General features: G+C 46.1%; 50 protein-coding genes, 7 tRNA genes and 3 rRNA genes (1 of these 60 running past the window's edge). 54 read left to right on the forward strand and 6 right to left on the reverse strand.

What is annotated here, in order from left to right:
• Window positions 1–8: 8 nt before the first annotated feature.
• The 25 genes from dnaA (at window position 9) to priA (ending at window position 26,011) form a co-directional block, all read left to right on the forward strand.
• Window positions 9–1,436 (forward strand): chromosomal replication initiator protein DnaA, encoded by a 1,428-nt coding sequence (gene dnaA, locus FD975_RS00005; protein ID WP_215302312.1) that lies wholly within the window; start codon window positions 9–11, stop codon window positions 1,434–1,436.
• A gap of 265 nt (window positions 1,437–1,701) precedes the next feature.
• Window positions 1,702–2,817 (forward strand): DNA polymerase III subunit beta, encoded by a 1,116-nt coding sequence (dnaN, locus tag FD975_RS00010; protein ID WP_215302313.1) that lies wholly within the window; start codon window positions 1,702–1,704, stop codon window positions 2,815–2,817.
• 11 nt (window positions 2,818–2,828) lie between these two features.
• The gene (gyrB, locus tag FD975_RS00015; protein ID WP_215302314.1) at window positions 2,829–5,327 is read left to right on the forward strand and encodes a DNA topoisomerase (ATP-hydrolyzing) subunit B; all 2,499 of its coding nucleotides are present in this window, start codon (window positions 2,829–2,831) and stop codon (window positions 5,325–5,327) included.
• A gap of 5 nt (window positions 5,328–5,332) precedes the next feature.
• Window positions 5,333–5,827 (forward strand): SET domain-containing protein, encoded by a 495-nt coding sequence (locus FD975_RS00020; protein WP_215302315.1) that lies wholly within the window; start codon window positions 5,333–5,335, stop codon window positions 5,825–5,827.
• A 9-nt stretch (window positions 5,828–5,836) separates the two neighbouring features.
• On the forward strand, window positions 5,837–6,061 hold the full coding sequence (locus tag FD975_RS00025; protein WP_215302316.1) for a DUF3717 domain-containing protein: 225 nt from the start codon (window positions 5,837–5,839) through the stop codon (window positions 6,059–6,061).
• Window positions 6,062–6,162: 101 nt separating this feature from the next.
• Window positions 6,163–6,924 (forward strand): ABC transporter ATP-binding protein, encoded by a 762-nt coding sequence (locus FD975_RS00030; protein ID WP_215302317.1) that lies wholly within the window; start codon window positions 6,163–6,165, stop codon window positions 6,922–6,924.
• The gene (locus FD975_RS00035) at window positions 6,921–7,625 is read left to right on the forward strand and encodes an ABC transporter ATP-binding protein (RefSeq protein ID WP_215302318.1); all 705 of its coding nucleotides are present in this window, start codon (window positions 6,921–6,923) and stop codon (window positions 7,623–7,625) included. Before FD975_RS00030 ends, FD975_RS00035 begins: the two co-directional genes overlap by 4 nt.
• 22 nt (window positions 7,626–7,647) lie before the next feature.
• Window positions 7,648–8,871 (forward strand): ABC transporter substrate-binding protein, encoded by a 1,224-nt coding sequence (locus FD975_RS00040; protein ID WP_215302319.1) that lies wholly within the window; start codon window positions 7,648–7,650, stop codon window positions 8,869–8,871.
• Window positions 8,872–8,888: 17 nt separating this feature from the next.
• Complete coding sequence (locus FD975_RS00045) at window positions 8,889–9,809, forward strand: branched-chain amino acid ABC transporter permease (protein ID WP_215302320.1); 921 nt, start codon at window positions 8,889–8,891, stop codon at window positions 9,807–9,809.
• Window position 9,810: 1 nt separating this feature from the next.
• Window positions 9,811–10,740 carry a branched-chain amino acid ABC transporter permease gene (locus FD975_RS00050; RefSeq protein ID WP_215302321.1) on the forward strand — a complete coding sequence of 310 codons (930 nt, stop codon included), beginning with the start codon at window positions 9,811–9,813 and terminating at the stop codon, window positions 10,738–10,740.
• A 267-nt stretch (window positions 10,741–11,007) separates the two neighbouring features.
• Window positions 11,008–12,933: a tRNA uridine-5-carboxymethylaminomethyl(34) synthesis enzyme MnmG gene (gene mnmG / locus FD975_RS00055; protein WP_215302322.1), complete on the forward strand. Its 1,926-nt coding sequence runs from the start codon at window positions 11,008–11,010 to the stop codon at window positions 12,931–12,933.
• Complete coding sequence (rsmG, locus tag FD975_RS00060; RefSeq protein ID WP_215302323.1) at window positions 12,926–13,588, forward strand: 16S rRNA (guanine(527)-N(7))-methyltransferase RsmG; 663 nt, start codon at window positions 12,926–12,928, stop codon at window positions 13,586–13,588. Before mnmG ends, rsmG begins: the two co-directional genes overlap by 8 nt.
• A 24-nt stretch (window positions 13,589–13,612) precedes the next feature.
• On the forward strand, window positions 13,613–14,383 hold the full coding sequence (locus FD975_RS00065; protein ID WP_215302324.1) for a ParA family protein: 771 nt from the start codon (window positions 13,613–13,615) through the stop codon (window positions 14,381–14,383).
• Window positions 14,384–14,404: 21 nt separating this feature from the next.
• Window positions 14,405–15,298, forward strand: coding sequence for a ParB/RepB/Spo0J family partition protein (locus FD975_RS00070; RefSeq protein WP_371743411.1), 894 nt, complete (start codon window positions 14,405–14,407; stop codon window positions 15,296–15,298).
• Window positions 15,299–15,331: 33 nt separating this feature from the next.
• Entirely contained in the window at window positions 15,332–15,820 is a 489-nt protein-coding gene (locus FD975_RS00075) for an ATP synthase subunit I (protein ID WP_215302326.1), read from the forward strand.
• 34 nt (window positions 15,821–15,854) lie between these two features.
• A complete protein-coding gene (gene atpB, locus FD975_RS00080) occupies window positions 15,855–16,745 on the forward strand; it encodes a F0F1 ATP synthase subunit A (protein ID WP_215302327.1) in 891 nt (296 codons plus the stop codon).
• Window positions 16,746–16,786: 41 nt separating this feature from the next.
• On the forward strand, window positions 16,787–17,053 hold the full coding sequence (gene atpE / locus FD975_RS00085) for a F0F1 ATP synthase subunit C (RefSeq protein ID WP_028818346.1): 267 nt from the start codon (window positions 16,787–16,789) through the stop codon (window positions 17,051–17,053).
• A 63-nt stretch (window positions 17,054–17,116) separates the two neighbouring features.
• A complete protein-coding gene (locus FD975_RS00090; RefSeq protein ID WP_215302328.1) occupies window positions 17,117–17,587 on the forward strand; it encodes a F0F1 ATP synthase subunit B in 471 nt (156 codons plus the stop codon).
• Window position 17,588: 1 nt separating this feature from the next.
• Window positions 17,589–18,125: a F0F1 ATP synthase subunit delta gene (locus FD975_RS00095; protein ID WP_215302329.1), complete on the forward strand. Its 537-nt coding sequence runs from the start codon at window positions 17,589–17,591 to the stop codon at window positions 18,123–18,125.
• A gap of 45 nt (window positions 18,126–18,170) precedes the next feature.
• Window positions 18,171–19,712, forward strand: a complete 1,542-nt coding sequence (atpA, locus tag FD975_RS00100) for a F0F1 ATP synthase subunit alpha (protein ID WP_015420205.1) — start codon at window positions 18,171–18,173, stop codon at window positions 19,710–19,712.
• Window positions 19,713–19,729: 17 nt separating this feature from the next.
• Window positions 19,730–20,599 carry a F0F1 ATP synthase subunit gamma gene (gene atpG / locus FD975_RS00105; RefSeq protein ID WP_215302330.1) on the forward strand — a complete coding sequence of 290 codons (870 nt, stop codon included), beginning with the start codon at window positions 19,730–19,732 and terminating at the stop codon, window positions 20,597–20,599.
• A 55-nt stretch (window positions 20,600–20,654) separates the two neighbouring features.
• Window positions 20,655–22,055 carry a F0F1 ATP synthase subunit beta gene (gene atpD / locus FD975_RS00110; RefSeq protein ID WP_215302331.1) on the forward strand — a complete coding sequence of 467 codons (1,401 nt, stop codon included), beginning with the start codon at window positions 20,655–20,657 and terminating at the stop codon, window positions 22,053–22,055.
• A gap of 21 nt (window positions 22,056–22,076) precedes the next feature.
• Window positions 22,077–22,493: a F0F1 ATP synthase subunit epsilon gene (locus FD975_RS00115; RefSeq protein WP_015420208.1), complete on the forward strand. Its 417-nt coding sequence runs from the start codon at window positions 22,077–22,079 to the stop codon at window positions 22,491–22,493.
• A 9-nt stretch (window positions 22,494–22,502) separates the two neighbouring features.
• The gene (hemE, locus tag FD975_RS00120) at window positions 22,503–23,621 is read left to right on the forward strand and encodes a uroporphyrinogen decarboxylase (protein WP_215303679.1); all 1,119 of its coding nucleotides are present in this window, start codon (window positions 22,503–22,505) and stop codon (window positions 23,619–23,621) included.
• Between the two features lie 260 nt (window positions 23,622–23,881).
• Entirely contained in the window at window positions 23,882–26,011 is a 2,130-nt protein-coding gene (priA, locus tag FD975_RS00125) for a primosomal protein N' (protein WP_215302332.1), read from the forward strand.
• Here priA and gcvH read toward each other — a convergent pair.
• Window positions 26,008–26,400 carry a glycine cleavage system protein GcvH gene (gene gcvH / locus FD975_RS00130; RefSeq protein ID WP_215302333.1) on the reverse strand — a complete coding sequence of 131 codons (393 nt, stop codon included), beginning with the start codon at window positions 26,398–26,400 and terminating at the stop codon, window positions 26,008–26,010. The genes priA and gcvH overlap by 4 nt on opposite strands.
• An 80-nt stretch (window positions 26,401–26,480) precedes the next feature.
• Here gcvH and FD975_RS00135 point away from each other — a divergent pair, with 80 nt between their 5' ends.
• Complete coding sequence (locus tag FD975_RS00135; protein ID WP_215303681.1) at window positions 26,481–27,113, forward strand: MBL fold metallo-hydrolase; 633 nt, start codon at window positions 26,481–26,483, stop codon at window positions 27,111–27,113.
• A 32-nt stretch (window positions 27,114–27,145) separates the two neighbouring features.
• On the opposite strand, the gene FD975_RS00140 is transcribed toward FD975_RS00135, so the two are convergent.
• From FD975_RS00140 to FD975_RS00150, 3 genes are all read right to left on the reverse strand, one after another.
• Window positions 27,146–27,331, reverse strand: coding sequence for a hypothetical protein (locus FD975_RS00140; protein WP_112202563.1), 186 nt, complete (start codon window positions 27,329–27,331; stop codon window positions 27,146–27,148).
• Window positions 27,332–27,372: 41 nt separating this feature from the next.
• The gene (locus tag FD975_RS00145; RefSeq protein WP_371743380.1) at window positions 27,373–28,515 is read right to left on the reverse strand and encodes a fatty acid desaturase; all 1,143 of its coding nucleotides are present in this window, start codon (window positions 28,513–28,515) and stop codon (window positions 27,373–27,375) included.
• A gap of 81 nt (window positions 28,516–28,596) precedes the next feature.
• Window positions 28,597–28,672, reverse strand: a tRNA-Arg gene (locus tag FD975_RS00150).
• 105 nt (window positions 28,673–28,777) lie between these two features.
• Here FD975_RS00150 and FD975_RS00155 point away from each other — a divergent pair.
• A complete protein-coding gene (locus tag FD975_RS00155) occupies window positions 28,778–29,278 on the forward strand; it encodes a cytochrome c5 family protein (RefSeq protein ID WP_215302334.1) in 501 nt (166 codons plus the stop codon).
• 41 nt (window positions 29,279–29,319) lie between these two features.
• Here the strand turns inward: FD975_RS00155 and rsmI are convergent, their stop codons facing one another.
• The gene (rsmI, locus tag FD975_RS00160; RefSeq protein ID WP_215302335.1) at window positions 29,320–30,225 is read right to left on the reverse strand and encodes a 16S rRNA (cytidine(1402)-2'-O)-methyltransferase; all 906 of its coding nucleotides are present in this window, start codon (window positions 30,223–30,225) and stop codon (window positions 29,320–29,322) included.
• Window positions 30,226–30,330: 105 nt separating this feature from the next.
• On the opposite strand from rsmI, the gene FD975_RS00165 reads away from it, so the two are divergent.
• From FD975_RS00165 to FD975_RS00175, 3 genes are read left to right on the forward strand one after another with little or no spacing between them, the layout of a single operon-like run.
• Window positions 30,331–30,933, forward strand: coding sequence for a phosphoheptose isomerase (locus FD975_RS00165; RefSeq protein WP_215302336.1), 603 nt, complete (start codon window positions 30,331–30,333; stop codon window positions 30,931–30,933).
• Window positions 30,934–30,960: 27 nt separating this feature from the next.
• Complete coding sequence (locus tag FD975_RS00170) at window positions 30,961–31,608, forward strand: BON domain-containing protein (RefSeq protein WP_215302337.1); 648 nt, start codon at window positions 30,961–30,963, stop codon at window positions 31,606–31,608.
• Window positions 31,609–31,653: 45 nt separating this feature from the next.
• A complete protein-coding gene (locus FD975_RS00175; protein WP_215302338.1) occupies window positions 31,654–31,980 on the forward strand; it encodes a c-type cytochrome in 327 nt (108 codons plus the stop codon).
• Here the strand turns inward: FD975_RS00175 and FD975_RS00180 are convergent.
• Window positions 31,977–32,636, reverse strand: coding sequence for a GNAT family N-acetyltransferase (locus FD975_RS00180; protein WP_215302339.1), 660 nt, complete (start codon window positions 32,634–32,636; stop codon window positions 31,977–31,979). The genes FD975_RS00175 and FD975_RS00180 overlap by 4 nt on opposite strands.
• A 494-nt stretch (window positions 32,637–33,130) precedes the next feature.
• Here FD975_RS00180 and FD975_RS00185 point away from each other — a divergent pair.
• The 24 genes from FD975_RS00185 to rplC form a co-directional block, all read left to right on the forward strand.
• Window positions 33,131–34,663 (forward strand): 16S ribosomal RNA (locus tag FD975_RS00185).
• Between the two features lie 58 nt (window positions 34,664–34,721).
• A tRNA-Ile gene (locus FD975_RS00190) sits at window positions 34,722–34,798 on the forward strand.
• Between the two features lie 30 nt (window positions 34,799–34,828).
• Window positions 34,829–34,904: transfer RNA gene (locus FD975_RS00195), tRNA-Ala, on the forward strand.
• Window positions 34,905–35,171: 267 nt separating this feature from the next.
• Window positions 35,172–38,045: ribosomal RNA gene (locus FD975_RS00200) — 23S ribosomal RNA — on the forward strand.
• Between the two features lie 108 nt (window positions 38,046–38,153).
• A 5S ribosomal RNA gene (gene rrf, locus FD975_RS00205) occupies window positions 38,154–38,267 on the forward strand.
• The 16S, 23S and 5S rRNA genes sit together here with 5 tRNA genes alongside, the layout of an rRNA operon.
• A gap of 112 nt (window positions 38,268–38,379) precedes the next feature.
• A tRNA-Tyr gene (locus FD975_RS00210) sits at window positions 38,380–38,464 on the forward strand.
• A gap of 5 nt (window positions 38,465–38,469) precedes the next feature.
• Window positions 38,470–38,543, forward strand: a tRNA-Gly gene (locus tag FD975_RS00215).
• Between the two features lie 21 nt (window positions 38,544–38,564).
• A tRNA-Thr gene (locus FD975_RS00220) sits at window positions 38,565–38,639 on the forward strand.
• A 68-nt stretch (window positions 38,640–38,707) separates the two neighbouring features.
• Window positions 38,708–39,898 carry an elongation factor Tu gene (gene tuf, locus FD975_RS00225; RefSeq protein ID WP_215302340.1) on the forward strand — a complete coding sequence of 397 codons (1,191 nt, stop codon included), beginning with the start codon at window positions 38,708–38,710 and terminating at the stop codon, window positions 39,896–39,898.
• A 12-nt stretch (window positions 39,899–39,910) separates the two neighbouring features.
• Window positions 39,911–39,986 (forward strand) — tRNA-Trp (locus FD975_RS00230).
• A gap of 20 nt (window positions 39,987–40,006) precedes the next feature.
• Window positions 40,007–40,384: a preprotein translocase subunit SecE gene (gene secE, locus FD975_RS00235; protein ID WP_215302341.1), complete on the forward strand. Its 378-nt coding sequence runs from the start codon at window positions 40,007–40,009 to the stop codon at window positions 40,382–40,384.
• Window positions 40,385–40,391: 7 nt separating this feature from the next.
• Window positions 40,392–40,967: a transcription termination/antitermination protein NusG gene (gene nusG, locus FD975_RS00240; RefSeq protein ID WP_215302342.1), complete on the forward strand. Its 576-nt coding sequence runs from the start codon at window positions 40,392–40,394 to the stop codon at window positions 40,965–40,967.
• 147 nt (window positions 40,968–41,114) lie between these two features.
• Window positions 41,115–41,546, forward strand: coding sequence for a 50S ribosomal protein L11 (rplK, locus tag FD975_RS00245; protein WP_011901890.1), 432 nt, complete (start codon window positions 41,115–41,117; stop codon window positions 41,544–41,546).
• A gap of 2 nt (window positions 41,547–41,548) precedes the next feature.
• Complete coding sequence (gene rplA, locus FD975_RS00250) at window positions 41,549–42,250, forward strand: 50S ribosomal protein L1 (protein WP_015420223.1); 702 nt, start codon at window positions 41,549–41,551, stop codon at window positions 42,248–42,250.
• Window positions 42,251–42,485: 235 nt separating this feature from the next.
• Window positions 42,486–43,124, forward strand: a complete 639-nt coding sequence (gene rplJ, locus FD975_RS00255; protein WP_215302343.1) for a 50S ribosomal protein L10 — start codon at window positions 42,486–42,488, stop codon at window positions 43,122–43,124.
• Window positions 43,125–43,158: 34 nt separating this feature from the next.
• Complete coding sequence (gene rplL / locus FD975_RS00260) at window positions 43,159–43,533, forward strand: 50S ribosomal protein L7/L12 (protein ID WP_114654227.1); 375 nt, start codon at window positions 43,159–43,161, stop codon at window positions 43,531–43,533.
• Between the two features lie 226 nt (window positions 43,534–43,759).
• Window positions 43,760–47,860: a DNA-directed RNA polymerase subunit beta gene (gene rpoB / locus FD975_RS00265; protein WP_215302344.1), complete on the forward strand. Its 4,101-nt coding sequence runs from the start codon at window positions 43,760–43,762 to the stop codon at window positions 47,858–47,860.
• Window position 47,861: 1 nt separating this feature from the next.
• A complete protein-coding gene (gene rpoC / locus FD975_RS00270; protein WP_215303685.1) occupies window positions 47,862–52,124 on the forward strand; it encodes a DNA-directed RNA polymerase subunit beta' in 4,263 nt (1,420 codons plus the stop codon).
• Window positions 52,125–52,300: 176 nt separating this feature from the next.
• Entirely contained in the window at window positions 52,301–52,681 is a 381-nt protein-coding gene (rpsL, locus tag FD975_RS00275; RefSeq protein ID WP_041484791.1) for a 30S ribosomal protein S12, read from the forward strand.
• Between the two features lie 150 nt (window positions 52,682–52,831).
• Entirely contained in the window at window positions 52,832–53,302 is a 471-nt protein-coding gene (gene rpsG, locus FD975_RS00280; protein ID WP_015420229.1) for a 30S ribosomal protein S7, read from the forward strand.
• Window positions 53,303–53,329: 27 nt separating this feature from the next.
• Window positions 53,330–55,432, forward strand: coding sequence for an elongation factor G (fusA, locus tag FD975_RS00285; protein ID WP_015420230.1), 2,103 nt, complete (start codon window positions 53,330–53,332; stop codon window positions 55,430–55,432).
• A gap of 50 nt (window positions 55,433–55,482) precedes the next feature.
• Complete coding sequence (gene tuf / locus FD975_RS00290; RefSeq protein WP_215302340.1) at window positions 55,483–56,673, forward strand: elongation factor Tu; 1,191 nt, start codon at window positions 55,483–55,485, stop codon at window positions 56,671–56,673.
• Window positions 56,674–56,785: 112 nt separating this feature from the next.
• Window positions 56,786–57,097 carry a 30S ribosomal protein S10 gene (rpsJ, locus tag FD975_RS00295; RefSeq protein WP_011901899.1) on the forward strand — a complete coding sequence of 104 codons (312 nt, stop codon included), beginning with the start codon at window positions 56,786–56,788 and terminating at the stop codon, window positions 57,095–57,097.
• Window positions 57,098–57,294: 197 nt separating this feature from the next.
• On the forward strand, window positions 57,295–57,671 hold the 5' portion of the coding sequence (rplC, locus tag FD975_RS00300; RefSeq protein WP_215303687.1) for a 50S ribosomal protein L3. Its footprint extends 280 nt past the window's final position; 377 of the gene's 657 nt are visible here — the first part of the coding sequence; the start codon lies at window positions 57,295–57,297; its stop codon lies off the right edge, out of view.

The following is a 57,671-nucleotide window of genomic DNA, read 5'->3' on the forward strand; positions in this document are numbered from 1 at the left end:
CCAAAAATATGAGTAACTTACAGAACCCCCCGACATTGAATTCACTAAGCCCGCTGGGGTTTTGGGATGGTGCACTTGGTGCGCTAGCTCGCGAACTGTCCCCCCAACAATTTAAGACCTGGATTCAGCCGTTAAGCTTGGTTTCCTATGATGAAAGTGAGCAATCACTCATTCTGGGAGCTCCAAATAGATTCAAACTTGATTGGATCAAGAAAACTTTTTCTGATCGCTTCCAGGAGATGGCAGACCAGTATTTTGGCCACCCAATCAACTTAAGCTTCGTACTCAATGTAGAAGGTTCGGGCACGCAATCACCTGAGATTAGCTCGCCTCCTCAGGATAAATTTGAGCAACAAGAGGTTTTGCTAGACGCAGACAGCAGCTCTACAGAAGAGCAAGCTTTTGAAATTGAAGATCACTCTAAATTAAACCCAAACCTCACTTTTGAGACCTTTGTCACGGGTAAGGCTAACCAACTTGCAAGGGCGGCATCTATTCAGGTTGCCCACAACCCTGGCACTTCCTATAACCCAATGTTTTTATATGGCGGGGTTGGTTTGGGCAAAACACATCTAATTCATGCTATTGGGAATCACCTACTAAAAGAGAAGCCGAATGCTCGAATTCGATACATTCACGCCGAGCAGTACGTTTCTGATGTTGTTAGGGCTTATCAACAAAAAGCTTTTGATCGCTTCAAGCGCTATTACCACTCCCTTGACCTGCTTTTAATTGACGATATTCAATTTTTTAGTGGCAAGTCTAGGACGCAAGAGGAATTTTTCTACGCTTTTGAGGCGCTCTTGAGCAATAAGGCTCAAGTCATCATTACCAGCGACACTTACCCAAAAGAAATGGTGGGAATAGATGATCGACTAATTTCTCGTTTTGACTCGGGACTTACGGTTGCAATTGAGCCGCCAGAACTAGAGATGCGAGTCGCTATTCTGATGAAAAAAGCTCAAAGTGAGGGCATCCCCATGAGTGAGGATGTGGCTTTTTTCGTAGCAAAGCACCTTAGATCCAATGTGCGTGAGCTTGAAGGGGCGCTAAGGAAAATCTTGGCATTTGTTCGCTTCCATGGCAAAGAGGTGACGATTGATGTGGCCCGGGTGGCTCTAAAAGATTTACTCTCCATTCAAAATCGACAAATTTCTGTTGAAAACATCCAAAAAGCGGTTGCAGACTTTTACAGCATTAAGGTGGCCGATATGTACTCGAAAAAGCGTCCAGCAAATATTGCCCGACCCCGGCAAATTGCGATGTTTATAGCCAAAGAATTGACCCAAAAGAGTCTGCCAGAGATTGGTGAGTTATTTGGTGGGAGAGACCACACAACCGTTCTACACGCAGTCCGGAAGATTAGCTCGGAAAGATCACATGATGGGCAACTCAATCACGAAATCCACGTTATTGAGCAAACCCTCAAGTCCTAAGTTTTTTACTTGTGGATAAGCCTGTGGACAGTTCAATGGATAACTTTGGGGACAAGGTGTTGATAAATTGTGGAAAGCTCTCGCTTCATGCAAAAATAGGGTGTGAATGAAAAGTTATCCAATATTTACTCAGTGTTTATACAAAAGTTTTCCACAGGTTTTTTAGGTTTTAAGGGGTTGTTTTAAATAAGGTTTTTGAGTTATCCACTGAAAAAAGAAGCCTTATTACTACTACTAATAAGATATATACAAGGATTTAAAAGCAATGCAACTCGTAAACACATCGCGTGATAGTTTATTAAAACCACTTCAAGTTGTTAGTGGCATTGTTGAACGCCGACATACTTTGCCAATCTTGGCAAACCTGTTATTTAAAAAACAAGGTGACAAAGTATCTTTTGTTTCAACGGATATAGAAATTCAAATTACAACTAACGCTAGTTTTGGTGTTGGTGTTGAAGACGTCACTACAACTGTGGCCGCAAGAAAGCTATTGGATATTTTGCGCGCTCTACCAGAAGGGCCTGTTGCTTTAAATCTCAAAGACAACAAGATGGTTGTTCAGAGCGGTAAAAGCCGCTTCTCTTTGCAAACTCTTTCAGCAACCGAGTTTCCTGTTATGCAAAGCGTTGGTGAGGTAACCGCTAGCTGGAAGATGACTCAAAAAAGTTTTCGTCAATTAGTTAGTCAAGTTCATTTTGCAATGGCACAACAAGATATTCGTTATTACCTTAATGGTATGTTGTTGGTTGTTGAGGGTAAGCAAGTAATTGCGGTTGCAACCGATGGTCATCGCTTGGCTTATTCTCAAGTTGAATTAACTGATGCTCCAGTGGGGTCTGGTCAGAGACAGGAAATCATTATTCCTCGTAAAACCATTCTGGAGTGCCAACACCTACTTGAGGACTCAGATGAACCATTGGAGATGAGTCTTACATCAAATCAGGTGAAGTTTACGTTTGGTGATATCGAGTTGATTTCTAAGTTGGTCGAGGGGAAATTTCCTGACTTTCAGCGCGTGATTCCTAAGGGGCATAAAAACTCCTTAGTGGTTGGACGTGATGTTTTGCAATCAGCTTTACAACGCGCAGCAATTCTGACAACAGATAAATTCAAGGGCGTACGCTTTTCTTTGTCACCAAATCGAATTACTGTTCAATCCACTAATGCTGAGCAAGAAGAAGCTCAAGAAGAGATTGAAACTGAATACAGTGGTGACGTTGTTGAGATTGGGTTCAATGTAAGTTACTTATTAGATGTTTTATCAAACCTAAAGAATGAAAAAATTCAAATTAGTTTGGGTGATGCCAACAGCAGCGCTGTGATTACACTACCTGGTTCAGAAGACTTCAAGTATGTTGTGATGCCAATGCGTATTTAATTTAGAAAAAAATGACTGAAGAAAAAAAAGTAGTAGAGCAGTATGGTGCATCATCGATTCAAATCTTAGAAGGTCTCGAGGCTGTTCGTAAACGTCCAGGTATGTATATCGGGGATACCTCCGATGGAACAGGCCTGCACCACCTAGTTTTTGAGGTTTTAGACAACTCTATTGATGAGGCTCTAGCAGGATATTGCTCTGAAATTACCGTCGTTATACAAACCGATAATTCTATTTCTATAGTTGATAACGGGCGTGGCGTTCCTACAGGCATTAAATACGACGATAAGCATGAGCCAAAAAGAAGTGCGGCTGAGATTGTGATGACTGAGCTGCATGCTGGTGGTAAGTTTGATCAAAACAGCTATAAAGTTTCTGGTGGTTTACATGGTGTGGGTGTTAGTTGCGTAAACGCACTCTCTAAGTGGTTAAAACTTACTATTCGTCGCGATGGCAAAGCGCACTACATGGAGTTTGCGCGCGGCGTGATTCAGAACCGCAATATTCAAGAAGAAAATGGTGTTGCGGTTTCACCAATTACTGTTATTGGTGACACAAGCTTATCTGGTACTGAAGTACATTTCTTGGCTGACGAAGAAATCTTTGGAAGTATTGAATTCCATTATGAAATTCTTGTTAAGCGCATTCGCGAACTCTCATTTTTAAATAATGGAGTTCATATTAAATTAATTGATCAGCGCTCTGGTCAAGAAGAAGATTTTGCTTTCTCAGGTGGTGTTAAAGGTTTTGTTGAATACATTAACCAAACAAAAAATGTTTTACACCCAAATATTTTTTATGCAGAAGGAATTCGTCCATCTGATTTGGGCGGCAACATTACCGCCGAAGTATCCATGCAATGGAATGATAGTTTTAGTGAGCAAGTGTTGTGTTTCACTAACAATATTCCACAACGTGATGGTGGTACTCATCTAACAGGTCTGCGCGCAGCCATGACCCGCGTCATTAATAAATATATTGATGAACACGAAGTTGCTAAAAAAGCTAAGGTTGAAATTTCTGGCGATGATATGCGTGAGGGACTTGCTTGCGTTTTATCCGTCAAAGTTCCTGAGCCTAAGTTTTCGAGCCAAACAAAAGATAAGTTGGTCTCTAGTGAGGTTCGTGGCCCGGTAGAAGAAATTGTTGCTGAGGCTTTGAGTGCTTATTTGCAAGAGCGCCCAGCTGATGCAAAAATTCTTTGCGGAAAAATTGTAGATGCTGCACGAGCTCGTGAGGCGGCACGTAAAGCTCGCGACATGACTCGTCGTAAGGGTGTCCTTGACGGTTTGGGTCTTCCTGGGAAGTTGGCAGACTGCCAAGAGAAGGATCCAACCAAATCTGAACTATTTATTGTCGAGGGAGACTCCGCGGGTGGCTCTGCAAAGCAGGGTCGTGACCGACGCTTTCAGGCGATTCTTCCTCTCAAAGGAAAAATCCTCAACGTTGAAAAAGCCCGATTCGATAAGATGTTGGCTAGCCAAGAGGTGGTTACTTTAATTACCGTTCTTGGAACTGGTATTGGTGTTGAGGAGTACAAGGCCGACAAGTTGCGCTATCACCGCATCATCATCATGACCGACGCGGACGTTGATGGTAGCCACATCCGCACACTCCTACTTACCTTCTTCTATAGACAAATGCCCGAGTTGATTGAGCGTGGCCACATCTATATTGCGCAACCACCCTTGTATAAGGTGAAGTTTGGCAAGAATGAGCAATACATTAAAGATGATGCGGAGTTGAATCAACTGCTGCTAAAGATTGCATTAGAGTCGGCCTCACTTCAAACCCCCACGGGAGAAATTATTGAGGGTGCAGCATTGGGCGAGTTAGCTAAACACTATCAAGTCATTCAATCTGTTGTTGATCGCTTATCTCGCACCATTGACGAAGATGCTTTGCGTGCCATTGCTTCTGGTACTCAACTCAACCTAGATACCGAGAAGTCTGCACATGAATCGGCTGAGCGCTTGCGTGGCGCACTTGCTGATTCTTTGAATCCTTTGGCACTGCCCCCAGAGATTATTGTGCAAAAGGAAGAGCGTACCGATCGCTATAAATTACTTCTCTCCCGCCGCATTCATGGCAACTTGAAGTTATCGGCAATCAATTCTGATTTTGTTCATGGTGATGATTACCAAAGCCTGTCAAATGCAGCTGCGGTTTTATCTGGCAAGGTGTTGCCGGGTTCAAAGGTTCGCCGTGGCGACCCAGACAAAAACCAAAAAGAACAAGCGATTCAAGATTTCAGGGCCGCTTTCTCCTGGCTGCTCTCTGAGGCTGAGCGCGTGCTCAGTCGTCAGCGCTACAAAGGTCTTGGTGAGATGAATCCATCCCAGTTGTGGGAAACCACCATGGATGCAGGTTCAAGAACATTACTCCAAGTCAAAATCGAAGATGCGATTGCTGCTGACCAGGTCTTCACAACCCTAATGGGGGATGAGGTTGAGCCACGTCGTGCCTTTATTGAAAAAAACGCCTTGATTGCTCGTAACCTGGACGTCTGATTTAAATGGCTAAAAAGAAATTGGTGGTTCCAAAAATTGATCGCTCACGCATTGTTGTGAAGTCCTCCCCGATTCATGGCAAAGGGGTGTTTGTTGCTAAGCCAATAAAAAAAGGTGATGCGATTATTGAGTACAAAGGGGAGCGCATTAGTTGGAAGTTGGCCGAGAAGCGCCATCCACATGACCCTAAAGACCCAAACCATACTTTTTATTTTTCACTGGAGGATGGTCGTTGCATTGATGCTAAATATGGCGGCAATGCAGCACGCTGGATTAACCACTCCTGTAAACCCAGTTGTGAAACTCGAGAAGATATTTTTGACGGTGAGCCTCGTGTATTTATTTATGCGAAACGCGACCTTAAGTTGGGCGAAGAGCTTTTTTATGATTACTCGCTTGATATTGGTAGCCGCGTTACCAAGCGGTTGAAGAAGGACTATGAGTGTCGCTGTGGTGCAAAAAAATGCCGTGGCACGATGTTGTCTCTCGACACCAAATAATTTCAAAAAATGTTGTTTCTCAGTATTCAAGATTTAGAGGCAGCCATTAATTATTGGCGTAGTCAATCGTCCGCGGTTGGAGAAGAGTTGCATTTGTGCCCAGAGGCCGCTGCGCTTGCAAAACCTTACGCACTTATGATTGTTCAAGGGTCGCAGAGGGTTCCCATGGATGTCTTGGATGAAATAGCAAAATCAGCAATCCAAAAGTTTTTTAAAACCAAACAAACAAACTAAAAAACTCAACCTTTGTGTTTTTAGGGTTATCTCTATATTAGTAAATACTCTCTTGGGGTATTCTCAAAGTCTTGCCCAAAGATGTGCATGAGGATTTAAGCTTGCAAGAAACAATATTAAAAACAATTAGTCTTGGGAAAACTTTTAAAGGGTTTTCTGCGGTGAGTGACGTCAATCTAGATGTCACTCGTGGAACTATTCACGCTCTCATTGGACCCAATGGGGCAGGCAAAACCACTTGTTTTAATTTACTCACTAAATTTTTAGAGCCCAGCGCCGGTCAAATTCTATTTAATGGTTTTGACATCACAAAAGAGAAGCCGGCCCAAATTGCAAGGCGGGGTGTGGTTCGATCATTTCAAATCTCCGCTGTTTTCCCACATCTAACTGTTCTAGAAAACGTTCGTGTTGCACTGCAGCGAGGATTGGGTACGGAATTTCATTTTTGGAAGTCTGGTGAGACACTAAATGTGCTCAATGAGCGCGCTGAGGAGTTGTTGTGTGAGGTTGGTTTGGCAGACTTTGCCCACGAAGAAACCCTAAATTTGGCCTATGGGCGCAAGAGAGCACTAGAAATTGCCACCACCATGGCCATGGAGCCCGAATTAATGCTGTTGGATGAACCAACACAGGGTATGGGCCATGAAGATGTCGAGCGCGTTACAGAATTAATTGATCGGGTGTCTAAAGGTCGCACCATCTTGATGGTTGAGCACAACATGAAGGTGGTTTCCTCCATTGCTGACAGAATTACAGTGTTGCAACGGGGCTCGGTATTGGCTGAGGGTTCATATCATGAGGTTTCAAACAACCCCTTGGTGGTTGAGGCTTATATGGGCAGCCATGGGGGTGACAACTTATGAGCACCATGGCATTGGAGGTTAAAAACCTCGAATCTTGGTATGGCGAGTCTCACATCCTTCATGGCGTGAACTTTTCAGTTCGTGATGGTGAGGTGGTTACGCTGTTGGGTCGCAATGGGGCTGGGCGAAGCACGATTTTAAAAACTATTTTAGGTTTAACAAGCAAGAGAACGGGTTCGGTAGAGGTTTATGGCAACCAAACGATTGCCATGCCAACCTATAGGATTGCTCGGCTTGGTGTTGGTTTTTGTCCTGAGGAGCGCGGCATCTTTGCTAGCTTAAGCGCCGAAGAGAATTTGTTGTTGTTGCCTGAGATCGCCCCTGGCGGCATGGGTTTGGATGAGATTTATGAAATGTTTCCCAACCTGTATGAGCGACGCAATAGTCCAGGCACAAGACTCTCGGGTGGCGAGCAGCAGATGCTTGCAATGGCACGCATTTTGAGGACGGGTGCCAAATTACTGTTGCTGGATGAAATTACCGAAGGTTTGGCGCCGGTGATTGTTCAAAAGTTGGGTGAGGTGGTAACAAGCTTACGTAACAAAGGCTTCACTATTGTGTTGGTGGAGCAAAACTTCCGATTTGCTGCACCTCTAGCAGATCGTCATTATGTGGTTGAACATGGCAATGTGGTCGAGGTTGTCAATCAAAGTGAGCTGGCTGAGAAGGCAAGCTTGTTAAATGAGTATCTTGGTGTTTAGCAGTTATTTATAGGAGACCTAAATGAAGTTAAAGCAAATTACTGCGTGTCTGGTGGCGGCAACCTTTTTTGGTTCTAACCCAGCATTCGCGCAAACATCTAAAGTAAGTGGTGATGTAATCAAGATTGGTGTTTTAACTGACCTTTCTTCTACCTATTCTGATTTGGCTGGTCCTGGCGCGGTGATTGCCGCAAAAATGGCAATTGCCGACTTCTCAAAAGATGGCACTGTTATTGGCAAGAAGATTGAGCTTGTTAGTGCCGACCATCAGAACAAAGCAGATATTGCCGCCAACAAAGCGCGCGAGTGGTATGACAAAGACGGTGTTGATGTGATTGTTGAGTTGGTTTCGACCAACGTTGCACTTGCTGTCATGGAAGTCGCGGAACAAAAGAACAAGATTACTTTGGTGTCTGGCGCAGCATCATTACCAATTACCAATGAAAAATGTACTGCTAATAACGTGCATTGGACTTATGACACCTATGCGCTTTCAAACGGTACCGCTAAAGCAGTTGTTAAGCAGGGTAAAAAGAATTGGTATTTCTTGACTGCTGACTATGCTTTCGGAGCAGCCCTAGAGAAAGACTCAACCAACGTTGTTAATGCCAACGGCGGCAAAGTGCTTGGTACAAGTAAGCACCCATTCCCTAATAGCGACTTCTCTTCATACTTGCTGAAGGCTCAGGCCAGTGGCGCAGATGTTGTTGCATTAGCAAATGCTGGTCAAGACACCATCAACTCCGTTAAACAAGCCGCCGAGTTTGGTATCAATAAAAAACAAACCGTTGTTCCTTTGCTCATGTTTATTTCTGATGTTCACTCTTTGGGCTTGAATGCAGCTCAAGGTATGTACCTAACAGAAGGCTTCTACTGGGATAGAGATGAGAAGACCCGCGCGTTTGCCAAACGCTTTATCTTGCAGCATAAGCGTATGCCAACCAGCGTTCAAGCTGGCGTCTATTCATCAGTTCTTGCTTACTTAGCTGCAGTTCAAAAGGCTGGCACAGATGATACTCAGGCAGTAATGAAGGCCTTGAGATCAACCAACATTGACGATGGATTATTCAAAGGAAAAATCCGTGCCGATGGTAAGTTTGAACACGACATGTATTTGCTCGAAGTGAAGAAGCCATCTGAATCTAAGAGCCCATGGGATTATTACAACGTCAAAGCAGTGATTCCAGCTGCTGAGGCAACACAACCACTTTCATTGTCACGATGCAAGTTGGTTACTAACAAGTAATCCATTTCTAATTAAGCATGTTTGAACTTCTTGGAATTACCCCACAAGGGCTGGTTGCTCAGCTCTTAGTGGGGCTTATCAATGGCTCCTTTTACGCCATTTTGAGTTTGGGTTTGGCCATTATTTTTGGCCTACTTAACATCATCAATTTTTCCCATGGTGCTCAATACACGATGGGTGCATTTGTTGCATGGATTGGTTTAACTCAAGTAGGTCAATGGTTTGGCTTTCCTGAGTTTTCTATTAATTATTGGTTTGCATTAATTTTGGTGCCCTTGGTTATGGCGGGCTTTGGTTTGATTCTTGAGCGCACCATGCTTAAGCGCCTTTACCACCTAGATCACTTATATGGCCTTTTATTAACTTTTGGTTTGGCGCTCATTATTGAGGGAATGTTCCGTCATTGGTATGGAATTTCTGGTGAGAGCTATCCAGCGCCAGAGATATTGCAGGGTGCTATCCCATTAGAGTCGATCGGCATCATCTTGCCTAAATATCGTTTGTGGGTTGTAGTTGCCTCTTTAGTGGTTTGCTTCTCTACTTGGTATGTTATTGAGAGAACGAAGTTGGGCTCCTATCTTCGTGCTGGAACTGAAAACCCAAAACTACTCCAAGCATTTGGCATCAATGTGCCTTTAATGATTTCTTTGGCCTATGCTTATGGCGTCGGTCTTGCCGGCTTTGCTGGTGTTTTGGCTGCACCAATTTTTCAAGTGAATCCATTGATGGGCTCGAATCTCATCATTGTGGTTTTTGCGGTTGTTGTGATTGGTGGCATGGGTTCTATTATGGGATCCATTTTGACCGGCCTAGCGTTAGGCTTAATTGAAGGCCTAACTAAAGTTTTTTATCCAGAAGCATCTGGCGTAGTTATTTTCGTAATCATGGCAATTGTTTTGCTTATTCGTCCTGCTGGACTTTTCGGCCGGGAGAAATAAGGTGAACTCAAAAACAAAATTACTGTACGGCATTCTAGTTTTAATTGCCCTGTTACTACCCTTCCAAGATTTCATTTATCTTGTGTTTGCAATGAAGGTTTTATGTTTCGCACTCTTTGCTTGCGCCTTCAATTTGTTGCTGGGTTTTACGGGCCTTCTTTCTTTTGGGCATGCAGCATTTTTTGGAACCTCTGCTTACATTACCGCGTATCTTTGCAAAGAGGCTGGTCTGTCCCCTGAGTTTGGAATTGCTTTGGGTGTTCTTGGTTCAGCTTTCTTAGGCTTTTTAATTGGCTCTTTAGCAATTCGCAGGCAAGGTATTTATTTTGCAATGGTTACGCTTGCTCTTTCTCAAATGGTCTACTTCCTCGCAGTGCAGCTTCCCTTTACTGGTGGTGAGGATGGTATTCAGGGTGTACCACGGGGCATGTTGTTTGGTTTGATTGACTTAAAAGATGACGTCAGCATGTATTACTTTGTTCTAGCTGTTTTCTTGCTGGGGTTTGCGTTGATCGTTCGTACTGTGCACTCACCGTTTGGTCAGGTCTTAAAAGCTATTCGTGAAAATGAGCCGCGCGCAGTGTCTTTGGGTTATGACGTTGATCGTTTTAAGTTAATTTCTTTTGTAATTTCTGCTGCGCTTGCCGGCCTTGCTGGTTCTTTGAAAACACTGGTATTCCAGTTGGCAACCTTGACCGATGTGCATTGGCATATGTCTGGCGAAGTGGTTTTGATGACCTTGCTCGGCGGTATGGGAACCATTCTTGGTCCAGTGGTCGGCGCCGGTATTGTTGTTGGCTTACAAAATTATTTGGCCAATATTGGCTCCTGGAGCACCATTGCAACGGGATTCATTTTTGTAATTTGCGTCTTAGCTTTCCGTCGTGGAGTTGTTGGCGAAATCACCCATCTCCTTAAGAAGAAAAGCTGAATTGGTTTTTTTCTTATTAGCTTTTAGTGCGGCGCTTCGGCGCCGTACTCATTTAAGGTTCGCAGCCCCACAACTAGCCCGTTAAATATCGCCAGGTCTTTGTCGTTCACTTACTCCAACCCCATTTATTCAATGTGATTTTATAAAAAAATATAATTAAATCAATGACTTATAAAATAATCACAATAGATATTATTATTTGTTTGAAGATTTGTTTCACGTGAAACCCACAAAATGCTATGATCATCGCCCTATCTGAGGCAAATCATGCGTTATACAAAGAACTTCGATGTCATTGTGGTTGGTGGTGGTCATGCCGGGACCGAGGCTGCCCTCGCAGCTGCACGTATGGGATGCGACACCCTCCTGATTACACACAGTATTGAGAGTTTGGGTGCTATGAGCTGTAACCCCTCAATTGGTGGTATCGGCAAGGGTCACCTAGTTAAAGAAATTGATGCGATGGGCGGCGCTATGGCAGCCGCTACCGATGAGGCTGGCATTCAGTTTAGGATCCTCAATTCAAGCAAGGGCCCTGCTGTTCGTGCAACTCGTGCTCAGGGCGATCGTATTTTATATAAGGCGGCGATCCGCCGCCGCCTCGAAAACCAAGAGAATCTGACTCTTTTCCAGGCCGCCGTAGATGATCTACTGGTTGTGGGTGATGAGGTTCAGGGTGTAGTTACACAAATGGGCCTGAAGTTTATGGCCAAGAAAGTGGTGCTTACCGCGGGTACCTTTCTGGATGGCAAGATTCACGTTGGCTTAAATAATCATGCAGGTGGCCGTGCTGGTGACCCAGCAGCAGTTTCATTGTCGGCTAGATTAAAAGAGCTGAAGCTTCCTCAGGGAAGATTAAAGACTGGCACCCCACCACGGATTGATGGGCGAACCATTGATTTCTCGGTGATGTTGGAGCAACCGGGGGATTTAGACCCTGTACCTGTTTTCTCCTATCTGGGTCGACCAGAGCAGCACCCAAAGCAAGTCCCTTGCTGGATTTCTCACACGAATGAGCAAACACACGACATTATTCGCGGTGGCCTGGATCGTTCACCAATGTATACCGGCGTTATTGAGGGGGTTGGTCCGCGCTATTGCCCTTCTATTGAAGACAAGATTCACCGCTTTGCCTCCAGAAATAGTCACCAGATCTTCTTAGAGCCTGAGGGCCTAACAACGAACGAGTTTTATCCGAACGGCATTTCTACTAGCCTGCCATTTGATGTTCAATGGAATTTGGTGCGCAGCATTCGTGGTCTGGAGTCTGCCGTCATCGTGCGCCCTGGTTATGCAATTGAATACGATTTCTTTGACCCACGTCATCTACGCCATAGTTTGGAGACCAAGGCAATAGCTGGCCTCTACTTTGCAGGCCAGATTAATGGCACAACGGGCTATGAGGAGGCTGCCGCTCAAGGCATGCTTGCTGGAATTAATGCTGGCTTGGCGGCACAGGGCAAGGAGCCTTGGCTGCCCAAACGAAGTGAGTCCTATATTGGCGTTTTGGTGGATGACCTGATTACTTTGGGTGTTCAAGAGCCATACCGTATGTTTACTAGCCGCGCCGAGTACCGCTTAAGCTTGCGTGAAGACAATGCTGATTTGCGCTTAACCACCATTGGGCGAGAGCTTGGTCTGGTAGACGACTACCGTTGGAATACGTTTTGCAGAAAACAAGAGGCTGTTTCACGTGAAACAACTCGCTTGCAAGATATTTGGATTGGGCCAAAGCATGTGTCAGCCAAGGCCGTTTCAGCGCTTTTGGGACAAGATTTATCGCACGAGTGTAGTTTGGCGGACCTTTTAAGGCGCCCTGGCATTACTTATGAGGCAGTTACTGGTTTAGCAGAAGGTCTTTGGTCGCCAGGAACGCTGGACGACGACCTGGGTTTGGCCCAACAAATTAGAGACCAGGTTGAGATTTCCATTAAATATCAAGGCTATATAGATAGGCAGGCGGTTGAAATTGCTCGTCAAGAGCATAACGAGAGCTTTCCTTTGTCGGATTCTTTGGATTACACCCAGGTTCTGGGTTTATCGAAAGAGGTACAACAAAAACTCAATTTGCATAAGCCGGGAACCCTTGGCCAGGCTGGAAGAATTTCTGGGGTGACACCTGCAGCTCTTTCTTTGCTATTAGTTCATCTGAAAAAGGGCTTAGGCAGGACGCAAGAAGAAACCCATGAGTAACGATTTAGTTTCTTTGGGGATTGAGGATTTAGGCTTGAATCTCAGTCCTGCCAAAATTGATGATTTGGAGCTCTTTTTGCAGGAAATGGGTCGCTGGAATCAGGTCCACAATTTGACTGCAATTGAGGGTGAAAAAAACTCTGTTCGTCTGCATCTCATTGATTCTATTACAGTTTTACCGATCATGCGCCAATTTCTAGACCAAGAAAACCCCAAAATTGCAGATCTTGGCTCTGGTGGTGGGTTGCCAGCCATACCCATTGCGATTTTGCAGTCAGGTTGGCATGTAACCCTGATTGAGGCGATCCGTAAAAAGACAGCATTCTTGCAGCATGTACGCGGCAAGTTGGGTTTAAAGAATATTGAAGTCTTGAGTGAGCGCGTTGAGATGGTGGCGAAATCACAGCCGGGACAGTTTGATGCAGTGATTTCTAGGGCATTTACCAATCTTGCTCATTTTTTGGAGCTTGCCCTCCCACTTCTCAAGCCAAATGGCTTGGTGTTTGCAATGAAGGCCAAGCGGGCAGATGAAGAGTTGCAAGACGTTTGCATGGATGATTGGCGATTAGTTGCCGATGAGCCTTTGCAGATCCCAAACTTAGCGGTGGAAAGACGATTGTTGGTTTTATCCCCCGTGAGAAAATCACCCCTTTAAAGCACGACCTTTTTAAGAAAAATTATGGCCAAAATATTTTGTATTGCTAATCAAAAAGGTGGGGTTGGAAAGACCACTACCGCAGTTAATTTGGCCGCAGGTTTGGCTGGGCATCAGCAGCGCGTTTTGTTGGTGGATTTAGATCCACAAGGTAATGCAACGATGGGGTCTGGAGTTGAAAAAGCAGACTTGAATAGCACCGTGTATCAAGTCTTAATTGGCCTATCAACAGTAAAAGAATCTGCAGTACCTTGCGAGAGCTCTGGCTATGATGTATTACCAGCCAATCGTGATTTAGCTGGCGCAGAAATTGAGTTGGTGGATTTAGATTCTCGCGAACAAAGATTGAAAGATGCACTCGCTCTTGTTGCAAATGATTATGACTTTATTTTAATTGACTGTCCTCCCGCGCTATCTTTATTAACGCTCAATGGATTGTGTGCTGCGAATGGTGTGATCGTGCCAATGCAGTGTGAATATTTTGCACTGGAAGGATTGTCAGACTTAGTGAACACCATCAAGCAGGTTCATGCCAACTTAAATCCTGATTTGGTGATCATTGGTTTGTTGCGCGTGATGTTTGATGCGCGCATGACATTGCAGCAACAAGTTTCCGATCAATTGCTTGAGCACTTTGGCGACAAGGTATTTAAGAGCATCATTCCCCGTAACGTTCGCCTGGCAGAAGCCCCGTCCTACGGGCTTCCTGGGGTGGCGTTTGATAGGTCATCTCGTGGCGCTAAAGCATATTTAGATTTTGGTGCCGAGATGATTGAGCGCATTAAGCAAATGTAAAACCTAGGAACAATAAAAAATATTATGGTTGCAATAAAGAAAAAAGGCTTGGGTCGCGGCTTAGAAGCGCTGCTTGGTGATAAGGCTCAGAAAGAAACTACAGCAGAAATTAATCGTTTGCCGTTGACTGCATTGCAGGCGGGTAAATATCAGCCGCGTCAAAAAATGGAAGCGGTGGCATTACAAGAGTTAGCTGAAAGTATTCGTGAGCAAGGAGTGATGCAGCCATTGTTGGTGCGTTTGGTTGCTCCTGGCAAATACGAAATTATTGCGGGAGAGCGTCGCTTTCGTGCCGCAACTTTAGCGGGCTTAAAAGAGGTGCCAGTTTTAGTTTCTGGCGCTAATGATCAGGCTGCTGCAGCAATGGCCTTAGTTGAGAATATGCAGCGCGAAGATTTGAATCCGCTAGAAGAGTCCCAAGGACTTGCAAGGCTGATTGAAGAGTTTGGTTTTACGCATGAGCAAGCTGCAAAAGCGGTGGGAAAATCACGCAGTGCTGTAACCAACTTGTTGCGCTTAAACCAACTGGCAAAACCAGTGCAAGCCATGCTTTTGGCGGGCGACATTGATATGGGCCATGCTCGTGCACTTTTGCCTTTGCCAGGAGCAAGTCAGGTAGCTTTGGCGCAAAGAATTGCGGCTCAAGGCCTTTCTGTTCGTGAGGCCGAAAGAATGTCTACCGCCTTGGCGCTGGCCGGCGGCCAAATCGGTGACAAAAAAGCTAAAACAAAGACTGAGGGGGGTGCGCCAACGCACGACCCAGATATGCGTCGTTTAACACAAGAAATCGCCGATTTAATAGGTTTAAATGCTGAATTCAAGTTTAAAGGCAAGGGTGGCGAGCTTAGAATCCGCTTTAGCCAATTTGACGAGTTAGATTCCTTATTAAAAAAACTGGGTATTAGGGCAGATTAAAGCCCTTTTACTCCGCCTCGAGAAATGAATTTTGTGAATAAAGAACGGCCCATTCCTAGGCATCAATGGGATGAAATCGACGATGACTCCATTAAAGCTCTGAGTAAAGAGGAAATGGATGCATTGCGTAAGGCAAAGCCGCTCAACTTTAGGTTAATGAATTCATGGTGGATCGTCTTAAGTCAGGTAGTGCTAACTCTAATAATTGCTTCTGCCTGCTTTGTTTTTTCTAACCAGGCTGACAAAAGCGTTTATACTAGCTCGGCTTTGGTAGGTGGTTTGATTGGGTTTTTTCCCTCGGCATTATTTTTGATGCGCTTAGAGGTGGCAAAAAAAAATGTAAAATCAGGCCCTGGCGGATATTTGGCAGCAGTGGTTTCTGGCGAATTTATAAAAATTCTAGTAACCATTCTCCTGTTTATTGGCTTTGCCTTAAAGCAACCTGATTTGAAATGGATTCCATTGCTTGTCACTTATTTGGCTACGCTCAAGTGTTATTTGCTAGTGTGGTTTTGGAAGTAACAGGCGGTAAAAATAGATAAGGACAAGTTTAGAAATGTCTAGCGAAGTCAACGCAGCAGCAGGGGCGGCTCATCATGTGGCCAGCGAACCGCTTACACCGACTGCTTATATTGCTGAGCACTTACAAAATCTCAATAACATCGGCGGGGCGCAAGCCTCAGTTATTGATTTCAGCATCATTAACTTAGACACCATCTTTTGGACCTCTTTAATGGGGTTGATCACGGTTTTTCTGTTGGTTCTTGCCGCTCGTAGGGCATCTCCTGGTGTTCCTGGCCGCTTTCAATGTTTGATTGAAATGTTGGTCGAAATGGTTGATAACCAGACAAAAAGCATTGTTCATGGCGATAGAAGCTTTATTGCCCCGCTGGCCCTGTTTGTTTTTTGCTGGATTATTCTGCTCAATACTTTGGACTTAGTGCCTGTAGATTGGATCTTCGGGGTTAATCAATTCATTGGTGGTTTCGGAGTTCATATTCCTCATCACAAGATAGTCCCCACTACTGATTTGAATGCTACCTTTGGCCTGTCATTTTCAGTTTTGTTGTTGGTGTTCTTCTATAGTTTCAAAGTAAAAGGCCTTGGAGGCTTTTTGCATGAGCTGGTTTCAGCACCCTTTGGCGCAAAGTGGTATTTGGCGCCTTTCAACTTAATTTTGAACATCATCGAATATATTGCTAAGGGCGTTTCCCTTGGCATGCGACTTTTCGGCAATATGTACGCAGGCGAGCTGCTATTTTTGCTCATCGCCCTATTGGGAAGTATGTGGACCTTTAACTTAGATTTGTACATGCTTGGCTTCGTCGGCAATGTGATTGCAGGCTCTGCTTGGGCAATTTTCCACATCTTAGTTATTTTGTTGCAAGCATTTATTTTCATGATGTTGACCTTGGTTTACATTGGGCAAGCCCACAGTCACCATTAACTTTTTATTTTTAACCTCACTTTCAATACTTAGGAGTAAACATGCAAGCATTCTTAGCCAACATCCAAGGACTAACCGCAATCGGTATTGGCCTCATCATCGGCCTCGGCGCATTGGGAGCCTGTTTGGGCATTGGCCTAATGGGCGGTAAGTTCATTGAGGGCGCTGCCCGTCAACCAGAATTGATCAACGAATTACAAACCAAAATGTTCCTTTTGGCTGGTTTGATCGACGCTGCGTTTTTAATTGGCGTTGGTGTTGCGATGTTGTTTGCTTTCGCAAACCCACTGCTCGCAGTTATTAAGTAATTGTTTTGGCGTGGATGACCATCAGGTCATCCTACTGTTCTCAACAATACTGAAAGGAATATCGTGAATCTGAACGCGACCCTATTCGCGCAAATGATCGTTTTCTTCGTCTTATGGTGGGTTGTTGCACGTTTTGTGTGGCCGCCGCTAGTTAAGGCGCTAGATGAGCGTTCAAGCAAAATTGCTGATGGCTTGGCATCTGCCGAGCGCGGTAAAGAAGCGCTCGCTTTAGCAAGTAATGAAGCAGAGCAAGAATTAAATAAAGCACGCCAAGAAGGTGTGCAACGTGTTGCTGAAGCAGAAAAACGTGCGCAAATGTCCGCCGAAGAAATTCGCGTTAACGCACAAGCGGAAGCGGCCCGTATTATTTCTCAAGCCAAGCAAGATGCGGATCAACAAGTTACTCGCGCACGTGAAGTATTACGTGCTGAGGTTGCAGTGTTGGCCGTTAAAGGCGCAGAGCAAATTTTGCGTCGTGAAGTTGATGCAAAAGCCCATGGCGCATTGCTTGATCAACTAAAGGCAGAACTTTGATATGGCTGAATTAGCCACAATTGCACGCCCTTATGCTGAAGCGCTTTTCCAAAGCGCTAAGCCTGCTGAGCTTGCCACTTGTTTAGAGCAGTTAAATGAATTGGCGCAGCTTGCTGCATTGCCAGAAGTTGCTGCTTTATCAAACAATCCTAAAGTATCTGCAGATGATTTAAGCAAATTGCTTTCCGGCATGGTGAAGACAAAGCTGGACGGCAAGCTTGCGAGCTTTTTAAATCTTGTAAATCAAAACCATCGCTTATCTGCCATTCCTGAAATTGCTCAGCAATTTGAGGCAATGAAGAATCAGAGCGAAGGTGCAGCAGAAGTAATGATTACTAGCGCATTCCCATTAGAGGGCCCTGCGCTAAAAGACTTGTTGTCAAGTTTGAAGAAGCGCTTTGGGGGTAAAGAATTGCGCCCAACTATTCAGGTTGATCCATCTTTGATTGGCGGAGTACGCATTCAGGTTGGTGATGAGGTAATGGATAGTTCTGTTAAGGCACAGTTGGCTCAAATGCAAGCAAGTCTTGGCGCATAAGTTATCCCTATTAAGAACATACGAAATAAGACCCAGGAGTAAGTAATGCAACTCAACCCTTCCGAGATCAGCGAACTGATCAAAAGCCGAATTAGCGAAATGGGTGTTGATTCCCAACTTCGCAACGAAGGCACTGTAATTTCAGTGACCGACGGTATCTGCCGCGTACATGGCTTGTCTGGTGTTATGCAGGGCGAAATGTTGGAATTCCCTAACAACACAATCGGTCTCGCTTTGAACCTTGAGCGTGATTCGGTTGGTGCTGTGGTCTTGGGTGAGTACACCCATATTAAAGAAGGCGACCCAGTTAAATGTACTGGCCGCATTTTGGAAGTTCCAGTTGGTCCAGAGTTGCTCGGTCGCGTCGTAAACGCACTTGGCCAACCGATTGACGGCAAAGGCCCAATCAATACTAAGTTGACTGACTTTATCGAAAAAGTTGCTCCAGGCGTTATCGCTCGTCAATCCGTTAGTCAGCCAGTTCAAACTGGTTTGAAAGCGATTGATGCGATGGTTCCTATCGGCCGCGGTCAGCGCGAGTTGATCATTGGCGATCGTCAAACAGGTAAAACAGCGGTTGCAGTGGACGCGATCATTAACCAAAAAGGTAAAGGCGTTTATTGCGTTTACGTTGCGATTGGTCAAAAAGCTTCTACGATTGCTAACGTTGTTCGTAAGCTCACAGAGTTAGGCGCAATGGAATACACGGTGGTTGTTGCAGCAAGTGCATCTGAGTCTGCAGCAATGCAGTACCTCTCAGCCTATGCTGGTTGCACCATGGGTGAGTATTTCCGCGATCGTGGCGAAGATGCATTAATCGTGTATGACGACTTAACAAAACAGGCCGTTGCATACCGTCAGATTTCTTTGCTCTTGCGTCGCCCACCAGGCCGCGAAGCTTATCCTGGCGATGTGTTCTATCTCCACTCACGTCTGCTTGAGCGCGCTGCTCGCGTAAGCGCTGACTACGTTGAGAAATTCACCAATGGATCAGTAAAAGGTAAGACAGGCTCATTGACAGCATTGCCAATTATTGAAACTCAAGCAGGCGACGTTTCTGCATTCGTTCCAACCAACGTGATTTCGATTACTGACGGCCAGATCTTCTTGGAGACCGACTTGTTTAACGCAGGCGTACGTCCTGCGATTAACGCCGGTATTTCTGTTTCACGTGTTGGTGGTGCGGCTCAAACTAAAGTTATTAAGAAATTATCTGGCGGTATTCGTACCGACTTAGCGCAGTATCGTGAATTGGCAGCGTTTGCTCAATTTGCTTCTGACCTTGACGAGGCAACTCGTAAGCAGTTGGAGCGCGGTCGTCGTGTTACTGAATTGTGTAAGCAAGCGCAGTACAAGCCATTGCAGGTTTGGGAAATGGCTGCCTCACTCTACGCTGTTAACAACGGCTACTTTGATGACCTCGAAGTAAAGAACGTTTTGCCATTCGAAAAAGGTTTGCAAGATCACTTGAAATCTAAATACGCTGATTTAGTTGGTCGTATTGAAGAGACTAAAGATTTGAGCAAAGATGACGAGGCTGCATTGCGTGCTGCAATTGAGGACTACAAGCGTTCAGCCTCTTTCTAAGAGGGCTCGCATAAATCATGGCAAGCACAAAAGAGATACGATCTAAGATCAAGAGCGTGCAAAACACGCGCAAGATCACGAAAGCAATGGAAATGGTCGCCGCATCTAAGATGCGTCGTGCCCAAGAGCGCATGCGTAACGCGCGTCCATACGCTGAAAAAATTCGTGAGATTGTTGCCAATCTTTCTAAAGCAAATCCCGAGTTCCGCCCTGCCTATATGGTCACTCGTGAAGTGAAGAAAATTGGCACGATTTTGGTTACAACAGACAAAGGTTTATGCGGTGGTTTGAATACCAACGTATTGCGTCTGATTGCAAACCAGGTGCGCGATATGGAAGGCAGCAATATTGGCATTGAATACACTGCCATTGGTTCTAAGGGCCTTCAGTTTTTAAATCGCTCAAAAGCAAAACTCATTTCTCAAACAATTCAGATTGGCGATACGCCACATATGGATGTTTTGATTGGTGCAATTACTGCCCAATTGGAGGCGTTTGAGCGCGGTGAAATAGATGCTGTTTATTTGGCATATACACGCTTTGTTAATGCAATGAAACAAGAGCCTGTTTTAGAAAAACTCTTACCTTTGGAGCCTGCTGCGGTAGCTCCAGAAGAGAAGACGGGAAATTCTTGGGATTACATCTACGAACCGGACGCAGAGTCGATTTTGAATGGCTTGCTCAAGCGTTATGTAGAGGCAATGATTTATCAAGCTGTTGCCGAGAATATGGCTTCTGAACAATCTGCACGCATGGTCTCCATGAAGGCCGCTTCAGATAATGCGAAGAATGTAATCGGCGAATTGCAATTGGAGTACAACAAAACACGACAGGCTGCTATTACTAAAGAGTTGTCCGAAATTGTTGGCGGAGCGGCTGCGGTTTAAGCGGTCAGCGTTTAGGAATACGAAAGAATTCAGGAATTAAAAGCGGAGAAATGCGATGAGTAACGGAAATATCGTGCAGTGTATCGGTCCAGTGGTGGACATTCAGTTCCCACGCGACAAAATGCCAAACATTTATGATGCGTTGACATTAGTTGATAGCGGCGAAAAATCATTTGCTGAAAAAGGTTTGACCTTTGAGGTGCAACAACAGATCGGTGACGGCGTAGTTCGCGCGATTGCCATGGGCGCAAGCGATGGTTTGCGTCGTGGCATGGAAGTGAAATCCACTGGTGCGCCAATTTCTGTTCCTGTTGGTCCAGCAACATTAGGGCGCATCATGGACGTTTTAGGTCGCCCAATTGATGATGCAGGCCCAATCGCTACTGAAGAGCGTCGCGCAATTCACCAGCCAGCACCAAAGTTTGATGAGCTCTCACCTTCCGTTGACTTGTTAGAAACTGGTATTAAGGTTATTGACTTAGTTTGCCCGTTTGCTAAAGGCGGTAAGGTTGGCTTGTTCGGTGGTGCGGGTGTTGGTAAGACCGTGAACATGATGGAGTTGATTAACAACATCGCTAAGCAACACTCAGGTTTGTCAGTGTTTGCCGGTGTTGGTGAGCGTACTCGTGAAGGTAATGACTTCTACCACGAGATGAAAGAATCTAACGTTATCGACAAAGTGGCGATGGTGTTTGGTCAGATGAACGAACCTCCAGGTAACCGTTTGCGCGTTGCCTTGACTGGTTTGACAATGGCTGAAGCATTCCGTGATGAAGGCCGTGATATTTTGTTCTTCGTTGACAACATCTACCGTTACACACTCGCAGGCACTGAAGTTTCTGCGTTGCTCGGTCGTATGCCTTCTGCTGTGGGTTACCAACCTACTTTGGCTGAAGAAATGGGTAAGTTGCAAGAGCGCATTACTTCAACTAAGACTGGTTCTGTTACATCTATTCAGGCCGTTTACGTTCCTGCGGATGACTTGACTGATCCGTCACCTGCAACAACCTTCTTACACCTAGACTCCACAGTTGTGTTGTCACGTGATATTGCTGCTTTGGGTATCTACCCAGCGGTTGATCCATTGGACTCAACCAGCCGTCAGCTCGACCCACAAGTGGTTGGTCAAGAGCACTATGAAGTAGCTCGTGAAGTTCAGATGACATTGCAACGCTACAAAGAGTTGCGCGACATTATTGCTATTTTGGGTATGGATGAGTTGTCACCAGAAGACAAATTGGCCGTATCACGTGCACGTAAGATTCAGCGTTTCTTGTCCCAGCCTTTCCACGTTGCGGAGGTATTTACTGGTTCACCAGGCAAATATGTTCCATTGAAAGAAACTATTCGTGGTTTCAAAATGATTTGCAGCGGTGAATTGGATCACTTGCCTGAGCAAGCGTTCTACATGGTGGGTTCAATTGATGAAGCCATCGAGAAAGCTAAGAAGCTTTAATCGAACTCATCTAGGGAAATTATGTCAACCATACGCGTCGATGTAGTAAGTGCTGAGCAATCTATTTTCAGCGGTGAAGCCAAGTTTGTTGCGCTTCCTGGTGAGAATGGCGAGCTCGGTATTTTGCGCGGCCACACTCCTTTGATTACACGCATTCGTCCAGGCTCAGTTCGTATTGAAAAAGCTGATGGTGATGAAGAGTTTGTATTCGTTGCGGGCGGCTATTTAGAAGTTCAGCCTGATCATGTCACTGTATTGGCAGATACTGCTATTCGTGGCCATGATTTAGATGAAGCTAAAGCTAACGAAGCCAAGAAGCGTGCTGAAGAAGCTATGCAAAATCGTGGCACCGACTTTGATTTGGCATTGGCTCAATCTGAGTTTGCAATGGCAGCAGCACAGCTTGCAGCAATTGCTCGTTTCCGTCGCAAAAAGTAAGAGCCAGTCATCTCTTTGCTTTTAAATGATCGGTTTTTAAAAGCCTGCTTGGGCGAAGCGGTTGATCAAACACCGCTTTGGCTGATGCGCCAAGCGGGCCGTTATCTTCCCGAGTACAACGCTACGCGCTCTCGAGCTGGAAGTTTTCTCGGCCTCGCAAAAAATCCCGCATATGCCACCGAAGTAACCCTCCAACCATTGGATCGTTATCCACTGGATGCAGCAATTTTATTTTCTGATATTTTGACTATTCCTGATGCAATGGGATTGGGCTTGAAATTTACTGCAGGTGAAGGTCCGAGTTTTGAGCACCCCCTTCGAACGGAAGAGGCAGTAAAAAAATTACGCGTGGCTGACATGGGTCAGCTCCAGTATGTATTCGATGCAGTTTCAGAAATTCGTAAAGCATTGATCCGGGATGGCAAGCAGCGCGTCCCATTAATTGGTTTTTCTGGAAGCCCTTGGACATTGGCTTGCTACATGATTGATGGTTCTGGTTCTGATGATTTCCGACATGCCAAAACCATGATGTTTAGCCGGCCAGATTTGCTGGAACACATTCTTGAAATTAATGTGCAGTCAGTAGCTGCTTATTTAATTGAGCAAGTAAAGGCTGGCGCACAAGCTCTAATGATTTTTGATACCTGGGGAGGTTTACTTCCTGACGGTTGGTATCAGCGCATGTCTTTGGCGGCGATGCAAAAAGTGATTGCACTACTACCGCGTGAACATGGGGGTCGCAAGATTCCGGTAATTATGTTCACTAAGGGGGGTGGTATTTGGTTAAATGATATGGCTCAAGTAGGTGCAGATGTTATTGCGATTGATTGGACGATGCGCCTAAGCCGTGCCCGCAAGCAGCTTTTAAACATCAATAAGCCCTTGGCATTGCAAGGAAACTTGGACCCCCTTATCTTGTTCTCGGATCCAAAGCAAGTTACAAGCGCTGCCGAAGATCTTTTAATAGACTTAGCTGGTGCACCAGCATTAAAGCCAGGTTTACATCCGCTTGATGGCCACATTTTCAATTTGGGTCATGGCATTAACCAATTCACGCCACCTGAAAGTGTGACAGCCCTCTCGGAGGCTGTAATCTCTAAGTCAAAAGCCCTTCGGGCAAAGCAATAAGCACAAGTAATTGCTAACTTTAGCCAATTTGTGGCAAAAGTTATGCACAGAAATGTGCAAAACCTTAAATACAGCGAGATTCAAGAGAATTATCAACTTTCACATTTAATAAGCGATATAAATTATTGATTTATATGGTTAATTGCAAAATTGCTGAAATTCTGTGCAGAAGTACATTCCTATAAAATAGATATGGAAATATAAAGTAGCGAATGATATCCACAGACTTATCCACAGGGTACGGCGGATAATAAGAATAAATGACCCAACATCCCATTGTTGTTCAGGTAGTGATAGATAAGCCTCTGGCGCAGGGGTTCGACTATCTATGGGATGTAGAAAAATTAGGCAAATTCCCCGAAATAGGTAATGTAGTGGAGGTACCCTTCGCACGGGGTAAAGAAATTGGAGTTGTAATAAAAGTGAGTGATCACTCCGAATATAAGATAGAAAAGCTCAAATCTATAGATCGCCTTGCCCCCCTTCCGGCATTCGATCCCTCATTATTGCGGCTGATGAATTTTGCAAGCCAGTATTACGTTCATGCACTTGGTGAAACTATCTTGCCAGTTATCCCGCAGATGTGGAAAAAGGCTGATAACTGGGAAAAAATCCCCGAAAAACTAGAATCAGCTAGAAAGAGCAAAAATAAGCTTGATGTCATTGCGGAGGGATTGATACGCCAAGAACAATTAAATCCAAGCCAAAAAAATGCCCTGCAAGAATTATTAGCAAATCAAGAAAAAGAAAATCAATTTAGAGCAATCCTATTGCAAGGTCAGACTGGAAGCGGAAAGACTGCTGTTTTTCTAAATTGGCTGGCAAGCATATTGGATGATGAGAGCGCACAGGTGCTGTTGCTGGTGCCGGAAATTAATCTAACACCACAACTAGAAAGGCGGGTTAAGGCCTACTTTCCTGATAAAAAAATAGCTGTACTGCATAGTGGAGTCAGCGAAAAGAAAAGGGGGATTGCTTGGTATGAGGCAATGACTGGTAAAGCACAGATCATTTTGGGAACAAGGTTGGCAGCATTGACGCCAATGCCAAATTTACGAGCAATCGTGGTGGATGAGGAGCATGACCCATCCTACAAGCAACAAGATGGAACGCGTTACTCTGCTAGAGATTTAGCAATATGGCGTGCCCATGATCAAAGAATTCCCATCCTCTTATCTTCTGCAACACCATCACTAGAAACCTGGCTTGCCGCTCAATCTGGTCGCTATGAATATATTCGACTGGATCAGCGTGCCCAGGGCGCAAGCTTGCCCAGCGTCCACTTGATAAATACGCGTGATCCACAAAATCAATTTAGTCCAGGCGATATAGGTGCAACCAAGGAAAAAAGCCTTATTAGTAAGACGCTAGCAAGTGCCATTACTAAGACTCTGGGTGAAAAAAAGCAGAGCTTAATTTTGATTAATCGCCGGGGCTATGCTCCCGTCCTGAGTTGCTCTGCCTGCAATTGGCTGTCAAAGTGCACACAATGCTCAACCTACACCGTGATGCATAAGGCAGGAGCATTGGGGAAAAGACCAGTGTTGAGTTGCCATCATTGTGGCTTAGTTAAACCCATTCCTCAGTTCTGCCCAGATTGTGGCAATGCCGATTTAAAAACGCTTGGTCATGGAACGCAAAAGCTAGAAGATGCAATAGAGGAAATGTGGCCGCAAGCTAAAGTGCTGCGGGTCGATACAGACTCAAGCAGAAAGAGTAAGGGAGCAGAGACACTCTTTCAGGAAATACATAATGGCAATGTAGATATTGTTGTTGGCACTCAAATGATTGCCAAGGGGCACGACTATCAAAATATTGGATTAGTTGCAGTGTTAGATTCAGACAGTCGACTATATTCAGCGGACTTTAGAGCTGCAGAAAGATTATTTGCGCAGTTAGTTCAAGTGGCTGGTCGGGCAGGTAGATCTGGCAGTAGCACTGATTCTGGTGGTGATATTTATATCGAGACTCAGTACCCCGAGTCACCAGTGTTTCAATATTTACTTAGACACGATGTCGATGGATTTCTAGCATTTATTGCAAGCGAGCGTGAAGAGGCAAAGTTACCGCCCTACTCTTATCAAGCCCTCATTCATGCGGAAGGAAAAAGTCTAGATAAAGCGATTCAGTTTTTGAATGAACTGAAGACTCGCATGAAAAGTCGAGGGATGATTACAAAAGAGCTGAAGGTCTATGATCCCGTGCCCAAGCCGGTCATGCGAGTGGCTGGTTCAGAGCGCGCCCAGTTATTAATTGAGTCAGTCAATCGCAAGACTTTACAAGAGGCCCTTGAAATGATTGATCAAGATTTACGCCAAGAATCCACCGGAAGAATTAGTAAGGCATCCCGCATTCGATGGCTCGTAGAGCGAGACCCTATTAGTATTTAGGCGCCTGGACCAGATTCATATTGCGCAAGAGACATTAAGGCATTTAGATCGACAGTCAGAGATTCTGTTGATGTTGGCTTAATTTTAAATAGCCAAACCGCATAAGGATTTTCGTTCACCAACTCTGGACTGGAATCCATTGAGTCATTCAATGCAACGATCTCGCCACTAATAGGCGCATGAATATCACTCACCGCCTTAACGGACTCTATTGCTGCAATGGCTTGGCCTTGCTTCACTTGCTGCCCAACTTTTGGCGCTTGAAAAAACATGACATCACCTAAAGATTCTTGGGCATGATTGCTGATGCCAACCCAAGCTAGTCCATCATCTTCGATGCTAGCCCACTCATGCGTTTCTGCAAATTTAAATGTGTCTTGAGTTTTCATTGTGTATCCTGTGAGATGTATTCTAGCGTCTTTGCAATCAACCAGTGGCTAATAACTTTAAGCGTTTCTCATTTATGCCGATCAAATTAGGAATTGTGCCCGTTACTCCATTCGAGCAAAACTGCTCAATCTTGGTTTGTCAAGAAACAGGGGATGCAGCGGTAGTTGATCCTGGTGGAGATATAGACAAGATTTTGGATGGCGTTAAACAACTGGGCGGTACGGTTAAAAAAATATTATTAACTCACGGCCATCTAGATCATTGTGCTGCAGCCAAGGACTTGGCTGATCAACTGGGCGTACCAATTGAAGGCCCACAAATTGATGAACAGTTTTGGCTAGATCAATTGCCTGAGCAAACTATACGCTTTGGATTTGGGCATGCAAAAGCATTTTTGCCTACTCGCTGGTTAGAGGATGGCGATCATGTACAAGTTGGTAATGTTGATTTGCAAGTGCTGCACTGTCCGGGCCATACGCCAGGCCATATTGTGTTCTTTGATAAAGAAGATCGCTTGGCTTTAGTTGGCGATGTTTTATTTGCTGGATCAATCGGCAGAACAGATTTCCCGCGTGGTAATCATGCCGACTTAATTAATGCCATTAAGACAAAATTGTGGCCACTAGGTGATGATGTGCAGTTTGTTCCTGGTCATGGACCTATGTCAACATTTGGCAAAGAGCGCCAAACGAACCCCTACGTTGGGGATTGATCAGGCTTGAATTGGTTAAGCCTAATTGAGAGTTAGGCTTTTGCTGAACCGGTGCGATGCGTGCGGTTGTATAAACAGCTGGCGCAAATCCAACGTTGCTTCCGATTGCTTGTCGGAATCCAGGTGCCACCTTCTAGGCGCTTTTCGCGACTGCATGAAGAGCAAAACTTAAGGCTCTGTGAGGTTTCTTGGGTAGCAGCTGGAGTCGAGGTAGTCATGGGCAATCCGGGTAAGCCAAATCTTGTACAGAGGATCTATTTTACCCGTTTTGTCCCGCTGGGGCTGGGCTCAGGACAACTCGGACTGAATCAGCCGTTTTATTGCCATCGAAATCTAACCAAGCCTTATTTTCAAAGTCATACAGCTTGCACTTTCGGGCTGTATCGAAATACCAGGCCCAAGAGAACTTTTGAACAAAAATACGCTCTGGAAGGATGGTTTCAAGGGTATTTTGGGCTTCTTGGAGGCGATATAGGGGAACGCTCATATCTACGTGGTGGGCGGTGTGCTCCATGATATGGTGCATCAAAGAGCCCCAAACCCAGTTAAAGGTCAGATGAACTGTAGTGGACACAAAAGGCTGGGCACGCAACCACTCGGATTTCTTGTCATACCAAGAAACTTTTGGATGGGTATGGTGAACATAAACCACAAAGCCGATCATCCCGTTCCAGAATAAGAAGGGAATAGCAAAGCCGGTGATCAGGCCAAGCCAAACTGATTGACCGGTGGCAAGGGCGCCAGCAATGAGGCAAGCAATCCAAACTATGGCAAAACCAGTCACCAACAGGTTGTCCTTCAGGAAAATTGGACGATCGCCTGGCTTGTTTTTAGCATTTGGGAAGTACTCGCGTCTCCACCAGATTTCAATCAGGTAATAGAAAACTGGACCCCAGCCGCTACGGTAAAGACGCTCTAGCGCTTTGCGCCATGCAGGCAGAGCATCAAATTCGGCTTTTGATAGAGGGGCCCAGACGAAGTCAAAGCCCTTAAGGTTGGTTTGCCCGTGGTGAACCACGTTGTGGCCTACATCCCATAAGCTATATGGGGTTAAGGACGGCAAGAATGCAATACGACCCAAGACTTTATTGAGTTCGCGGTGTGGTGTGTAGCTTTGGTGGCAGGCATCATGACCCAAAATGAAGATTCGACCAGTAACGAAGCCAGCAACTAAGCCCAAGATGATCTTGATCAGAATGCTTTCAACAAAAATAGTCCCAGCAATACAGCCCAGCCACAAAGCTGCGTCCAAAACCAGAAGCGCGATTGCCTTTGCTGTTTGCCCTTCAGCCATTGGGATTAGCCAGCTGCGGATGACTTTACGATGCGGCAATGGAAGATCAGGGGCCAAAGGATTGGCCATAGATGGTTCGGAGAGTGCTGGATTTATGTGGTTTGACATGATAAGAATCAATAAGTTAGGTGCAAATGATAGCCTTTTTCACGAATTTACGCATGATATAGGTCAAAAACCCCCGTGTTTTGGTGCGCCCGGCAGGAATCGAACCTGCGACCCTTGGCTTCGGAGGCCAATACTCTATCCACTGAGCTACGGGCGCCAGTAGGAAATTCGCTAACTACGCCATTGTAAGTGCCTATACCCTCCCGGTCTCGTTATAATCACGGCAAAGTAACCTTTCAACCCGTCAAACGATAAAAGTCCTATGAGCGAAGCGCACGGCAACCTAATTAAGTCCCCTAAACAACTAATCATCATGGTGTTTGCTAGCTTTTTTGTGCCACTGATTATTATTTTGTTACTAATGGTGTTTGTAAATAACGGCAAGCGTACGGATGCTGAAGCATCTGCCGAGGTATTGATTAAACCCGTTGCAAAATTAAACTTTAAAGATGCTAGCAAGCCGCGTGAGTTGCAAACTGGTGAGCAGGTATATAAGGCAGTCTGTGCATCATGCCATGCAAGTGGTGCTGCTGGTGCACCGAAGTTTGGCGATACTGCCGCTTGGAGCGCTCGTCTAGGCAAGGGTTATGACGGCTTATTGACCTCAGTAGTCAAAGGCAAAGGTGCAATGCCAGCCAGAGGTGGAGCGAGTCCAGCCGATATTAGTGATTATGAATTGGGCCGCGCTGTAGCCTACTTGGCAAATTCTGCTGGTGGTACATTGCCAGAGCCTAAGGCTCCCAATCCCCCTGCCGCTAAATAATTTTTAGCACATTCGAAAAAGCTGGCTACCTGCCAGCTTTTTTATTGTCCATCAGCTTGGCCTTTAGCATCAAGCGCAACCTGGTAGGCATCTTTCTTGCTCAGCCCTAGAGTTTGTGCGAGTACAGCGGCAATTTCCTTGCTACCTAAATAAGGGCTTAGAGCATTTGCCCACACCAATAGCGTGGAGTGCTCTGGGGCTTCATCGGCATTAGCCTGGCGGCCAGCTACCAAAACAATAAATTCACCCTTGAGGCTTTCTGCTTTATCAAGCCATGCGGGAACATCTGCAGCAGTGAGTGAGACGAGTTGCTCAAATTTTTTAGTAAGCTCCCTGCCCACCAGTATCTGCCGTTCTGGTTCCAGCTCTTTGTTAATCATCATCAGCGTTTCGCGGATTTGATGTGGCGATTCAAAAAAAATGCTTGCCTTTGAATTACTTCGAATGTCTTTGATGAACGTGCTTCGCTCTTTTGCTTTGTTGGGCCAGAAGCCGAGAAACTGAAAGCGTCCTTCCGATGGCAGCATTACTGAGCCACTGGCAGAGATGGCAGAAGATACTGCGCTAGCACCGGGTATGGGGATAATTCGAAAGCCTGCTTTTTGAACCGCATTTACCAGGCGTGCACCTGGGTCAGAAACGCCTGGAGTGCCAGCATCTGAAACATAGGCCCAACGTTCGTTTTGAGAAAGATGCTCAATAATATTTTGAGCGCCAGCAATTTCATTGTGCTCATGCAGGGCGACACATTTTTTATGAATCCCAAAGTGTTGAAGCAGGGGCGCGCTATGCCTAGTGTCTTCACAGGCAATACCATCCACGGAATTTAGGACGTGCAGCGCGCGTAAGGTGATATCCCCTAAATTACCAATAGGGGTGGCAACCATATACAGGGCTCCCGCAGGAAGATCCTGCTGTTTTAAAAAGTCAAAGGAGCTTAATTCCATAGGGCAATCTTTGTGAAAGAGATCTCGATAGCTAAGAGCATACGTCTCTTTTGAATTCGGGGGCAGCCTAGACATCTTGTGCTTATTTTGGCGCATAATAATGTGATGGATAAAGATACCCTTGAACGGCTTCGCGCTCGCGCATCCCAACATTTCTTGGACAGCATTGCAGTAAAGCAAGAAGCTGAAAAAATACTTCCAGAGCAAATTGCGCGCGGCATAGTCGCTATGACAGACTGTTTGCGTGCCGGTGGAAAAGTGATGGCTTGCGGCAATGGCGGATCAGCTGCGGACGCACAACATTTTGCTGCCGAGTTGATTGGTCGCTTTGAGAGAGAGCGACAAGAGTTAGCTGCGATTGCATTGACAACCGATACTTCAATTTTGACCGCAGTCGGAAACGATTACAGTTATGACGAGATCTTTAGCAAGCAAGTACGCGGCCTTGGAAAAAAAAGCGACATCTTAATTGGCATTTCTACTTCAGGAAATTCAAAAAACGTAGTGAAGGCTATTGAGGCTGCAAAAAAAATGGGGATCAAAATTATTGCCCTGACTGGTAATGGCGGTGGAAAAATTGCAAGCCTATTGGATGCGGATGATATTCATCTATGTGCACCCTCCACTCGTACTGCACGTATTCAAGAAACGCATTTAGTTTTACTTCACGCGCTATGTGATGGCGTAGACCATTTATTGCTTGATTAATAGTTTCACTAATTAGAAAGTTCTTACATGCGAAATACACCCACCATCAAACTCTTTGCTGCACTTTTGATTGCATCATTTTTATCTGGTTGCGGAGTGTTGGCTGTTGGTGGTGTTGTGGCAGGCGCGAGTGTTATGGCTGATCGTCGTACGCCAGCAGTTCAGGCAATCGATAAGGGTATTGAGTTGGAGGCAGGAAATGCTCTGTCCAAACGTTATGGCGATGATGCGCACATCAATGTCACCTCATTCAATCAAAAGGTATTGTTAACTGGCGAGGTGAAAGATGCCGATATTAAAGGCCAGGCTGGTGCTTATGTAAAGGCGATGAAGAATGCGCGTTCCGTTTTTAATGAATTGATCATTGGACCAAATAGCTCTTATACAGCTCGCGCGAACGATACTTTCCTTGAATCCAAAATCAAAACACAAATGATTTTTACCGATAAGCTGCCATCCAATTCGATGGCGATTGTTGCTGAAGGTAGTAGCGTTTATTTGATGGGAATTCTGACGCAAAATGAAGCAGCAATTGCCAAGAAAGTAGCAAGCAACGCTGACGGTGTAAAAGATGTTTACGCCTATTTCGATATTATTTCTGAGGCAGAAAAAGTGCGCCTAGAAAAACAAGGCAAGGCGGATGAGTCTCAGCCTAACTCTGCTCCAAAGCAGTAAGTTGTTTTGGTAGTAAGTCAGAAAAATTATTTTTTGAGATCAGATGTGAAATTTTTTTTGCTCGCCACCCTCCTCTCAATTTTCTCTGCAAGTGCGACCGCGGATGATGCAAAGGCATTCGCACTTGCAAAACAAAGTGCTTGCTTAGGGTGCCATGCAAAAGATAAAAAAATTGTGGGACCAAGTTTTCAGGCGATTGCAAAAAAATATGCGAATGACCCTGGGGCAACAGTGTTTTTAAAAAACAAAATTATTAAAGGTGGCTCTGGATCTTGGGGTGTTGTGCCTATGCCAGCAAATGCGAAGTTAAGCGATGCCGATGTATCTTTATTGACAGGCTGGATTTTGCGCGGAGCGCCTAGCGCAAATTAAGTTGGGCGAACTAGAGGTTTGCCTAGAAACCAGGACCACGCATCATTTGAGCGCTTGAAATTTTCTTTCAGCGCATAGTCAAAGTCAGCCCATTGCTCATTGGCAGCTTCTTCAACAATTGTGCCGGGATTTGCGGGCGGTAATTTCAAGTAAGCATCTGCATCGCCATATGCATATTCAACGCGCATTCCAGCCTTTTGAGCCAGATGCATCATGGCTCTATTATTTGCTAGGCAGTGCACAAACAAGGTTTCGATACGAGTATTGCGTGAGTGCACTGAAGCGCGTGCCAGCAATGCTGTGCCTATGCCCTTTCCACGCCCAGTCGAGAGCACAGACACACCAAACTCTGCGGCCCGTGGCTGATCTTTGATCTTTGGTAAATAGGCCAAATGCGCCATGCCAATCAGGTTTAGCCCTGAATCAAAGCTACCAAAAACGGTATCCCTATTGAAATCTAGCCCATCTACATAATGATGAATAACCTCATCAGGCGTTTGAGTGCCAAAGCGTAGACGGCGATCCTCTTCACTTAGAAGTAAAAGATGACGCAATATCTCACACTTGTGTCCAGCATGTAATTCACGAACAGGAACAACTGAGCCTGCCGTATATGGCTTGCTAGGTAAGTGATTGGTCGCTAATTTATGGTGCATTGCAGTATCTTAGCAGAAATCACTAAAATATTCAGGGTTTTCCCTAGGTTTATGTAATTTCTGGGGTGAGAACGAATGGATGGCTAAAAACTGCGGGTTTACCGCCATTTTTTTATGCCCTATGCATCAAAATACGTAAATTTTGAAAAAAAGTTCAAAATTTTTTTCAATCTCTATCCCATTGTTTTTAATGGGTTTATTTGAAAAGTAAGAAAAAACTTTGAGTTTTTAAAGAAAAAGACTACGAAAGGTGTTGACAGACCCAAATACGTGGGATATAGTCTCATCTCTCTGCTGAATGTTTTTAAGAAATACGAAACAAGTCAGCCCTCTTTAAAAATTAGTCAACCGATAATTGTGGGTACTAAGTGAAAGCATCAAGTCCTTCGGGACAGATGTAAATAAATAGTACTCATAGACAGTAAAAAGATTTGGTTTTATTACCAAGTCAATTTCTTGAATGAGTGCGACGATCCGCAAGGATCACAGGAATTGAACTGAAGAGTTTGATCCTGGCTCAGATTGAACGCTGGCGGCATGCCTTACACATGCAAGTCGAACGGCAGCACGGGTGCTTGCACCTGGTGGCGAGTGGCGAACGGGTGAGTAATACATCGGAACGTACCTTATCGTGGGGGATAACGCAGCGAAAGCTGTGCTAATACCGCATACGCCCTGAGGGGGAAAGCGGGGGATCGAAAGACCTCGCGCGATTAGAGCGGCCGATGCCTGATTAGCTTGTTGGTGGGGTAAAAGCCCACCAAGGCGACGATCAGTAGCTGGTCTGAGAGGACGATCAGCCACACTGGGACTGAGACACGGCCCAGACTCCTACGGGAGGCAGCAGTGGGGAATTTTGGACAATGGGGGAAACCCTGATCCAGCAATGCCGCGTGAGTGAAGAAGGCCTTCGGGTTGTAAAGCTCTTTTGTCAGGGAAGAAACACCGGCTCTAACACAGTCCGGGAATGACGGTACCTGAAGAATAAGCACCGGCTAACTACGTGCCAGCAGCCGCGGTAATACGTAGGGTGCGAGCGTTAATCGGAATTACTGGGCGTAAAGCGTGCGCAGGCGGTTATACAAGACAGGCGTGAAATCCCCGGGCTTAACCTGGGAATGGCGCCTGTGACTGTATAGCTAGAGTGTGTCAGAGGGGGGTAGAATTCCACGTGTAGCAGTGAAATGCGTAGATATGTGGAGGAATACCAATGGCGAAGGCAGCCCCCTGGGATAACACTGACGCTCATGCACGAAAGCGTGGGGAGCAAACAGGATTAGATACCCTGGTAGTCCACGCCCTAAACGATGCTGACTAGTTGTTCGGGATTTACATCCTGAGTAACGTAGCTAACGCGTGAAGTCAGCCGCCTGGGGAGTACGGTCGCAAGATTAAAACTCAAAGGAATTGACGGGGACCCGCACAAGCGGTGGATGATGTGGATTAATTCGATGCAACGCGAAAAACCTTACCTACCCTTGACATGTCACTAACGAAGTAGAGATACATTAGGTGCCCGTAAGGGAAAGTGAACACAGGTGCTGCATGGCTGTCGTCAGCTCGTGTCGTGAGATGTTGGGTTAAGTCCCGCAACGAGCGCAACCCTTGTCTTTAGTTGCTACGCAAGAGCACTCTAAAGAGACTGCCGGTGACAAACCGGAGGAAGGTGGGGATGACGTCAAGTCCTCATGGCCCTTATGGGTAGGGCTTCACACGTCATACAATGGTGCATACAGAGGGTTGCCAACCCGCGAGGGGGAGCTAATCTCAGAAAATGCATCGTAGTCCGGATCGTAGTCTGCAACTCGACTACGTGAAGCTGGAATCGCTAGTAATCGCGGATCAGAATGTCGCGGTGAATACGTTCCCGGGTCTTGTACACACCGCCCGTCATACCATGGGAGTGGGTTTTGCCAGAAGCCGTTAGCCTAACCGCAAGGAGGGCGACTGCCACGGCAGGGTTCATGACTGGGGTAAAGTCGTAACAAGGTAGCCGTATCGGAAGGTGCGGCTGGATCACCTCCTTTCTAGAGAAAGATGCTGGAGCTCTAGTGCCCACACTTATCGGTTGACAATAAAAGCCACGGGTCTGTAGCTCAGCTGGTTAGAGCACTGTGTTGATAACGCAGGGGTCGTAGGTTCAAGTCCTACCAGACCCACCACCAGCCAGAAACAAGACTTAGTGGGACGTTGGGGGATTAGCTCAGCTGGGAGAGCACCTGCTTTGCAAGCAGGGGGTCGTCGGTTCGATCCCGTCATCCTCCACCATCATCTAAATGTCAAAACTAAGCGAAGACTTAATCGTTTAGTTTTGCCATTTATGGCTGTTCTTTAAAAATTTGAGTAAGCAAAGTGTCAAATGTTTCTTTGAGAGGACATTTGACAATGTAATAAGGGTAAAGATTGAATCATCAATCAGTAATACAAACGAGTTTTACCAAGTTCTTAACAAAGTACTTACAGTTTGGATTACGGCAAACATGTCAGAAGTAGAAGTAAACCTGTAACAGGTACTAGCAATGGTGCTCGTTATAGGATCAAGTGAATAAGTGCACATGATGGATGCCTTGGCGATTACAGGCGACGAAAGACGTTATAACCTGCGATAAGCCCCGGGGAGCTGGTAAATAAGCTTTGATCCGGGGATTTCTGAATGGGGAAACCCACCACTTTTGTGGTATCCATACCTGAATACATAGGGTATGAGAAGCGAACCTTGTGAACTGAAACATCTAAGTAGCAAGAGGAAAAGACATCAACCGAGATTCCCAGAGTAGTGGCGAGCGAAATGGGAACAGCCTTCTAGTGATAGCTCAGTAATTAACAGAACGGAATGGAAAGTCCGACAATAAAGGGTGATAGTCCCGTATGTGAAAATTATTGGGTGGTACTAGGCTAGAGACAAGTAGGGCGGGACACGTGAAATCCTGTCTGAATATGGGGGGACCATCCTCCAAGGCTAAATACTCGTAATCGACCGATAGTGAACAAGTACCGTGAGGGAAAGGCGAAAAGAACCCCGGGAGGGGAGTGAAATAGATCCTGAAATTGTGTGCATACAAACAGTAGGAGCCTCGTAAGGGGTGACTGCGTACCTTTTGTATAATGGGTCAGCGACTTACATTCAGTAGCAAGCTTAACCGAATAGGGAAGGCGTAGCGAAAGCGAGTCCGAATAGGGCGCTAGTTGCTGGGTGTAGACCCGAAACCAGTTGATCTATCCATGGCCAGGTTGAAGGTGCGGTAACACGTACTGGAGGACCGAACCCACTAACGTTGAAAAGTTAGGGGATGAGCTGTGGATAGGGGTGAAAGGCTAAACAAAACTGGAAATAGCTGGTTCTCTCCGAAAACTATTTAGGTAGTGCCTCGTGTATCACTGTAGGGGGTAGAGCACTGTCATGGTAGTGGGGTCCATTGCGGATTACTGCGCCATAGCAAACTCCGAATACCTACAAGTGCAAGCACGGGAGACAGACATCGGGTGCTAACGTCCGGTGTCAAGAGGGAAACAACCCAGACCGCCAGCTAAGGTCCCTAATATATGCTAAGTGGGAAACGAAGTGGGAAGGCTAAAACAGTCAGGAGGTTGGCTTAGAAGCAGCCATCCTTTAAAGAAAGCGTAATAGCTCACTGATCGAGTCGTCCTGCGCGGAAGATGTAACGGGGCTAAGCATATAACCGAAGCTGCGGATCACAGTAATGTGATGGTAGGAGAGCGTTCTGTAAGCCTGTGAAGGTGTCTTGTAAAGGATGCTGGAGGTATCAGAAGTGCGAATGCTGACATGAGTAGCGATAAAGGGGGTGAAAAGCCCCCTCGCCGTAAGCCCAAGGTTTCCTGTTCAACGTTCATCGGAACAGGGTGAGTCGGCCCCTAAGGCGAGGCAGAGATGCGTAGCTGATGGGAACAAGGTTAATATTCCTTGACCATTGTTAGATGCGATGGGGGGACGGATCGCGGAAAGTTGTCCGGGTGTTGGAAGTCCCGGTTCTTGCGTTGGAGATGGCTATTAGGTAAATCCGGTAGCGTAATTCAAGGGCGTGAGACGAGCGAATTTATTCGCGAAGCAATTGGAAGTGGTTCCAAGAAAAGCCTCTAAGCTTCAGTCTAACAAGACCGTACCGCAAACCGACACAGGTGGGCGAGATGAGTATTCTAAGGCGCTTGAGAGAACTCAGGAGAAGGAACTCGGCAAATTTGTACCGTAACTTCGGGATAAGGTACGCCCTGGTAGTTTGACCCTGTACAAGGGGAGGACGAAAGGGTTGCAATAAAAAGGTGGCTGCGACTGTTTAATAAAAACACAGCACTCTGCAAACACGAAAGTGGACGTATAGGGTGTGACGCCTGCCCGGTGCTGGAAGATTAAATGATGGGGTGCAAGCTCTTGATTGAAGTCCCAGTAAACGGCGGCCGTAACTATAACGGTCCTAAGGTAGCGAAATTCCTTGTCGGGTAAGTTCCGACCTGCACGAATGGCGTAACGATGGCCACACTGTCTCCTCCTGAGACTCAGCGAAGTTGAAATGTTTGTGATGATGCAATCTACCCGTGGCTAGACGGAAAGACCCCATGAACCTTTACTGTAGCTTTGCATTGGACTTTGAACCGGTCTGTGTAGGATAGGTGGGAGGCGTTGAAAGCGGGATGCTAGTTCCGCTGGAGCCAACCTTGAAATACCACCCTGGTTTGTTTGAGGTTCTAACCTTGGCCCATTATCTGGGTCGGGAACAGTGCATGGTAGGCAGTTTGACTGGGGCGGTCTCCTCCCAAAGTGTAACGGAGGAGTACGAAGGTACGCTTGGTACGGTCGGACATCGTACCTAAAGTGCAATGGCAAAAGCGTGCTTAACTGCGAGACCGACAAGTCGAGCAGGTGCGAAAGCAGGTCATAGTGATCCGGTGGTTCTGTATGGAAGGGCCATCGCTCAACGGATAAAAGGTACTCTGGGGATAACAGGCTGATACCGCCCAAGAGTTCATATCGACGGCGGTGTTTGGCACCTCGATGTCGGCTCATCTCATCCTGGGGCTGTAGCCGGTCCCAAGGGTATGGCTGTTCGCCATTTAAAGAGGTACGTGAGCTGGGTTTAAAACGTCGTGAGACAGTTTGGTCCCTATCTGCCATGGGCGTTGGAGATTTGACGGGGGCTGCTCCTAGTACGAGAGGACCGGAGTGGACGTACCGCTGGTGTACCTGTTGTTTCGCCAGAAGCATCGCAGGGTAGCTATGTACGGAAGAGATAACCGCTGAAAGCATCTAAGCGGGAAACTTGCCTGAAGATGAGATCTCCCGTAGGTTTAACCTACATAAAGGGTCGTTGAAGACCACAACGTTGATAGGTCAGGTGTGGAAGCGCAGTAATGCGTTAAGCTAACTGATACTAATTGCCCGTTAGGCTTGATCCTATAACCAGCACTATTGTGTTGGATGTTTGCCAGATTTAATCTGCATCCTTATTACATGCTTACTCAAATAGAGTTGTTGATGATTTATCAGCAGCTCGACCCTCTACGCCCGGTGACCATAGCAAGTTGGAACCACTCCTTCCCATCCCGAACAGGACAGTGAAACGACTTTACGCCGATGATAGTGCGGATTACCCGTGTGAAAGTAGGTAACTGCCGGGCACCAATGCGACGCCCAGACCCTCTTAGGTCTGGGCGTTTTTACTTGTGCAAAGCGTTTTGAGGTTTTAGAGATTGACAGAAACTCCATTTGGAGTCAGAATATTGGGTTCGCGGAGGGGTGTCCGAGCGGCTAAAGGAGGCAGACTGTAAATCTGTTGGCTATGCCTACGTAGGTTCGAATCCTACCCCCTCCACCAGATGTGCGGGATTAGTTTAATGGTAAAACAGCAGATTTCCAATCTTCGGTCAAGAGTTCGATTCTCTTATCCCGCTCCAGTATTAACAGTATTTGTATTTGCCCATGTGGCTCAGTGGTAGAGCACTCCCTTGGTAAGGGAGAGGTCGGCAGTTCGATCCTGCCCATGGGCACCATGGCTTACGTAGTAAAAAATTTAAATTTCGTGTGTTGGTTTAAGAGTTAACTAAGGGCAGACAAAAAAATGGCAAAAGAAAAGTTTGAGCGGACAAAACCGCACGTAAACGTTGGCACAATCGGTCACGTTGACCACGGTAAAACCACATTGACAGCAGCTATTGCAACCGTGCTTTCAAAAGCATTCGGTGGCGAAGCAAAAGCATACGATCAGATCGATGCTGCTCCAGAAGAAAAAGCACGCGGTATTACGATTAATACAGCACACGTTGAGTATGAGACAGCGAATCGTCACTACGCGCACGTGGATTGCCCAGGACATGCTGACTACGTTAAGAACATGATTACTGGTGCTGCTCAGATGGACGGCGCTATTTTGGTTTGCTCTGCAGCTGACGGCCCAATGCCACAAACTCGTGAGCACATCCTCTTGGCACGCCAAGTTGGTGTTCCATACATCATCGTGTTCTTGAACAAGTGCGACATGGTGGATGACGCTGAGTTGTTAGAGCTCGTAGAAATGGAAGTTCGTGAGCTTTTATCTAAGTACGACTTCCCAGGTGATGACACACCAATCGTTCAAGGCTCTGCTAAGTTAGCGCTTGAAGGCGACGAAGGCCCATTGGGCAAAGAAGCCATCATGAAGTTGGCCGAAGCGCTTGACTCTTACATCCCAACTCCAGAGCGTGCTGTTGACGGTGCGTTCTTGATGCCAGTAGAGGACGTGTTCTCTATCTCTGGTCGCGGTACTGTGGTTACAGGCCGTATCGAGCGCGGTATCGTTAAAGTTGGTGAAGAGATTGAAATTATCGGTATCAAGCCAACACTCAAGACAACTTGTACTGGTGTTGAAATGTTCCGCAAATTGCTCGACCAAGGTCAAGCAGGCGATAACGTTGGTATCTTGTTACGCGGTACAAAACGTGAAGAAGTTGAGCGCGGCCAAGTATTGGCTAAGCCAGGTTCAATCACCCCACATACTCACTTTACAGCCGAGGTTTACATCTTGGGTAAAGATGAAGGTGGTCGTCATACTCCATTCTTTAACAACTATCGTCCACAGTTTTACTTCCGTACTACGGACGTAACTGGTTCAATCGAGTTGCCAAAAGACAAAGAAATGGTAATGCCTGGTGATAACGTGACTATTACCGTCAAACTCATCGCTCCAATCGCGATGGAAGAAGGTTTACGTTTTGCGATCCGTGAAGGTGGCCGTACTGTTGGCGCCGGCGTGGTTGCAAAGATTTTGGCTTAATAGTTTTAATAAAGGGGTGTAGCTCAATTGGCAGAGCGTTGGTCTCCAAAACCAAAGGTTGGGGGTTCGATGCCCTCCGCCCCTGCCACGATTTGAACTGAAAGTAATATGTCTCAACATACAGCAAGTCATACTGAAGAAAAAAGCAGCTGGGTCTCTGGACTCGCTGCTTTACTTGTCGTTGCAGCGTTAGTTCTTTACTACACGCTGGCCGATCAATCGATGTTGATTCGTTTGGCTGTTTTGTTTGGCGGAATTGCTGTTGCAGTTTTGATTGTGGCGATGTCGGCAGATGGGCGTCGTTTTATCGCCTACGCAAAAGATTCTTGGTATGAGGTAAAAAAGGTTGTTTGGCCGACTCGCAAAGAGACGACTCAAATGACTCTAGTCGTATTTGGCTTTGTTGTGATCATGTCCCTGTTTTTGTGGATTGCAGACAAATTAATTGAATGGCTAGTTTTTTCAGTCTTCCTAGGCTGGAAGTGAGTAAAAAATGATTGATACTGAATTGGTCTCAAATAATCCACAAGCTACCGGCAATATGCGCTGGTACGTGATTCATGCCTATTCAGGCATGGAAAAAAGCGTTAAAAGAGGTCTTGAGGAGCGTATTGCGCGCTCTGGAATGCCGGAGAAATTTGGACGCATCTTGGTTCCATCTGAAGAAGTGGTAGAGATTAAGTCTGGCACTAAGTCAGTTTCTGAGCGCCGCTTTTTCCCTGGTTATGTACTAATTGAGATGGAAATGACTGACGAGAGCTGGCATTTGGTGAAAAATACGCCAAAAGTGACCGGTTTCGTTGGTGGTGTAAGAAACCGCCCAAGCCCGATTTCTACCGCTGAAGTGACCAAAATCATGGATCAAATGCAGGCTGGGGTTGATAAACCTAAGCCGAAGACCCTCTTTGAGGTGGGTGAGATGGTTCGCGTTAAAGAAGGTCCGTTTACAGACTTCAACGGAAACGTTGAGGAAGTCAACTATGAGAAGTCAAGATTGCGCGTTTCTGTTACAATTTTTGGCCGCGGTACCCCAGTTGAGCTGGAGTTCGGCCAAGTAGAAAAGATGTAAAAACAAGGCTTAGTCCAGTTTTGCAGTAAAGCAGTACAAGTGGTTAGCAATAACCGAGGAGCGGATCTAGAAAGCCAAAAACTAGTGAAGCGTTTACTCAACAGCGGTCTTTCCTAATGAGGTTAGGCGCGCTTTTAGGAGCAATCAATGGCAAAGAAGATCATTGGCTTTATCAAGCTGCAGATCCCTGCAGGTAAAGCAAATCCATCACCTCCCGTAGGTCCAGCATTGGGTCAACGCGGCCTCAATATTATGGAATTCTGTAAGGCGTTTAATGCTCAAACTCAGAGCATGGAACCTGGCCTGCCAATTCCAGTCGTGATTACAGCTTTCGCTGATAAGAGCTTCACTTTCATTATGAAGACTCCTCCAGCGACCATCATGATTAAGAAGGCTGCAAAGATCGAAAAAGGATCACCACGTCCGCATACCGATAAGGTAGGAAAAATTACACGTGCTCAAGCAGAAGAAATTGCTAAAGCAAAAATGCCAGATTTGACAGCTGCTGATATGGATGCTGCTGTAAGAACAATCGCTGGTAGCGCCCGCTCAATGGGCATCACAGTGGAAGGTCTCTAATCATGACTAAGTTATCTAAGCGTTTAAAAGCAATCGAATCTAAAGTAGATCGCAATAAGTTTTATGCATTAGAAGATGCATTGAACCTCGTAAAAGAGTGTGCAACTGCTAAGTTTGATGAGTCTATCGACGTTGCAGTTCAGTTGGGTATTGATGCTAAGAAATCTGACCAAGTTGTGCGTGGCGCAGTTGTGCTCCCAGCTGGTACAGGTAAGCATGTTCGTGTAGCGGTATTTGCACAAGGCGAAAAAGCTGAACAAGCTAAAGCTGCTGGTGCTGAGATAGTTGGCATGGAAGACCTTGCTGACCAAATTAAAGGCGGGAAAATCGATTTCGATATTTTGATCGCATCCCCAGACACAATGAAGATCGTTGGTACTTTAGGTCAAGTATTGGGCCCACGTGGTTTGATGCCGAATCCAAAAGTGGGAACTGTTACTCCTGACGTTGCGACTGCAGTTAAAAATGCAAAAGCAGGTCAAGTGCAATTCCGTGTGGACAAAGCCGGTATCGTGCACGCAAGCATTGGCCGTCGTTCATTCGAGCCTGCTGCATTGAAATCAAACTTGCTCGCATTGCTTGAGGCTTTGAACAAAGCTAAGCCACCTGCATCTAAGGGCGTTTATTTAAAGAAGGTTGCCGTAAGCAGCACCATGGGTGCAGGCGTACGTGTTGACCAGGCATCGATACAAGCTGCTCAGTAATTAGCTTGTAGCAAAAAGAACTTTGGGTCGACTCCCGCTCTTAGGGTGAGAGTCGAACATCAAAGACCGTTGGTGAATTATTTGCTTACTCAGAATTAATTCTTAATCGTTACGAAAGTAATAGCCAGCGCAGATGGCGACCCTGAAAAGATTTCACAAGATTTCCTTGTGACAAATGATCAGACGCTGGTGTGTAACCCCAACTGGAAACAGTTGGTTTTTTAGGAGTTAAACCGTGCCTTTGAATGTACAAGACAAAAAAGCGATTGTTGCTGATGTCGGCGCTCAATTGGCTGGAGCTCAAACAGTCGTGCTCGCTGAATACCGTGGTATTCCAGTAGAGCAGTTGACAAAGCTACGTGCTAGCGCACGTGACCAAGGTGTATATCTTCGCGTTTTGAAGAACACATTGGCACGCCGTGCTGCACAAGGCACACAGTTTGAGCCTCTTGCTGATTCGATGGTTGGCCCCTTGATCTATGGCATCTCTGCTGATCCAATTGCTTCGGCGAAAGTATTGCAGAACTTTGCTAAGACTCAAGACAAGCTAGTCATTACTGCTGGCTTATATAACGGCAAATTGTTAGACGTTGCAGGCGTAAAAGCCCTCGCAACAATTCCAAGCCGCGACGAGTTGTTATCTCAGTTGTTAGGTGTGATGTTGGCACCAGTATCTGCGATGGCTCGCGTATTGGGCGCAGTAGCAGCGCAAAAATCAGCCGGAGCACCTGCTCCAGTTGCAGCACCTGCAGTTGAAGCAGCAGCCACAGCAGAAGTAGTTGCTGAAGCCGCCGCTCCAGAAGCAGCCGCTGAGCCTGCAGCCGCAGCACCAGAAGCTGGAACAGAAACAAACGAAACCCCTGCTGCTGAATAAGCGCAGATTAACTATTAAGTATTAGGAGCTAAAAATGGCGATTACCAAAGAAGAAATCATTGATGCAGTAGGTAGCATGTCCGTAATGGATTTGAACGACTTGGTTAAGGCGTTCGAAGAGAAGTTTGGTGTTTCAGCTGCAGCAATGGCTGTTGCTGGTCCTGCTGGTGGTGGCGCAGCTGCTGCTGGTGAAGAGCAAACAGAATTTACTGTTAACTTGCTCGAAGCTGGTGCAAATAAAGTTTCAGTAATTAAGGCTGTTCGTGAAATCACTGGTCTTGGCTTGAAAGAAGCTAAAGACTTAGTTGATGGTGCACCAAAGCCAATCAAAGAAGCTGTTGATAAGAAGACAGCTGAAGAAGCTAAGAAGAAGCTTGAAGAAGCTGGCGCTAAAGCAGAACTCAAGTAATACAAACTCAGTTAGTGCCCCTCAAAAAGGGGTGCTAGCCTTGTTGGGTTTGACCATTAGTGGTCAAACCCGATTTCATTTCTGATTGAAATCGGGTTTGCCTTCTGATACGACTGCAGAATGCAAGTTTGGTCGGACACTGGATCTTTCGATTTAGTGTTGTCCGCCAGTGATTGGTAGTGGCCAATCGCCAAATCTTTGTACAGTCGCTGAATTCGGAGATGAAATGAACTACAGCTTCACCGAACGCAAGCGAGTCCGTAAAAGCTTTGCTAAGCGAGTAAATAATCATCAGGTTCCATACCTGATCGCAACGCAGCTGGAATCCTACGCTAAATTTTTACAGGCTGATAAGCCGGCAATGTCTCGCCTTACAGAGGGACTTCAGGCTGCCTTTACATCAGCATTCCCAATTGTGTCCAACAATGGCTACGCACGTATGGAATACGTGTCATACCAGTTGTCACAGCCACCGTTTGACGTTAAAGAATGTCAACAACGTGGTTACACATACCACTCAGCCTTACGTGCAAAAGTTCGCTTGATTATTTATGATCGCGAAGCTCCTACTAAGGTTAAAGAGGTAAAAGAGAGCGAAGTCTACATGGGTGAAATTCCACTCATGACAGATAACGGCTCTTTTGTGATCAACGGTACTGAGCGCGTCATCGTTTCTCAGTTGCACCGTTCCCCAGGCGTGTTCTTCGAACACGATAAGGGCAAGACACATAGCTCAGGTAAATTGCTGTTCTCAGCACGCATCATTCCTTACCGTGGTTCATGGCTCGATTTCGAGTTTGATCCAAAAGATATTCTGTATTTCCGCGTTGACCGCCGTCGTAAGATGCCAGTCACCATTTTGCTCAAAGCAATTGGCTTAAACAACGAACAGATTCTTGCAAACTTCTTCAACTTTGATCATTTCTCATTAAGCGCAAATGGCGCATCAATGGAATTTGTTCCTGAGCGTTTGCGTGGTCAATTGGCTAACTTTGATGTGCTTGATAAGAATGGCGTTGTTGTTATTCAAAAAGACAAGCGTATCAATGCAAAACATATTCGTGAGCTAGAAGCCGCTAAGACAAAGAACATCGTTGTTCCAGATGATTACTTGGTTGGTCGCGTAGTTGCACGTAACATCATTGATCCAGACTCTGGTGAGATCTTGGCTTACGCGAATGATGAAATCACTGAAGAGTTGTTGGCTACATTACGCGATGCAGGCATCAAGCAATTGGAAACCATCTACACCAATGATTTGGATTCTGGTGCGTACATTTCTCAGACATTGCGTACTGATGAAACTGCAGATCAAATGGCGGCTCGTATTGCCATCTATCGCATGATGCGTCCTGGCGAGCCTCCAACAGAAGATGCTGTTGAAGCTTTATTCCAGCGCTTGTTCTACAACGAAGATAGTTATGATTTATCTCGCGTTGGTCGTATGAAGGTGAATAGCCGTCTCGGTCGTTCAGAGATGGAAGGCAAAATGGTTTTGTCGGATGAAGACATCCTCGACACCATCAAGTCTTTGGTTGACTTGCGTAACGGTAAAGGTGAAGTCGACGATATCGACCACTTAGGTAATCGTCGTGTACGTTGCGTAGGTGAGTTGGCAGAGAATCAATTCCGTGCAGGTTTGTCACGTGTTGAGCGTGCAGTTAAAGAACGTCTCGGCCAGGCCGAAACCGAAAACCTCATGCCGCATGATTTGATTAACAGCAAGCCAATCTCTTCAGCAATTCGTGAGTTCTTCGGTTCTTCACAGTTATCCCAGTTTATGGACCAAACAAACCCATTGTCAGAGATCACGCACAAGCGTCGTATCTCTGCATTGGGACCTGGTGGTTTGACACGTGAGCGCGCAGGTTTCGAAGTGCGTGACGTACATCCAACCCACTACGGACGTGTTTGCCCAATTGAAACTCCAGAAGGACCAAATATTGGTCTGATCAACTCACTTGCGTTGTTTGCACGTTTGAATGAGCATGGTTTTTTAGAGACTCCATATCGTAAAGTTGCCAATAGCAAGGTAAGCGATGAAGTGGTTTACCTCTCTGCGATTGAAGAAGCGAAATACGTTATTGCCCAGGCAAACGCTACGATCGACAAGAGTGGTAAGTTAGCCGACGAATTGGTTTCAGCACGTCAAGCTGGTGAGACCATGATGGTTAGCCCAGAGCGTATCGATTTCATCGACGTTGCTCCTAGTCAAATCGTTTCTGCTGCTGCTTCATTGGTTCCATTTTTGGAGCATGACGATGCGAACCGTGCGTTGATGGGTGCGAATATGCAACGTCAAGCGGTTCCTTGCTTGCGTCCAGATAAGCCATTGGTTGGTACCGGTTTAGAGCGTATTGTTGCGGTTGACTCAGGTACAGTGATTTTGGCTTCTCGCGGCGGAATCGTTGACTATGTTGATGCAAACCGTGTAGTTATTCGTGTAAACGATGACGAGACAGCAGCTGGTGAAGTTGGTGTGGATATTTATAACCTCATCAAGTACACCCGTTCAAACCAAAATACCAACATTAACCAACGTCCAATCGTTCAGGCTGGTGATCGTGTAGCCCGTGGCGACGTAGTTGCTGACGGTGCATCTACCGATTTGGGTGAATTGGCTTTGGGTCAAAACATGACTGTGGCATTTATGCCATGGAACGGTTACAACTTCGAAGATTCAATCTTGATCTCCGAGAAAGTTGTTGCTGACGACCGTTACACCTCTATTCATATTGAAGAGTTGTCGGTTGTTGCTCGTGATACCAAGCTTGGTTCAGAAGAAATTACACGTGATATCTCCAACTTGGCTGAGTCACAACTCTCCCGTTTGGATGAGAGCGGTATTGTTTACATCGGTGCTGAAGTTGAAGCTGGTGACGTATTGGTTGGTAAGGTAACTCCGAAGGGTGAGACTACTCTCACTCCTGAAGAGAAGTTACTGCGTGCGATCTTCGGTGAAAAAGCGTCTGACGTTAAAGATACTTCTTTGCGCGTTCCATCTGGAATGATCGGTACCGTTATTGATGTTCAAGTCTTCACTCGTGAAGGCATTGAGCGCGATGCACGTGCGCAGTCAATTATTCAAGAAGAATTACAACGCTATCGTTTGGACTTAAACGACCAGTTGCGTATTGTTGAGGGCGATGCCTTCATGCGTTTAGAAAAGCTGTTGATTGGCAAAGTTGCCAATGGTGGTCCTCAGAAGTTAGCTAAAGGCACTAAGATCGACAAGGAATACCTCGCCAGCTTAGATAAATACCATTGGTTCGATGTTCGTCCAGCAGATGATGAAGTTGCTACACAAGTTGAAGCAATCAAGTCTTCTATCGAAGCGAAGCGTAAGCAGTTTGATGAAGCTTTTGAAGAGAAGCGCACTAAGCTTACCCAGGGCGATGACTTGCAGCCTGGCGTAACGAAGATGGTTAAGGTGTACTTGGCAGTTAAGCGTCGCTTACAGCCTGGTGACAAGATGGCCGGTCGTCACGGTAACAAAGGTGTGGTTTCTAAAATCGCACCAGCAGAAGACATGCCATTTATGGCTGACGGACGCCCTGTTGACATCGTCTTGAACCCATTGGGTGTTCCTTCTCGCATGAACGTAGGTCAGATCTTGGAAACCCACTTAGGTTGGGCGGCTCAAGGTATTGGTAAGCGTATTGATGAGATGGTTCGTCAACAAGCTAAACAAGCTGAACTCCGTAAGTTCATGAAGCAGCTTTACAACGAAACCGGTCGTATCGAAGATATCGATAATTTTACTGATGAGCAGATCACTGTTTTGGCTGAGAATTTACGCCAAGGCTTGCCATTCGCTACTCCAGTGTTTGACGGTGCAACTGAAGCTGAAATCGGACGCATGCTCGAGTTGGCTTATCCAGATGAAGTAGCTACTTCATTGAAGATGACGCCTTCACGTCAGCAAATGATTTTGTGCGACGGCCGTACTGGCGATCAGTTTGAGCGTCCTGTAACTGTTGGTGTAATGCACGTCTTGAAACTCCACCATTTGGTCGATGACAAGATGCATGCACGTTCAACCGGACCTTACTCTTTGGTAACCCAACAGCCACTGGGCGGTAAAGCTCAGTTTGGTGGTCAGCGCTTTGGTGAGATGGAAGTTTGGGCCCTCGAAGCATACGGTGCTTCATATGTCTTGCAGGAAATGCTGACAGTGAAGTCCGATGACGTCGCAGGCCGTACCAAGGTATACGAAAACATCGTCAAGGGCGAGCACACAATTGATGCTGGCATGCCCGAATCCTTCAACGTGTTGGTAAAAGAAATCCGCTCGTTGGGTATTGACATTGACATGGAGCGCAACTGATATGAAAGCATTGCTCGATTTATTTAAGCAAACGCAGGGTGATGAGCAGTTTGATGTCATCAAGATTGGTCTTGCATCCCCTGAGAAAATTCGCTCATGGTCTTTTGGTGAAGTACGCAAACCAGAAACCATCAACTACCGGACTTTTAAGCCCGAGCGTGATGGTTTGTTCTGCGCCAAGATTTTTGGGCCAACTAAAGACTACGAGTGCTTATGCGGCAAGTACAAGCGCTTAAAGTTCCGTGGCGTTATCTGTGAGAAGTGTGGCGTTGAAGTTACGCTTGCTAAGGTACGTCGTGAGCGCATGGGCCACATTGAGTTGGCAGCCCCTGTAGCGCACATCTGGTTCTTGAAGTCATTGCCATCCCGTTTGGGTATGGTTCTCGATATGACATTGCGTGATATCGAGCGCGTTCTTTACTTTGAAGCATATGTAGTAGTTGATCCTGGCATGACACCTGAAGGCGCGATGAAGCGTGGTCAGATCATGTCTGAGGACGAGTACATTGCCAAGACTGAAGAGTATGGTGACGGTGCATTTACTGCCATCATGGGCGCTGAAGGTATTCGTGATCTCTTGCGTTCGATTGATATCGATCGTGAAGTTGAGACTATTCGCGCTGACTTGAAAGCCACTGGTAGTGATGCCAAGATCAAGAAATACGCTAAGCGCTTAAAAGTGCTCGAGGCGTTCCAGACTTCAGGTATTAAGCCTGACTGGATGATCATGGAAGTATTACCAGTATTGCCACCTGAACTGCGCCCATTGGTGCCATTGGATGGCGGTCGCTTTGCTACTTCAGACTTGAACGACCTCTATCGTCGTGTGATAAACCGTAACAACCGTTTGAAGCGTTTGTTAGAGTTGCGCGCACCAGAGATCATCGTTCGCAACGAAAAACGGATGTTGCAAGAAGCGGTTGACTCATTGCTCGACAACGGTCGTCGCGGTAAGGCTATGACTGGCGCTAACAAGCGTCCTCTCAAGTCCTTGGCTGAGATGATTAAAGGTAAGAGCGGTCGTTTCCGTCAAAACTTGTTGGGTAAACGTGTTGACTACTCAGGTCGTTCAGTCATCGTGGTTGGCCCTACATTGAAATTGCATCAGTGCGGCTTACCAAAATTGATGGCTTTGGAATTGTTCAAGCCATTTATTTTCAACAAGCTTGAGACTTTGGGAATTGCAACCACTATTAAGGCTGCGAAGAAAGAAGTTGAAAGTCAGACTCCAATCGTTTGGGATATTCTCGAAGAAGTGATTCGTGAACATCCAATCATGTTGAACCGTGCGCCTACATTGCACCGTCTTGGTATTCAGGCTTTCGAGCCAATGCTGATTGAAGGCAAGGCGATCCAATTGCACCCATTAGTCTGCGCGGCATTTAACGCCGACTTTGACGGTGACCAAATGGCGGTTCACGTTCCTTTGTCGCTTGAAGCGCAAATGGAAGCACGTACATTGATGTTGGCTTCGAACAACGTATTGTTCCCAGCTAACGGCGAACCATCTATCGTTCCTTCGCAGGACGTGGTGTTGGGTCTGTACTACGCTACTCGTGACAAGATCAACGGTAAAGGCGAAGGCATGGTCTTCGCTAATATCACTGAAGTAATTCGTGCATACGAAGCTGGCCAAGTTGAATTGGCTTCTCGCGTTGCTGTGCGTATTACTGAGTTTGAGATTGTGGACAAAAAGGCAGAGGGCGATGCCCGTTTTGCTGAAAAGACCAAGATCTATCAAACTTCAGTTGGCCGTGCAATCTTGTCAGAAATTTTGCCTAAAGGCATGTCTTTCGAGGAAATCAATAAGCCTCTGAAGAAAAAAGAAATCTCACGTTTGATCAACACTTCATTCCGTAAGTGCGGCCTTCGTGAAACAGTTATTTTTGCTGACCGCCTCTTGCAGTCTGGTTTCCGCTTAGCGACTAACGCCGGTATCTCGGTTGCAATCGACGATATGCTGATCCCAAGCTCTAAAGAGCGCATCATCACTGAAGCTTCTACCAAGGTTAAAGAATATGACAAGCAGTTCATGTCAGGTCTCGTAACCAATCAAGAGCGTTATAACAACGTGGTTGATATTTGGGGTGCCGCTGGTGACCAAGTTGGTAAAGCGATGATGGATGAGTTGTCACACGTTGACGTACTCGACCGTAACGGTAAAACTGTGCGTCAAGAATCTTTCAACTCCATCTACATGATGGCAGATTCTGGTGCGCGTGGATCTGCAGCGCAGATTCGTCAGTTGGCTGGTATGCGTGGTTTGATGGCGAAGCCTGATGGCTCCATTATTGAAACCCCAATTACTGCAAACTTCCGTGAAGGTTTGAACGTGTTGCAGTACTTCATCTCAACCCACGGTGCTCGTAAAGGTCTGGCTGATACAGCGTTGAAGACGGCGAACTCTGGTTACTTGACACGTCGTTTATGCGACGTAACTCAAGACCTCGTGGTTATTGAAGAAGATTGCGGCGCAACTTCTGGCGTAACGATGAAGGCTCTCGTAGAGGGCGGCGAAATTATCGAAGCATTGCGTGACCGTATTTTGGGTCGTGTATGTATCGGTGACATCGTTCATCCTGACACACAAGAGGTCATCGTTCCTAACGACACATTGCTCGACGAAGATCATGTTGATCAAATCGTTGCCTTGGGTATCGACGAAGTTAAAGTTCGCACAGTGTTGTCATGCTTAACTCGCTTTGGCTTGTGCGCTAAGTGCTACGGCCGTGATTTAGGTCGCGGTGGTTTGGTGAACGTTGGTGAGGCAGTTGGTGTTATCGCTGCTCAGTCCATCGGTGAGCCAGGCACACAGTTGACTATGCGTACCTTCCACATTGGTGGTGCGGCGTCACGTGCATTGGTTGCAAGCAATATTGAAGCGAAGTCTAACGGTACTTTGAAGTTCTCCGGCACGATGCGTGTTGTTAAGAACGCGAAGGGCGAGCAGATCGTGATTTCACGTTCAGGCGAAGCTGTGATCATTGACGATAACGGTCGTGAGCGTGAGCGTCATAAAGTGCCTTACGGTGCAACTCTCTTGTTGAAAGAAGATGCAGCAGTCAAGGCTGGTGCAAGCTTGGCAACATGGGATCCGTTAACACGTCCAATCATTTCTGAGTACGCTGGTATTGCTCGCTTCGACAACGTTGAAGAAGGCGTTACTGTCGCTAAGCAGGTTGACGAAGTAACTGGCCTCTCTACTTTGGTGGTGATTGACGGTAAGCGTCGTAGTGCTGCTAGCAAAGGTGTTCGTCCAATGATCAACTTAGTTGATGACAAGGGCGGCGAAGTGATGATTGCGGGTACAGATCACCCAGTGAACATCGGTTTGCAAGTTGGCGCTTTGATCACAGTTAAAGACGGTCAAAAAGTTGAAGTTGGTGAAGTATTGGCACGTATTCCAATCGAATCACAGAAGACTCGCGACATTACCGGTGGTTTGCCACGCGTTGCTGAATTGTTCGAGGCACGTTCACCAAAAGATGCTGCTGTATTGGCTAAAGTCACTGGAACTGTTTCCTTCGGTAAAGAAACTAAAGGTAAGCAGCGTTTAGTGATTACCGATATGGATGGTGAAGCTAATGAATTCTTGATTCCTAAAGAGAAGCAAGTTCTCGTTCATGACGGTCAAGTTGTGAACAAGGGCGAGATGATTGTGGAAGGCCCTGCCGATCCGCATGACATCTTGACGCTCAGAGGTATTGAGGAGTTGGCAATCTACATCGTGGACGAAGTTCAAGACGTTTACCGTTTGCAAGGCGTGAAGATTAATGACAAGCACATTGAAGTCATCGTGCGTCAAATGTTGCGTCGCGTGCAAATTACTGATGGTGGCGATACTGCCTACATCACTGGTGAGCAAGTTGAGCGTTCTAAGTTGTATGACGCAAACGATGCAGTGATTGCTCAAGGTAAGCGCCCAGCTCAGTTCGAGAATGTGTTGCTTGGTATTACTAAGGCGTCCTTGTCGACAGACAGCTTCATTTCAGCGGCTTCTTTCCAAGAAACCACCCGTGTATTGACCGAAGCCGCAATTATGGGCAAAACCGATACACTCCGTGGCCTCAAGGAAAACGTCATTATTGGTCGCCTGATTCCTGCTGGTACCGGCTTGTCTTACCGCCGTGCACGCAAGGTCAGAGAGCAATTCGAGCGTGATCGCGCTCAAATGATTGCCGCCGAAGAGGAAGCAATGGCTGATATGCCTGTAGAAATAGAGGCTGAAGTGATTGCTCCTGCTGGGGAGGCTGATCCAAGCTAATTTGGTATTCCTGGCCAGAAATGGCCAGTTTTTTCCCTTGAGGTTGACGGAAAGGGCTGGCCAGGCTAGAATGCTGAGTTCTACTGATTCAGAAGAGGGTCGTTTTGACCTGGGATTTCTCTAAGTCATTGATTTTCTTGAAGAAAGCAACAAAGAAGTACTAACCGAGCTATTTTATGCCAACAATTAATCAATTATTACGTAAGCCAAGAACACGGCTGACCGTTAAAAGCAAGAGCCCTGCGCTGCAAAACAGCCCGCAGCGCCGTGGTGTATGTACACGTGTGTACACAACCACTCCTAAAAAGCCTAACTCTGCGCTACGTAAAGTAGCAAAAGTTCGCTTAACTAATGGTTTTGAAGTCATTTCATACATTGGTGGTGAAGGCCATAACCTCCAGGAACACTCAGTAGTGTTGATCCGTGGTGGTCGTGTAAAGGATTTGCCAGGTGTTCGTTACCACATCGTTCGTGGCTCACTTGACTTGCAAGGTGTTAAAGACCGTAAGCAATCACGTTCCAAGTACGGTGCTAAGCGCGCTAAGAAAGCTGCTTAATAGCAACTTACAGTATTTGTAGTAAGTCTTCGTTTGTCAGACTTTAAAGACAAGTAAGTGGCCGTTCCGTCTAGAGATTTCTCCAGATAGTAGGACGGCCGGAGCGGGTGATCCATGTGGGCCACCCCTAACTGAACTGAAGGAGTAGTTATGCCACGTCGTCGTGAAGTTCCCAAACGGGAAATCTTGCCTGATCCAAAATTCGGCAATGTAGAAGTAGCAAAATTCATGAACGTCCTCATGTTGGACGGCAAGAAATCGGTTGCAGAGCGTATCGTTTACGGTGCCTTTGATCACATCGAGAAAAAAGCAAATAAAGAACCACTCGAAGTTTTCTCCACAGCTATGGGCAACGTTAAGCCAATGGTTGAGGTGAAGAGCCGTCGTGTTGGTGGCGCTAACTACCAGGTTCCTGTTGAAGTTCGCCCATCACGCCGTTCTGCTTTGGCAATGCGCTGGGTGCGCGAAGCCGCTAAAAAGCGCGGTGAAAAATCAATGGCTCAACGTTTGGCCAACGAATTATTAGAAGCTGCAGAAGGTCGCGGCGGAGCAATGAAGAAGCGTGAAGAAGTTCACCGTATGGCAGAAGCTAACAAAGCTTTCTCACATTTCCGCTTCTAATCGCACAGCAAAGAAAAGGTACCAACAGTGGCACGTAAAACCCCTATCGACAAATACCGCAATATCGGTATTTCTGCGCACATTGACGCAGGTAAGACAACAACAACAGAACGCGTTTTGTTCTACACCGGTGTTAATCACAAAATTGGTGAAGTACATGATGGCGCTGCAACCATGGACTGGATGGAGCAAGAGCAAGAGCGTGGTATCACGATTACTTCTGCTGCTACTACAACGTTCTGGAAGGGCATGGCTGGTAACTTCCCAGAGCACCGCATCAATATTATTGATACCCCAGGACACGTAGACTTCACTATTGAAGTTGAGCGTTCAATGCGCGTTTTGGATGGCGCTTGCATGGTTTACTGTGCAGTAGGTGGTGTACAGCCACAATCTGAGACTGTTTGGCGTCAAGCTAATAAGTATCAAGTTCCACGTTTAGCATTCGTAAACAAAATGGACCGTACAGGTGCGAATTTCTTCAAGGTCTATGACCAAATGAAGATGCGCCTTAAAGCAAATCCTATCTTGATTCAAATTCCAATTGGCGCCGAAGAAAACTTCAAAGGCGTTGTGGACTTGGTCAAAATGAAGGCCATCTATTGGGATGAAGAATCACAAGGTACTAAGTTTACGTACGAAGATATCCCTGCTGAATTGCAAGCCTCTGCTGAAGAGTGGCGCGAGAAAATGCTCGAAGCTGCTGCAGAGAGTTCAGAAGAGTTGATGGAAAAATATCTCGGCGGCGAAGGCTTGACCGAAGAAGAAATCAAAGGCGCATTACGTCAACGTACTATTGCCAATGAAATCGTTCCAATGTTGTGCGGAACAGCGTTCAAAAACAAAGGCGTTCAGGCGATGTTGGATGCAGTTGTTGAATTGTTGCCTTCACCATTAGACGTTCCACCAGTTCCATGTGAATTGGAAGACGGCACACCGACAACACGTGAAGCTTCTGATAGCGCGAAGTTCTCAGCGTTGGCATTTAAGATCATGACTGACCCATTCGTTGGCCAGCTTATCTTCTTCCGTGTTTACTCCGGTGTAATGAAATCTGGCGACACAATCTACAACCCAATCAAGGGTAAGAAAGAGCGTGTTGGACGTTTGTTGCAAATGCATGCAAACGAACGTGAAGAAATTAAAGAAGTATTCGCTGGCGATATCGCAGCTGCAGTTGGTCTGAAAGACGCAACTACAGGCGAAACATTGTGTGATCCAGATAGCATCGTTATTTTGGAGCGCATGGTATTCCCAGAGCCAGTGATCTCTCAGGCTGTAGAGCCAAAGACAAAAGCCGACCAAGAAAAAATGGGTCTTGCTTTGAATCGTTTGGCACAAGAAGATCCTTCTTTCCGCGTAAAGACAGACGAAGAATCTGGTCAAACAATTATTTCCGGCATGGGCGAGCTCCACTTGGAAATTTTGGTTGATCGCATGAAGCGTGAGTTTAGCGTTGAAGCAACTGTTGGTAAGCCACAAGTTGCCTATCGCGAAACAATTCGTAAAGTTTGCGAAGAGATCGAAGGTAAATTCGTTAAGCAGTCTGGTGGTCGTGGTCAATACGGTCACGTGGTACTGAAGTTAGAGCCACAGGCGCCAGGTAAAGGTTTTGAATTCGTTGACGCTATTAAGGGCGGTGTTGTTCCACGTGAATACATACCTGCAGTAGAAAAAGGAATTATCGAAACATTGAACTCCGGTATTTTGGCTGGCTATCCAGTTGTAGATATCAAAGCAACATTGTTCTTCGGTTCATACCATGATGTTGACTCCAACGAAAACGCATTTAAGATGGCGGGCTCGATGGCATTCAAAGACGGTATGCGCAAAGCATCACCAGTGTTGCTAGAACCAATGATGGCTGTTGAAGTTGAAACACCAGAAGATTTCATGGGTAACGTAATGGGTGACCTCTCATCACGTCGCGGTATTTTGCAAGGTATGGATGACATTCCAGGGGGCGGCAAGATCGTTCGCGCTGAAGTGCCATTGGCAGAGATGTTTGGTTACTCAACTGGCTTGCGCTCGTTGACCCAAGGTCGCGCTACCTACACCATGGAATTTAAGCATTATTCCGAAGCACCAAAGAACGTAGCTGAAGCAGTGATGGCTGCTAAAGCGAAGTAATTTATCCACATTATTTTGAATATTGACTAGCTAAGAAGGCAGACAAAAAAATGGCAAAAGAAAAGTTTGAGCGGACAAAACCGCACGTAAACGTTGGCACAATCGGTCACGTTGACCACGGTAAAACCACATTGACAGCAGCTATTGCAACCGTGCTTTCAAAAGCATTCGGTGGCGAAGCAAAAGCATACGATCAGATCGATGCTGCTCCAGAAGAAAAAGCACGCGGTATTACGATTAATACAGCACACGTTGAGTATGAGACAGCGAATCGTCACTACGCGCACGTGGATTGCCCAGGACATGCTGACTACGTTAAGAACATGATTACTGGTGCTGCTCAGATGGACGGCGCTATTTTGGTTTGCTCTGCAGCTGACGGCCCAATGCCACAAACTCGTGAGCACATCCTCTTGGCACGCCAAGTTGGTGTTCCATACATCATCGTGTTCTTGAACAAGTGCGACATGGTGGATGACGCTGAGTTGTTAGAGCTCGTAGAAATGGAAGTTCGTGAGCTTTTATCTAAGTACGACTTCCCAGGTGATGACACACCAATCGTTCAAGGCTCTGCTAAGTTAGCGCTTGAAGGCGACGAAGGCCCATTGGGCAAAGAAGCCATCATGAAGTTGGCCGAAGCGCTTGACTCTTACATCCCAACTCCAGAGCGTGCTGTTGACGGTGCGTTCTTGATGCCAGTAGAGGACGTGTTCTCTATCTCTGGTCGCGGTACTGTGGTTACAGGCCGTATCGAGCGCGGTATCGTTAAAGTTGGTGAAGAGATTGAAATTATCGGTATCAAGCCAACACTCAAGACAACTTGTACTGGTGTTGAAATGTTCCGCAAATTGCTCGACCAAGGTCAAGCAGGCGATAACGTTGGTATCTTGTTACGCGGTACAAAACGTGAAGAAGTTGAGCGCGGCCAAGTATTGGCTAAGCCAGGTTCAATCACCCCACATACTCACTTTACAGCCGAGGTTTACATCTTGGGTAAAGATGAAGGTGGTCGTCATACTCCATTCTTTAACAACTATCGTCCACAGTTTTACTTCCGTACTACGGACGTAACTGGTTCAATCGAGTTGCCAAAAGACAAAGAAATGGTAATGCCTGGTGATAACGTGACTATTACCGTCAAACTCATCGCTCCAATCGCGATGGAAGAAGGTTTACGTTTTGCGATCCGTGAAGGTGGCCGTACTGTTGGCGCCGGCGTGGTTGCAAAGATTTTGGCTTAATAGCAGTAAAAAATATTTAGCGGTTTGCTAACCGGTGACGTCCGTGCTGCGGATGTCACCGAGCTCTTTAGAAATATAACGTGGCAGCACCACAACGCTCTTTGGAATTAATATGCAAAACCAAAAAATTCGTATTCGTCTTAAAGCATTTGATTACCGTTTGATCGACCAGTCTGCAGCTGAAATCGTTGATACAGCTAAACGTACTGGTGCTGTTGTTAAGGGTCCAGTACCTTTGCCAACACGTATTGAGCGCTTTGACATTCTGCGTTCACCACACGTAAACAAGACTTCACGTGACCAGTTAGAGATTCGTACCCATCTGCGTTTGATGGATATCGTTGATCCTACAGAGAAAACTGTGGATGCCTTGATGAAATTAGACCTCCCAGCAGGTGTGGACGTCGAAATTAAGTTGCAGTAATTCAGTATTTCCAGTCTTAGCGCTTGCCAAGACTGGCCTTTCGGGATAGAATCAAAGGCTTCGCTGAATTATTTGGGCGGATTTAAAGGTTTTATCAGCATTAAAAACGTTGTAAGTTATTGATTTAGAAGTATTTTTACTTGTAAATCACTTAAATTAATTTTGCCGACCAATCGAAGTCGGCGTGGAGCATGAATATGAGCTTAGGCTTAATCGGTCGCAAGATCGGCATGACCCGTCTATTTACGGACGAAGGGGAAGCAATTCCTGTCACCGTAATTGACGTGAGCGACAACAGAATCGCTCAAATCAAGACCCAGGCAACTGATGGCTATGATGCTATCCAGTTGGCACATGGCACACGTAGAGCTACTCGCGTTACCAAAGCAATGGCTGGTCACTTCGCTAAAGCGGGTGTGATGGCTGGTAACGGTCTCAACGAATTTCATTTAGATGCAGCAAAAATCGCAGAAATGACACCAGGACAAGTAATTCCTGCTGATACTGCATTTTCTGCTGGCCAAAAAGTGGATGTACAAGGTGTAACGATTGGTAAAGGCTATGCCGGTACTAT

Source organism: Polynucleobacter sp. AP-Jannik-300A-C4 (assembly GCF_018688335.1).
GTDB lineage: Bacteria > Pseudomonadota > Gammaproteobacteria > Burkholderiales > Burkholderiaceae > Polynucleobacter.

Coding starts and splice junctions, on each gene's coding strand:
- dnaA (WP_215302312.1), top strand. CDS start 9: ATGAGTAACTTACAGAACCCCCCGACATTGAATTCACTAAGCCCGCTG.
- dnaN (WP_215302313.1), top strand. CDS start 1,702: ATGCAACTCGTAAACACATCGCGTGATAGTTTATTAAAACCACTTCAA.
- gyrB (WP_215302314.1), top strand. CDS start 2,829: ATGACTGAAGAAAAAAAAGTAGTAGAGCAGTATGGTGCATCATCGATT.
- FD975_RS00020 (WP_215302315.1), top strand. CDS start 5,333: ATGGCTAAAAAGAAATTGGTGGTTCCAAAAATTGATCGCTCACGCATT.
- FD975_RS00025 (WP_215302316.1), top strand. CDS start 5,837: ATGTTGTTTCTCAGTATTCAAGATTTAGAGGCAGCCATTAATTATTGG.
- FD975_RS00035 (WP_215302318.1), top strand. CDS start 6,921: ATGAGCACCATGGCATTGGAGGTTAAAAACCTCGAATCTTGGTATGGC.
- FD975_RS00040 (WP_215302319.1), top strand. CDS start 7,648: ATGAAGTTAAAGCAAATTACTGCGTGTCTGGTGGCGGCAACCTTTTTT.
- FD975_RS00045 (WP_215302320.1), top strand. CDS start 8,889: ATGTTTGAACTTCTTGGAATTACCCCACAAGGGCTGGTTGCTCAGCTC.
- mnmG (WP_215302322.1), top strand. CDS start 11,008: ATGCGTTATACAAAGAACTTCGATGTCATTGTGGTTGGTGGTGGTCAT.
- rsmG (WP_215302323.1), top strand. CDS start 12,926: ATGAGTAACGATTTAGTTTCTTTGGGGATTGAGGATTTAGGCTTGAAT.
- FD975_RS00065 (WP_215302324.1), top strand. CDS start 13,613: ATGGCCAAAATATTTTGTATTGCTAATCAAAAAGGTGGGGTTGGAAAG.
- atpB (WP_215302327.1), top strand. CDS start 15,855: ATGTCTAGCGAAGTCAACGCAGCAGCAGGGGCGGCTCATCATGTGGCC.
- atpE (WP_028818346.1), top strand. CDS start 16,787: ATGCAAGCATTCTTAGCCAACATCCAAGGACTAACCGCAATCGGTATT.
- FD975_RS00095 (WP_215302329.1), top strand. CDS start 17,589: ATGGCTGAATTAGCCACAATTGCACGCCCTTATGCTGAAGCGCTTTTC.
- atpA (WP_015420205.1), top strand. CDS start 18,171: ATGCAACTCAACCCTTCCGAGATCAGCGAACTGATCAAAAGCCGAATT.
- atpG (WP_215302330.1), top strand. CDS start 19,730: ATGGCAAGCACAAAAGAGATACGATCTAAGATCAAGAGCGTGCAAAAC.
- atpD (WP_215302331.1), top strand. CDS start 20,655: ATGAGTAACGGAAATATCGTGCAGTGTATCGGTCCAGTGGTGGACATT.
- FD975_RS00115 (WP_015420208.1), top strand. CDS start 22,077: ATGTCAACCATACGCGTCGATGTAGTAAGTGCTGAGCAATCTATTTTC.
- priA (WP_215302332.1), top strand. CDS start 23,882: ATGACCCAACATCCCATTGTTGTTCAGGTAGTGATAGATAAGCCTCTG.
- gcvH (WP_215302333.1), bottom strand. CDS start 26,400: ATGAAAACTCAAGACACATTTAAATTTGCAGAAACGCATGAGTGGGCT.
- FD975_RS00140 (WP_112202563.1), bottom strand. CDS start 27,331: ATGACTACCTCGACTCCAGCTGCTACCCAAGAAACCTCACAGAGCCTT.
- FD975_RS00145 (WP_371743380.1), bottom strand. CDS start 28,515: ATGTCAAACCACATAAATCCAGCACTCTCCGAACCATCTATGGCCAAT.
- FD975_RS00155 (WP_215302334.1), top strand. CDS start 28,778: ATGAGCGAAGCGCACGGCAACCTAATTAAGTCCCCTAAACAACTAATC.
- rsmI (WP_215302335.1), bottom strand. CDS start 30,225: ATGGAATTAAGCTCCTTTGACTTTTTAAAACAGCAGGATCTTCCTGCG.
- FD975_RS00165 (WP_215302336.1), top strand. CDS start 30,331: ATGGATAAAGATACCCTTGAACGGCTTCGCGCTCGCGCATCCCAACAT.
- FD975_RS00170 (WP_215302337.1), top strand. CDS start 30,961: ATGCGAAATACACCCACCATCAAACTCTTTGCTGCACTTTTGATTGCA.
- FD975_RS00180 (WP_215302339.1), bottom strand. CDS start 32,636: ATGCACCATAAATTAGCGACCAATCACTTACCTAGCAAGCCATATACG.
- tuf (WP_215302340.1), top strand. CDS start 38,708: ATGGCAAAAGAAAAGTTTGAGCGGACAAAACCGCACGTAAACGTTGGC.
- secE (WP_215302341.1), top strand. CDS start 40,007: ATGTCTCAACATACAGCAAGTCATACTGAAGAAAAAAGCAGCTGGGTC.
- nusG (WP_215302342.1), top strand. CDS start 40,392: ATGATTGATACTGAATTGGTCTCAAATAATCCACAAGCTACCGGCAAT.
- rplK (WP_011901890.1), top strand. CDS start 41,115: ATGGCAAAGAAGATCATTGGCTTTATCAAGCTGCAGATCCCTGCAGGT.
- rplA (WP_015420223.1), top strand. CDS start 41,549: ATGACTAAGTTATCTAAGCGTTTAAAAGCAATCGAATCTAAAGTAGAT.
- rplL (WP_114654227.1), top strand. CDS start 43,159: ATGGCGATTACCAAAGAAGAAATCATTGATGCAGTAGGTAGCATGTCC.
- rpoB (WP_215302344.1), top strand. CDS start 43,760: ATGAACTACAGCTTCACCGAACGCAAGCGAGTCCGTAAAAGCTTTGCT.
- rpoC (WP_215303685.1), top strand. CDS start 47,862: ATGAAAGCATTGCTCGATTTATTTAAGCAAACGCAGGGTGATGAGCAG.
- rpsL (WP_041484791.1), top strand. CDS start 52,301: ATGCCAACAATTAATCAATTATTACGTAAGCCAAGAACACGGCTGACC.
- rpsG (WP_015420229.1), top strand. CDS start 52,832: ATGCCACGTCGTCGTGAAGTTCCCAAACGGGAAATCTTGCCTGATCCA.
- tuf (WP_215302340.1), top strand. CDS start 55,483: ATGGCAAAAGAAAAGTTTGAGCGGACAAAACCGCACGTAAACGTTGGC.
- rpsJ (WP_011901899.1), top strand. CDS start 56,786: ATGCAAAACCAAAAAATTCGTATTCGTCTTAAAGCATTTGATTACCGT.